Genomic DNA, 57,671 nt, shown 5'->3' with positions numbered 1-57,671 from the left:
TTATCTGCTGTTTTTTCATAAAGGCGTCGCACCGGCGTTCGCGGGCTGGTATTTCCTGTTGTTCGGTACCGTTTCCCTTGCTCTGTGGCTGGGCGCACTCAATGAATCGCGCGCCCTGCAATTCTTTTTTCTGAATATCACAGTCAGCTTTGTGCTCGCTGCATTCGGGCACTGGTTCAACTCGACGGTCTGCATCGTGCTGGGCGGCTATGCCACGTTGATGCTTGCCGCGGTCTCCATCTATCTCGCCTTTGCCGCCATCGTGAACGAATCGCATGAACGAATCGTGCTACCGGTTGGGGCGCCGCAATAACGCCTATCCACCGGGCGACTCGTGAGCGAGTCGCCCGGAAGCGACGTCGTCGGCGACATCATGGGGATACCTTTCTTCGGCGACGAGACGATGCTCGGAGGCGGGCTGCGACTTGCGACTGAACAAGTTCGGAAGCTTGGATGCCCTAAAAGCTCTGACGCCCCAGCAACGACCAAAAGCAACGCCCGCCAGCGTCCGCGCGCGGCGGCGGGGCCGTTACGAGCCCGGACCGATGATCAGGCGGCGTTCGCCCACGCATTCTCGCCGTCGGCAACGGCTCGACGGAACGCGGCCATGTGCCAGCGATGGTCGCCCAGCCAGTGATCGATCATGATGATGCGCTTGGCGTAGTGCGCAATGGCCGATTCCTCCATCATGCCCATGCCACCGAACAGTTGTATGGCCTCTTCGGCCACGTGGCGACCGGCCCGTCCGACCATCACCTTCGCGGCCGCGATTCGTTGCCCGCGTTCGTCGGGCGCAGAGTCGAGCGAACAGGCAGCCCAGAACGTCAGGGATCGTACCTTTTCCAACGCGATCCGCATATCGACCATGCGGTGCTGGAGGGCCTGGAAGCTGCCGATCGGCGCACCGAACTGCTTGCGCTCCTTGAGATATTCCAGCGTCAGCTCGCAGGCTCGGGCCATTGCGCCCGTCGCCTCGGCGCAGAGATAAATCACGCCGCGTTCGAGCGCCCCATCAAGAGCCGAGGACGCCAGCCCGAGCTCACCTAACAATGCATCGGCATCGACACGGGCGTTTTCCAGCGTGATATCGGCGGCCCGGTGGCCGTCGATCGTGGGATAGCCACGACGTGTTACACCGTTCGCGGTCGCGTCGACCAGAAACGCACTCAGTCCGTCGCGATCACCGGGTTCGCCGCTGCTGCGGGCAATCACGATCAGATGATCGGCGCTGTCGCCATGGGCCACGACGGCCTTGGTGCCGTCCAGCACATAACCGCCGCCATCCGCGCGGGCCGTGGTGGCGATCCAGTACGGGTCACAGCCGCCGTCGGGCTCATGGCAGGCCAGCGCGTAACGGGTCTCGCCGCTGATCAAAGGTCCGGCGATTTCTGCCTTGCGCGTCTGGTCGGCAAGCTTATCGATCAAGTGACCGCAGAGAACCACCGAAGCAAGATACGGCTCCACCACGAGGCCACGACCGAAGCCCTCCGCGACCACCATCAATTCGGCGCCGCCGCCGTCGAACCCTCCGGCGTCCTCGGACAACGGCACGCCAAGCAGCCCGAGTTCGGCGAACTGCCGCCACATGTCGGCCGAATAACCAACGCTTGAGGCACGCGCGGCTTCACGCGTTTCGAAATCGTATTGGTCGGCGACCAGACGGTCGACCATGTCCTTGAGCATGCGCTGCTCATCGCTGTAGGAAAAATCCATGACGGGTCTGCCTCGCGTGTCTAGAGACCGAGAATGGCCTTGGAAATAATGTTCTTCTGGATCTCGTTCGACCCGCCGAAGATGGAAAGTTTGCGCAGATTAAAATAGTTCGGTGCCGCCACGCCGGCGAATTCGGGACCCACGGGCGCGTCGTCTTCATCGATGAACGGCAGCGCGTAAGGCCCGGCAGCTTCGCGATACAGATCCGATATTTTCTGGCGCACTTCGGTGCCCATGATCTTGAGAAAAGAGCTTTCTGCTCCAGGTACGCCGCCGGCGTCGGCCGCGGCCACCACGCGCAGGTTGGTCATCTCGACCGCCATCAATTCGACCTCGATCTCGGCTAGCCGATCAGCGAAATCCGATTGCTCGATCAAGCGTCGCCCACGAATCTCGCGCTCATGGGCGATGGTCTTCAAATGCGTGAGGGCGGCTTTGGAGATGCCGACGCCAGCGATACCAGTACGCTCGAAAGTGAGCAGGTACTTGGCATAAGTCCAGCCCTTGTTCTCGTCGCCAACCCGGTTTTCCACCGGCACTTCGACGTTATCGAAAAAGACTTCGTTGACCTCATGCTCACCATCGAGCGTGATCAGCGGACGCACGGTCACCCCTGGGCTGCTCATGTCGATCAGCAGGAAGGAAATGCCTTCCTGCTTTTTCGCGGCCTGCGGATCCGTACGCACGAGACAGAAAATCATGTTTGCGTGCTGACCAAGCGTGGTCCAGGTCTTCTGGCCGTTGACGATGTAGCGATCGCCCTGGCGCTCGGCACGCATCTTCAGGCTGGCCAGGTCGGAACCGGCCCCGGGCTCCGAATACCCCTGGGCCCACCAGTCGTCCATTGTGAGCATGCGCGGCAGGTAGTAATCCTTCTGCGCCTGGCTGCCGAACTTGATGATCACCGGGGCGACCATGTTAATACCGAACGGCAGCAGGCGCGGCGCTCCCGCCGCGGCGCATTCTTCCTCGAAAATATGCTTCTGGACCGGCGACCAGCCGGGGCCGCCGTATTCGGTCGGCCAGTGCATCGCCAGCCAGCCTTTCTCGCCCAGGACGCGATGCCAATGCACCGTCTCGTCGCGGGTCAATCGTCGGTAGTTCTTTACCTTTTCGGCGATAGCCGCTGGCAGGTTTTCCGCCAGAAAGCCTCGCACCTCGTCGCGGAAGGCGCGTTCGGGCTCGTTGTATTCGATATCCATGATGTGTCGTTACCGAAAGAGCTTAAAGATCGGCGAAGCTCTTACCTTCGCCAGCAAGTTGTTCGAGCAGTGGGGATATGTGCCAGTCCGGATCGCCGGTCTCCTCGCGGAACGCCTTGACGCGTTCACAGACGTAGTTGAGCCCGAGCTGATCGGCCCAGTACATCGGGCCGCCGCGATAGGGCGGGAAGCCGTAGCCATAGATCCAGACAACGTCGATATCCAGCGGCCGCGCGGCGATGCCTTCTTCGAGGATCTTCGCGCCTTCGTTGATCATCACGTAAAGACAGCGTTCGCGAATTTCTTCGTCGCTGACCTCGCGCGATGTAATGCCCTGCTCGGTGCGATATTTGTCGATCTCGGCCGCTGTGGTTTCAGAGGGCTCGGGCGCACGGCCGCCGTCGGGATACTCGAACACCCCGACTCCGGTCTTCTGGCCGAATCGTCCGGCTTCGGCGAGCGCATCCATCCAGTTAGGCGCCGGCGCGTTAGCGGGATCGCTCTCCCGCAAGCCTTCGCGAATACGCCAGCCCACGTCCAACCCGGCCAGATCCGCCATTGCGAACGGCCCCATGGGCAGCCCGAAATCGTAGAGAACACGGTCGACCTGGACCGGCGTTGCGCCGGCATTGACGAGTTCCAGAGCCTGAGACTGGCGCTTGTGCAACATGCGGTTGCCGACGAAGCCGTAGCATACGCCGACCGCGACTCCAACCTTCCCGATACGTCGCGCCAGCGCCATGACCGTGGCCAGCGCGTCGTCCGCGGTCTGCTCCCCACGCACGATCTCCAGCAGCTTCATCACGTTGGCCGGCGAAAAGAAATGCATGCCGAGCACATCGGCGGGCCGTGACGTTGCGCCTGCGATCTCGTTCACGTCGAGCGTCGATGTGTTCGTTGCCATGATCGCGCCGGATTTCGCCACCCGATCGAGCTCGCCGAACACGGTCTTTTTGACGTCCATATTCTCGAACACGGCTTCGATGATCAGATCGGCTTCGGCTAGATCTGAATAGTCCAGCGTGGTCGACAGCCGCCCCATGTTGGCTTCGACCTGTCCGGCCGCCAGGCGGCCTTTTCGCGCGCTGGCTTCGTAGTTGCGACGCATGACCGAAACGCCGCGATCGAGCGCGTCCTGGTGCATCTCCAGCATCGTCACCGGGATCCCCGCCGACAGGAAATTCATGGCGATACCGCCGCCCATCGTGCCCGCGCCGATAACCGCAACCCGGTTGATCTCGCGCTGCGGCGTGTCCTTGGCGAGCCCCGGCACCTTGGCGACTTCGCGCTCGGCGAAGAACACATGTCGCTGCGCTGCCGACTGCGGAGAATTCAGCAGCTCGACGAACAGTTCGCGTTCGCGCGCCATGCCGGCGGCAAAGTCCATCTCGGTGGCCGCCTTCACCGCCTCGATGCAATGAAATGGCGCGAGATAACCGCGTTTTTTGCGCGCGATGGCCGCTTCGAACTCGGCAAAAACGTCGGCGTCTTCTGGCGCGGCCGGGAGCGCGCTCACCGGGCGCCGCGGCGCGTCTTCTGAAATCAGCTGGTGAGCATAGGCGATGGCTTTGCGCTCAAGATCGCCGCTGACGACTTCATCAACGATCCCCACTTCGGCGAGTCGCGAAGCCTTGATCGGCTTGCCTTCGACGATCGTTTCCAGTGCCGCCTTGGCGCCGATCAATCGCGGCAGGCGCTGGGTGCCGCCGGCGCCGGGCAGCAGGCCCAGATTGACCTCCGGCAAGCCCATCTTTGCCGACTCCAGAGCCAGCCGATAATCACAGCCGAGGGTGATTTCCATGCCGCCGCCAAGGGCGGTGCCATGCACGGCGGCGATGACCGGCTTGCTGCTGACCTCGATCGCGTCGATGACGTCGGGCAGCGACGGTGGTCTCGGTGCCTTGCCGAACTCGCGAATATCCGCGCCGGCCGGGAAGGTGCGGCCAGCGCCCATGATCGCCAGCGCCTTGGCCGAGGCATCGGCCAGGCCCTCGTTCAGTGCCGCGAGCAAGCCCTGTCGAACCGCGTGGCCCAGGGCGTTGACCGGCGGATTGTCGATGACGATCAGGCCAACGCCCTCCTGGCATCGATAGGAAACGACATTGCTCATGAATACTCCTTGCTCTGGATACCTCGATCCGGACGATCAGGCCCATATGGACCTAGGCTTGTTCCCATTCGTCTTCTTGAAGGCGGCGCCACATGACCTTGCCGGTCTGAGAGCGGGGCAGCTCGAGACAGATCTCGACCGCACGGGGCACCTTGTACGCCGCCATGTTGTCGCGGCACCAGGCCAGAATGTCCGCCTCACTCGCGGTTGCGCCGTCGACCAACACAACGCAGGCCTTGACCGATTCGCCGCGCCGGATGTCCGGCGTGGCGATCACGCAGGCTTCACGAATTTCCGGGTGGCCGAACATCAAAGCCTCGACCTCGGCCGGCCAGACCTTGTAGCCAGACGCGTTGATCATGCGCTTGGCGCGATCGACCATGAAGAAGTAGCCGTTCTCGTCACAGCGGCCGATATCACCGGTTCGGAGAAAACGCTTGCCGTCGATTTCGATGAAGGCCTCGCCCGTTGCCTCCGGCCGATTCCAGTAGCCGATGCACACCTGCGGCCCGTTCGACACGATTTCCCCGGTTTCGCCGATCGGCACCTCGGTCTGCGTTTCCAGATCGATAATCCGCGCATCGACGCCGAACACCGGAATGCCGAGACACTGGGCTTTTGGCGCCCCGAGCGGGTTGATATGCGTTGCCGCCATGGTCTCGCTGAGCCCATAGCCTTCGATGTAATCTAGGCCGGTCAAAGCACGCAGTTTTTCCGCCACCGCGGCCGGCATGGCCGCCCCACCGCCGCCGATGTACTCCAGGCTCGATAGATCGAAGGATTCGATCTCGGGATCAGCGAGGAGGTCCACCGCCATGGTCACGATGTTGGTCCACCGGTTGACGCGGTAACGTTCGATAAGCCGAGCCGCGGTACGCCGGTCCCAGCGTGTCATGATGACCAGGGTCGCACCGGCATAGATAGTGGCGTTCATGCTGTTCTGCATGCCGGTGACGTGGAAGAACGGGAGCGTCGCGAGATTCACGCCCTCGGAGGTGCCGTAGCTCCACACCACGCTGTGTACGGCCGTGGCCATCACCGAAGCATGCGTATGCATGCAGCCTTTGGGCTGGCCCGTGGTCCCGGAACTGTAGGGTAATACCGCAAGATCGTCAGGGCCGGCTTCAGGCGCCGGCGGCGCGTGATCCGTGTTCAGCGCATCACGCCAGGCAATGACGCCGGCCGCCTGTGGCACGTCGAAGGGTGCCATGACCTCGGCTGGCAGCTCGAGATCGCTCTCGCGGGTGGCGTATTCGCTGTAAGCCGTCGCCACGATCTCATGGAGCAGCCCGGAATCGAGCAACGGCGTTGCTTCGGCAAGACGCTCCTGGCCACAGATGCACAGACGGGCGTCGGTATCACGGGCGTAGTGTTCGATCTCGCCGGTACGGTTCATCGGATTCACCGGAACCACTACGGCATTGGCGCGCAGAATCGCATAGAAAGCAACGACGTACTGCGGGGCATTCTGCATGTAAAGCAGGACACGGTCGCCACGCGCTACGCCACGCGAATTCAGATAGCCGGCCAGCGCCAGCGCCTCACGCTCGAGCTCGGCATAGGTCATCGGCGTGTCGTAATAAAGGATCGCATCCCGATCGGGATAACGTTGTGCGGAAATCGCAAGATTGGCGTAGAGACTGGTCTGGGGCAGCGCCAATTGGTATGGCAAGTAGTCGGGCCATACGGCGTAGTGCCGATCGAACATCGCGTCGTTCTCCTCATCATTCAGCGGAGCCCGGCCACACGTTCTCAAGCGCGTGTTTTATCGGGATGACTCAGACTCTGTCACCGGCTACCGAACGCGTCAATGTATTTTGAAACGGCATTTCATTTTTAATCCTAATGTCGTATGCCGGCTTTACGGGCTGTCGACACCAGGAGCGCAGCGCGGACCGGGATTGACTGCTTAAGAGCGAATATCGATCTCGAGATCGTCGGCGGCACGCTCGAGCAACGACTCATTGCACCGCGTGCCGTGCAGTGGGGTTGCGGAGACATAATGCTCACGCAAGGCCACGACATCGCAGCGCGGATCGGCGAGAGAACGCGCGTTGCCCTCGAAGCCCAGCCACTGGCCGCTATGCGGATCGCTTTCAATGACCGGCGTCAGCGTCGGCGTCCGAATCGCACCCCGTGCCTGGCGGGTGAAACGCAGCCCGCGTATGGAATCCAGCGGCTGCATCGGAAAGTTGACGCTCCAGCAGCAATTGCCGTCCCGGGCACGACGCGCGAGCAACTGTTCGATGACCCGTTGGGCGAACGCCGTCGCGACACTGAAGTCCGGCTCGTATCCGGCGTGATAGGCCTGACTCAGAGCGATAGCGTCCAATCCGAGATGGTCTGCGGCCAGGGCGGCGCCGACCGTACCGGAATACATCACCGAATCGGACAGATTGGCGCCCCAGTTAACGCCGGATAGCACCAGATCGGGTGCGCGATCCGCACACAGCGAAGCCAACGCATACATCACGCAGTCGGCGGGCGTACCCGAAACCGCGTAGCGACGCTCGCCCCGGCGTAGCGCCTGGAGTGGCCGATGCACGGAAATGCCCTGGCCCACACCCGATTGATCGGTCTGCGGCGCGACCACCCAGACTTCTTCGCCCAACGCGACCGCCATGCGCTCGGCCACTGCCAGACCCGGCGCTTCCACGCCGTCGTCATTGGTAACCAGGATGCGCTGAAATCGCTTCATGTCGGATCTCACCTCGACACGCTGACCGCGCAAACCAAACGCCGCTCAGTCGTGGCTCCGCGCAATTTCCCAGCCGCGCTCCGCCAGCCGGCCGGCCTGACGACCTACCTCCAACGCATTAGCGTTACTCGCATTCCCTTGCACCGCCCGCGCATAGACGCCCTGCAGAATGGCGGCGATCCGAAACAGCGAAAAGGCAATGAAGACAGGCCAATCTTCGATGCGCGAAAGATTGCGCCGCTCGCGATAGCGGGCGAGCAGCTCGGATTCGTTGGGTATACCGTGTTCGGCCAGGTCGAGGCCAACCAAGCCGGGCAGCCCAGCCTGGCCCGGCGGCAAGTAGTACGGCAGACACGCATAAGCCAGATCGGCCAGCGGGTGACCGAGCGTGGAAAGCTCCCAGTCAAGCACTGCACGCACGCTCGAAAGATCCGGCGCGAGCAGTAGATTGCCGATTCGGAAATCGCCATGGGCAATCGTCGGCGGACTGTCCGGCGGGAGATGCTCGGCAAGCCAGTCTCCGAGCGCGATCATGGCGGGGTCGGGATCGTCGGTGGACTTGTCGTACTGCTTGCGCCAGAGCGCCACCTGGCGTTCCACGTAGCCCTCGGGCTTGCCGAAATCGGAGAGTCCGACCGCCTCGACGTCGACTGAATGCAGAGCCGCCAGCGTATCGACCATGCGGTGATATACCCCGGCTCGCTGATCGCGAGCGATATCATCGAGCGTGGGCTGGTTGAACACCCGTCCTTCGACGTAGTCCATCACGTAGAACGGTGTGCCTATCACCGACGCATCGTCGCAGTAGGCCCGCATGGCCGGGACGGGTACGTCGGGCACGTTCGACAACGCGTTCATTACGCGGTATTCCCGATCCACACGATGCGCCGATGGCAGAATCTTTCCCGGCGGCTGCTTGCGCAGGACATAGAAGGCGCTGTACTCACCTTCGCCGGTCTGCACCAGGAATGTCGGGTTGGATTGGCCGCCCTGAAACTGTTTTATGGATAGTCTGCCCTGGAGCAGTCCCTGGCGCTCGAGATAGCGTTCGAGTGGGTCGGTATCGAACCGATGCGCGCTTCGGACTTCAACCAGCGCTGCCTCGCCTGCCGCTTGCTCGCTCATATAGCGCTCCCGTCGATTCAGCCTGCGATCGTTTCGCCGCCGTCGGCAATCAAGGTCTGCCCGGTCACGTAATCACCGGCTGCGCTCGCCAGAAATACGGCGACGCCCGCAATATCGTCCGGCTCGCCGATTCGACGCACCGGCGTGCGCTGTTCGGCCTGGGCCAGTCGCTTGGGATCGTCGATCAGCGCTTTGGCGAAATCGGTGCGGACCAGCCCCGGCGCGATCGCGTTGACGCGAATGTTTTTCGGTCCCCATTCAACCGCGAGATTACGCACCAGAGCGGCTTCGGCCGCTTTCGAGACCCCGTAGGTGCCGATGACGTCGTTGCCGCGCAGTGCGGCGATCGACGACAGCACGATCACTCGACCACGTCCGCGTTCGGCCATACCCGGCAGCACCATGTTGCACAGCCAGAACGTGGACCGAACGTTGGTATTCATGATCTTGTCCCAGGCCTCGTCGGTCATATCGCGGGTCGGCCCGTAAACCGGGTTGGTCGCAGCGTTGCACACCAGCACATCGATACCGCCGTACTTTGCGGTCGTGTTGTCAACGAGATTCTGCAATTGGCTCTTGTCCCCGACATGGCAGGCTACAGCTGTTGCTTCAAAACCGGCGTTTCGCAGTTCTTCGGCCACCGTTTCGCAAGCCTCGACCTTGCGGCTGGAGATCACCACCTTCGCCCCGTGCGCGGCCATCTGCCAGGCGATTGCCTTGCCGATACCGCGGCTGGAGCCAGTGATGACCGCCACTTGCCCGGTCAGATCGAAAAGTTGTCCCATATCACGCTCCTGAAAGATTGGACCACCGGCTCAACCGGCTTGGGCGCCCTGCCGCCGTAGTTCGAGTTTGGCGATGGCGTCCAGATGTACTTCATCCGGCCCGTCGGCCAGCCGCAGCGTGCGGATATGCGCCCAAGCGCGTGCCAGAAAGCTGTCCTGGGAAACGCCAAGCGCGCCGTGGGCCTGAATCGCCCGGTCGAGCACCCGCAGCGCCATCTCGGGCGCCACCACCTTGATCATTGCGATCTCCTGACGCGCCGACTTGTTACCGACGGCATCCATGCGCTCGGCGGCGTGCAGCGTCAGCAGCCGAGCCTGATCGATTTCAACTCGGGAGCGGGCGATCTGTTTTCGAATCGAGTCGAAATCGACCAGCTTGCGGCCGAAGGCCTCGCGCTCGGCGACCCGAACACACATCGCCTCCAGCGCCCGTTCCGCGACTCCAATTGTGCGCATGCAATGATGGATGCGCCCCGGCCCGAGGCGGCCCTGTGCGATCTCGAACCCGCGTCCTTCGCCGAGAATCATGTTCTCGGCGGGTACCCGCACGTTGTCGTAATGGATATCGGCGTGGCCTTCAGGCGCGTCGTCGTAACCGAACACATGCAATGCGCGTTCAATATGCACGCCGGGCGTATCGAGCGGCACAAGAATCATCGACTGCTGCTTATGGCGCTCGGCGTTCGGGTCAGTCTTGCCCATGACGATCGCGACCGCACAATCCCGCGACATCGCGCCCGACGACCACCACTTGCGACCGTTGATCACATACTCGTCTCCGTCCCGAACAATCGACGTGCCGATATTGGTCGCATCCGAGGAAGCCACGCTCGGTTCGGTCATGGAAAAACACGATCGGATCTTGCCTTCGAGTAGAGGTGCCAGCCAGCGTCCCTGTTGCTCGGGGGTGCCATAGCGGGCCAGCACCTCCATGTTCCCGGTGTCGGGCGCACTACAGTTGAAAAGGCTCGGCGCAATCGGGCTGCGACCCATGATTTCGCACAGATGCGCATAGTCGTGGTTGGACAGTCCCGCGCCATGTTCGCTACCGGGCAGGAACAGATTCCACAGACCCTGCTCGCGTGCTCGCGCCTTGAGCTGATGATGAATCGGCGGCTCGGCCCAACGATCCTCGGCCCCGGCATGCTGAGTTTCGTAAACGGCTTCGTTAGGGTAGACGTACTCCGCCATGAACGACTGCAGCCGGGATCGCAACGCCTCGGCGCGATCGGAAAGCGCTCCCATCGACCTCTCCTTCGTCGAATGCGCCCAACGTGCCGATGCGGCCGTCAGGCATCTTGTGCCGATTTGCAAAGTCGCACAGCGTCGGAGAGGCCGTCAACAAATCAAAATATCATTCCATTTTTGGCAGCATGCATGCTCGACACGGCTGGCATCACCCGCGGTCGTCGCGACCTTCGATCAACTCGCGCACTTGCGTCACCATGTCACGCAGGCGGGGCCCGAGGTTTTCGGTCAGAATCTGGTAACTCAGACGCAACGACGAGCCGCTGCAGTTGAATGCCACCACGCGGCGCCCGTTTTCAAGCACCAGGGGCACGCCAACCCCACTGACATCACGGGTCCATTCGCTTTCCGCCACGCAGAATCCGAATTGCGCGTACTCGCGATCGGCACGATCCAGGGCACGCTCGATATGCGGCCACGCGCTCGGATCGTCGCGCTGGATAAGATCGCAATAAGGCCGTCGCTGATCCGCCGGCAATGCCGCGAGAAAGGCCCGGCCGATCGCCGTATGCGCCATGGGCACGCGCGAACCGGTCCCCATGCGCATGATCAAGGGGCCGGGGCCCTGGCAGGTCTGCGTGTAGGTCATCTGCGTGCCTTCGGCCACGCCCAGCGCAATGAAGCAATCGGTGGCATCCGCCAATTCCTGCATGAACGGCCGCGCGATGTTGCTGACGCCCTCGCTTGCCAAATAGCGATAACCGAGATCGAGCACTCGCGGGCCCAGCCGATATCGCTCCAGATGCGGCACGTAAATCAGATAACCCAGCTGGGTCAGCGTGGCCGTGAGCCGCGAGACTGTAGGCCGCGGTATACCGGTGCGCTTGGCCAGCTCAGCGTTGCCCAGATATTCCGCAGCGTCGCCGTAACAACGCATCAGTTCCAGCCCACGGGCAAGCGCCGTCACGAAATTGGGATCCTTCTTCCCGTCCACTGAATCCGTCCCTGTTCTAGTTCGGTGCATGGGTGCTGCCCTGGTTGTTGTCATGTTCTTAACCCCCTCGGTCCGCTCATTACGGCCTCTATAACGCGAGCGCAGATTCGATCACCGACACCTGGGGCGCATCCGGCCGGGATTCGACATCCGTCGCAGGCCATCAGCCCGCGAGCGGTCACCGAGACAGGCCTGACGATACGTCCATCGCCAGCGCGCCGCCAACGTAAGCCAATTCACCGCAAGGGTTCCGACCACTCCAGCGGTTGTGGGTGATCCCTCCGAGGAGTGCCTAAGTCACGCTGAATTGGCCGGTCGAGGCGCTCGGCGCTGCTTGACGATATCGACGACACAGTTTAGACCCAAATCAGATTACAAAACGCAATTCCAAAAAAAAACGCACTCGTGATTTCGCCAGGCGCCCGGCGTCAGTCAACCTCGTGAATGGGCCTCGCTCATCCGACCACGAAATCGCTGAAGCAGCATTTTAAAAGAATCGGCATGTCTTCGGCGCATGCCGGCATAAAACAAAAAGAGGAGAGCACCACCATGCGCAGCGGTTTTCGCAAAAGAGGGCTGTATGCAGTCGGGTTGTTGTCAGTCGCCGGTCCTGCCTTCGCCGGCGGAAGTGTCGATATCGGGCATGGCGTTTCCGCCGACTGGAACCTCAAGGCGATCGCGGGCAGCGCCATCCGAACCCAATCGCCGAGCAACGACATCCTGTTCGCGGGCAACAAGGCCGGCGGGCGGTCGAATGATGCAGTCTCGGACGACGGCGATCTCAATTACAACAAAGGCGATTTCGTGAAGGGCAGCGCCCAGCTCTACGGCAGCGTGAAACTGAGCCGTGGCAACTATGGGATATTCGTCAGCGGCCAGGCCTGGGAAGACTATCTAGAAGACAACAAGTCGGTGGCGCACGGCAACGTGCCGAACGGCTATGCACCGAATACACCACTGAGCGACAACGGTTTCAACAGACGCGCCAAGTTCAACGGCGCCACGTTTCAACAGGCTTACGCGTTCGGGAAATTCGATGTCCGAGGACATGACGTCAGCTTCAAGCTCGGCAAGCAATTGCTGCTGTGGGGCCGCAGCCTGTTTACCCGAGGCTCATTCGGCTCGCTGAATGCCATCGACCTGCCGGCGTTTCATCGGCCCGGCTCCGAATACGAGCAGTACCTCATCCCGTCCGGCAGCCTCAGCGCGGACGTGGGTTTGACGAAGCATCTGGACATGAAAGCGTTCTACCAGTTCGACTGGCAACATTCGGTCACCGACGGCTGCGGCACGTTCTACGCCACTTACGACAACGTCGCGCCCGGCTGTTATGCCACGTTTTCAAACCAGGTGGTGGTGCCCAATCGCGTCGCGCTCGAGCAGGGCCTTTATTTCCGACGCGGTCCGGATAACAAGGCCAGCAACGGCGGACAGTACGGCTTCAAGCTCGATTACTCATTCGCGCAGCAGAATGCGCATGTCGGCGCCTATTTTTTCAACTACAACGCGCGTCTGCCGTATTACTCGCTGCACAAGAATGCGGATCCGCGACCGACCGCTTCCGCGCCGTCAGTGTTTAATTCCATCACCTTCCACTACGACTATCCAAACGATATTCGTGTGTTTGGCCTGACCGCTGACAAGACATTCCAGAACATCGGCAATCTGGCGCTCAATCTGAGCTACATCGACAACATGCCGCTGCAGATCAACACCCCGGATCTGACCACACAATCGGCCACCTCGGCCACGGGCGAACCGGCGAACCCCAATATCCCGGCCGGCACCCAAGCCTACGTCGATTCACGCGGTCTCGGCCAAGATGTCCAAGGCTATAAACGCTACGGCGTAGAGCGCGCAGAACTGACCTTCACAACCATCATTCCCGATCTGCTCGGCGCCGACAAAACGGTGGCATCGGCCGAAACGGCGTTCGAAACGATTCCCAACCTGCCAAACCACAACGATATTCGCTTCGGCCGACACACGAATTTCGGGGTTGGGGCTCCCGATGCGGGCGGCTACGTAACCGACTTCAGCTGGGGTTACCAAATTTCGGTCGAGTCGACCTACAAAAACGCCATCGGCCCAGTGACGCTCAAGCCGAGCTTGACCCTGCGCCAGGGCGTCGACGGGTATTCCAGCGATAATTCATTCGAAGCGCATCAACGCACGATCACCGCCGGGCTTGGCCTCCAGTATCACCATCTTGGCGGCGACCTGTCCTATACCAACTACAACACCACGAAATATAGCACGGTCCAGGACCGCGATTATTTCGCCTTCAGCGCCAGTTATTCGTTCTAGTCCCGCAAGCGAACCAACCGAGGACAGGTCTCGATGAACAAGATCAAAATAGCTTTAGCGCTGGGTGGACTGGTCCTACTGGCCGCCTGCACCAATTCACCCTATCGCAATACGCGCGTCGTGGATGTGCGACCGAACATGGAAAAAGCCGCCCAGCCGCCGTATCGCGCTCCGGTAGTCGGCGTTCTGATCGATTCGCCGAGCCGAGCTACATTGGAAAATGCAGTGGTCGATGCCCTGCGACGGCGTGGCGTGAATGCACGCGCCGCAATGCCGATTTACGGCAATAAGGGTATCCGGGGCAAATCACGAGCCTACCTCGCAAAGCGTCTGCGCCAACAGGGATTCGACAGCGCTATCGGCATTCATCTCGTGCATAAAAAGATCGAGAACGTCAACGTCAGCTCGGGCCCTTCGGCACCCGTACCGCCCGCGGCCAGCCTGAGCATGCGCGCCCAGCCGTTGGGGCCCGATTTCTCGATCAATGAGACAACTTACGTGGCCCGAATCAATTTCTGGGACATCAAACAACAGGCCATCGTCTGGTCCGCGACTTCGGTAACGCATAATCCCAAGGGTCTGAGAATCGGGGCGGCTCAATTCGCCAATGTGATCGCTCGCGAACTCACGCAAGCCGGCCTTTTCAGGCCATCACCATAGCCCGTTATACCGGCGACAGCTGCGCCTCGAAAAGCACGCAGACCGGCAGTCGCCGCCACTCCTTTCACGTATTTCGAAATGGTGTTTCATTTTTATTGACGCCGGCTCAATCGACAGTAAAATCAATAGACATGCCCACCAACCGTTGCGCCATGAACCGCTTCGATCAACAGATTACGATGATCACCGGCGCCGCGAGCGGCATCGGGCGAGCCTGCGCAAAGCGCCTGGCGGCCGAAGGCGCGACCGTGGTCGCCCTGGATCGCGACGAAGCCGCCCTGGCCAATCTACCCGCCGAGCTACCGGCCGAAGACGGTCACTGGATACGAACGCTGGATATACGTGATCGCGAGGCGGTCGCGTCGCAGGTTTCGGAAGTTCTGGCCCGTTACGGGCGCATCGACGTGCTGTGCAACAACGCTGGCACCGCGGGCACGGACCATTCGCCGATCCATGACAATGATCCGGACAACTGGCGTCACGTGGTCGACGTGAACCTGCTGGGCAGCGCCTGGATGTTGCAGGCAGTGGCCGGCGCCATGCGCATCGCGGGCCGCGGTGCGATCGTCAACACGGCCTCTGTGGCCGGCATCCGCTCCGGGGCCGGCGGCAACGCCTACAGCGCCACCAAGGCCGGCGTAATCAGCCTGACGCAAACGGCCGCCTGCGATCTCGGCGAATACGGCATCCGTGTCAACGCGGTCTGCCCGGGCCTGATCGAAACCGGCATGACACGCCCGGTGTTCGAATACGCCGCAGCTCATGGCAAAAGTCACAAGCTCGGAGCGCGCTGCGAACTGCGGCGCTACGGCCACCCCGAGGAAATCGCCGCCGTCATCGCCTTTCTCGCCAGCGAGGATGCCAGCTTCATGACCGGTCAGGCACTCGCGGTCGACGGCGGCAACACGGCCTCCTTGAACATGCCCGGCATGAAGATCTGATCATGAAATCGAACCGTCCTACCCCGCCAGCGCCACGTTCCAATGCGGGTACGGTCCATGGCGACGGGCGGCGCCGCTCTTTCCTGTCATCCATGAGTCCTTTATGAGCGAACCAATCGAGCGCGACGTCATGGCCTACGACGTACTGGTCGTGGGCGCCGGGCCGGCCGGGCTGGCCGCGGCCATGCGCATCAAACAGAACGCCCCGGACACCGAGGTCTGCGTGCTCGAAAAAGCCTCGGAGGTCGGCGCCCACAATCTGGCCGGCGCGGTGGTCGAGACCGGCCCGCTCGACGAGCTCGTGCCCGACTGGCGCGACGATCCACCCGCGATCTGCGTGGATGCCGCCGACGATGAATTCTGGATGCTGCACCAGGACGGCAGTCGACGCCTGCCCACCCCGCCGCAGCAGAACAACCACGGCAACGTGATCGTCTCGGTCGGCAATCTGATGAGTTGGCTGGCGCCGAAGGCCGAGGCCCTGGGCGTGGAGATCTATCCCGGCTTTTCGGCCGCCGAGGCGCTGTTCGACGAGGCCGGCGCAGTCAGGGGCGTGCGCACGCCGGACATGGGTCTGGACCGCGCCGGACAGCCCAAGAACGGCTTCACGCCGGGCATCGAGATCCATGCCCCGGTCACGCTGTTCGCCGAAGGCTGTCGCGGCAACTGCAGCAAGCAGCTGATCCAGCACTTCGAGCTGGACCGGCACAGTGATCCCCAGACCTACGGCATCGGCCTCAAGGAGCTCTGGAAGGTCCCGGAAAGCCAGTGTCGGCCGGGCCTGATCCAGCACACGATCGGCTGGCCTCTGGACGACGACACCTACGGCGGCGGATTCGTCTACCACCTCGACGACAACCGGATCGCGATCGGCTTCGTCGTCGGTCTGGACTATGCCGACCCACGCCTGCGCCCGTTCGAGGCCTTCCAGCAGTTCAAGCACCATCCGCGGATCAAGCCGATGTTGGAAGGCGGCGAGATCATCTCCGCCGGGGCCCGTGCGCTGGTCGAGGGTGGCTGGCAGTCGCTGCCGAAAACAGAGATGCCCGGCGCGGTCATCCTGGGGGACGCCGCCGGCACGCTGAACGTGCCCAAGATCAAGGGCATCCATACCGCGATGCGTTCGGGGATGATCGCCGCCGATCATCTCCACGCCCACGGCACGGCCGACGGCTTCGATGCCGCCCTGCGCGCCTCGACGGTTGGCGCGGAGCTGAAGAAGGTGCGCAACATCCGCCCCGGTTTCAACAAGGGCAAGTGGGTCGGCCTGCTCAACGCCGGCTGGGAGACGATCACGAAAGGCGCTTCGCCCTGGACGCTGTCCAATCATGCCGACTGGCAGGCGACCCGGCGCCTGGACGACCTCGACAGCCCGACGCCGGAAGACGCCCAGGGCTACGTCGACCGCGATCTGCCGCCCCGCGACCGGCTGGCGTCGGTCTACTTCGCCCAGACCGAGCACGACGAGGATCAGCCGGTGCACCTGCAGGTGCTCGATACCAGCATCTGCATCGAACGCTGTACCCACGAGTACGGCAACCCCTGTACCCGTTTCTGCCCGGCCAATGTCTACGAGATGGTCGAGAACGAGACCGGCCAGGCCGAATTGAAGATCAACGCCGCCAACTGCGTGCACTGCAAGACCTGCGATATCAAGGATCCCTACCAGATCATCAACTGGGTCGTGCCCGAGGGCGGCTCGGGGCCGAATTACTACAACCTCTGACCCCTCAAGGAGCGTCATGAAAGTACTCGTCAGCGTTAAGCGCGCGATCGACTACAACGTCCGTATCCAGATCAAGTCCGACGGTTCGGGCGTGGTCACCGACGGCGTCAAGCACAGCATGAATCCCTTCGACGAGATCGCCGTCGAGCAGGCCATTCGCTGGAAGGAAGCCGGCCTCTGCGACGAGGTCGTGGCGGTGACGATCGGCCCCGATGCAGCCGGCGAGCAGCTGCGCAGCGCTCTGGCCTTCGGCTGCGACCGCGCCATCCACGTCAAGACCGAGGAACCGGTACAGCCACTGACCGCCGCCGGCGTGTTCAAGGCGATCGCCGAGAACGAGCAGCCGCAGGTCTTTCTGATGGGCAAACAGGCCATCGATGACGACGCCAGCCAGACCGGACCCATGACGGCCGCCCTGCTCGGCTGGCCACAGGCCACCTTCGCCTCGTCGATCGAGCTGGCCGATGACAGTGCCCGCGTCACCCGGGAAGTCGATGCCGGCCTCGAAACCCTGGATGTCGACCTGCCGGCCGTGATCACGACCGACCTGCGCCTGAATGAGCCGCGCTATCTCAAGCTGCCCAACATCATGAAGGCCAAGAAGAAGCCGATCGAGAGCAGCAGCCTGGACGAGCTCGGCGTGGCACCGGCCGCGGCGCTGGAATCGCTCAAAACCGCTCCGCCGCCACAGCGCGAATCCGGCGTGCGTGTCGAATCCGTCGACGAACTGGTCGCCAAACTCAAGGAGAAAAGCCTGCTATGAGCTACAAGATCCTGATCATCGCTGATCATCTGCAGGGTGCGCTCAACGAATCGACCGCCCGCACGATCGCATGCGCGCAGCAGATCGCCCCGGACGCGATTGATGTCCTGGTGTTGGCCGACGACGGGGCGGCGGCCATCGCCGCCGAAGCCGCCCGCATCGACGGCGTCGCCACGGTGTATCACGCCGATGACGCGGCCCATGCCCATCCCACTGCAGCCGTACTCGCGCCCCGGATCGCGGCTGCCGTCGAGCGCGGCGGCTATAGCCACGTACTCGGCCCGAACACGACGTTCGGCAAGGATCTGATGCCCCGGGTCGCCGCCCTGCTCGGCGCCCCCATGGTGACCGACATCATGGCTGTCCACACCCCCCACGAGTTCGATCGGCCCATCTATGCCGGGAACGCGGTGAACACTGTCGCCGCCCCGGCCGATCGGGTGCTGGTCGCCTCGGTGCGCTGTGCGTCCTATCCTGCCGCAGCCGGCGGCAACGAAGCCGCGATCGAACCACTCGAACTCGACGTCGAAGTGCCGAGCCATACCCGCTTCGTCGGGCTGGAACAGCAGACATCGGACCGTCCTGACCTGCAGACCGCGCCCAAGGTGGTGTCCGGCGGCCGCGGTGTCGGCAGCGAGGAGAATTTCCGCATCATCTACAACTTCGCCGACAAGATAGGCGCGGCGGTCGGCGCCTCGAGAGCGGCGGTGGATGCGGGGTATGTTCCGAACGACATGCAGGTCGGTCAAACCGGCAAGATTATTTCCCCGACACTCTATATCTGCTTCGGCATCTCGGGCGCGATCCAGCATCTGGCCGGTATCAAGGATGCCGGCACGATCGTCGCCATCAACAAGGACGAGGACGCCCCAATCTTCGAAATCGCCGACATCGGCCTGGTCGGGGATCTGTTCGACATCATCCCCGAGCTGGAACGGGCCGTTGGATAGCGCCTTGCGGTCTCGGATCGGTGCAGCGTTGGCCGCGTTTCATGCGCTGGGCCCGCCGTGCTGATCCTCGAGATATCGCAGCCTTGCAGGCTCGTGTTGGGAGCGAACTCGGCACGAGCGACTGGCTGCGAATCGACCAGTCGCGCATCGATCAATTCGCCGAGGCGACCGACGACCGGCAGTGGATCCATGTCGATGTAGCACGCGCGACCCGTGAATCGCCGTTCGGCGGCCCGGTCGCGCATGGTTTCCTGACGTTATCTCTGATCCCACGCCTGGCCGGTGACGTCTTCACCGTCCGCGGGACGACGGCGCGCGTGAACTATGGGCTGAACGCCGTCCGCTTCGTCAGCCCGGTTCCGGCGGGCGCCCGGATACGCGCCCGGACCTGGCTGGACGACGTCGCCGCCCGGGGCGAGGGCCGTTATCGCGTGACCTGCCACGTCACCCTCGAGATCGAGGACCATGACAAGCCAGCCTGCATCGCCGAGACGCTGACGCTTTACATCATATGACGGCGGGTGCTGCGCCGGACTGCCCAGCCGGGCTGCGGTTCGCGCCGTGCCCGGCGGACATCGTCATGCCAGCCGCTGGCGCGCGGCCTCGTATTCCTCGGCCAGGCGATCGATGATCGCGGCGGCCGGTTCGACGGTATCGATATTCCCCACGCCCTGGCCTGCGCCCCAGATATCCTTCCAGGTCTTCTTGCGATCGCTGCCGAAGCTCATGGCCTGCTTGTCCGACTCCGAAAGCGCATCCGGGTCGAGGCCCGCGTTCTCGATGGAGCCCCGCAGATAATTGCCGTGAACGCCTGTGAATAGATTGCTGTAGACGATATCCGCGGCACTCGAGGCCGTGATCATGGTCTTGTAGTCGGCCACGGCGTTGGCTTCTTCGGTGGCGATGAAACGCGTGCCCATATAGGCGAAATCCGCGCCCAGAGCCTGCGCCGCGAGAATGTGCTCGCCCCGGGTAATCGCGCCGGACAGAACCAGCGGCCCGTCCCAGAATCGTCGAATCTCGGACACCAGCGCGAACGGGCTGAGCGTACCGGCATGCCCGCCTGCTCCGGCACAGACTACGATGAGCCCGTCGACGCCAGCCTCGATCGCCTTCTCCGCGTGGCGGACATTGATCACGTCATGGAAGACATGCCCGCCGTAGTCGTGGGCGGCTTCCACCGCCGCATGCGGCGCGCGGAGACTGGTGATCAGCAGCGGCACTCGAAAATCCGCACAGGCGCGCAGATCCTGTTCCAGGCGATCGTTGGACGCATGCACGATCTGGTTCACCGCAAACGGCGCGATCCGAGCCTCGGGCCGGGCCTCGCGTTCAGCCCGCAGCGCGTTCGTGATCCGCTCTAGCCAGACCGGCAGCTGATCCGCCGCCCGGGCATTCAGCGCCGGGAATGACCCGATGATCCCGTTTCGGCACTGGGCGATCACCAGCTGCGGGTTGGAGACGATGAACATCGGCGAGCCGATGACCGGCAGCCGCATCTGCGCGCGCAGTCGTTCACTCAGCGACATGCCCCACTCTCCCATCGAAGCCTGTACCGGCTTGACGCCATTACCCGTGCTCCACATACTCCAAATTCATGCTTTTTTTGAAACACTGTTTCAATTTATACATCCCGCCATTCCATGGCAATGCCGGCGGTTTCCGCCCGCCGCCTAATAAAGACTCAGATGAGGAGTGTAATGCGCCAAGCTGTCATCGTTTCCACGGCTCGCACGCCCATCGGCAAGGCCTACCGGGGCGCCTTCAACGATACCCAGGGTCAGGCGCTGGGCGGCCACGCGATCGAGCACGCCATCAAACGCGCCGCTCTCGAGCCCGCCGTCGTTGACGATGTGATACTCGGCGTTGCGCGCCAACAGGGTTCAACTGGCGGCAATGTCGCGCGCCAGTGTGCTCTGCGCGCTGGGCTGCCGACCAGCGTGCCCGGGATGACGATCGACCGCCAATGCGCCTCCGGTCTCATGGGTATTGCGACGGCAGCCAAGCAGATCGTTCACGATCGCATGAATGTGGTCGTCGGCGGCGGTCTGGAGTCGATCTCGCTGGTGCAGAACGAGCACAGCAATCAGTACCGTGTCCGGGATCCTTGGCTCAACGAGCATCAGCCGGACATCTACATGAGCATGATCGAGACTGCTGAGATCGTGGCCGAGCGTTACGGCATATCGCGTGAAGCACAGGACGAATATGCCTATCAGTCGCAGATGCGTACGGCCGCAGCTCAACAGGCGGGCCGGCTCGACGAGGAGATCGTCGCCATGAGCACGATCAAGACCACGGTCGATAAAGAGACCGGCGCGGTCGGGTCCGAAGCGGTCACGTTAAGTCAGGACGAAGGCAATCGACCCGGCACCACCCTGGCCGGCCTGGCCCAGCTCAAACCCGTCTTCGAAAACGGCCAGCAGATTGCGCGGGGACAATACATCACGGCGGGCAATGCGTCTCAGCTCTCTGACGGTGCATCGGCCAGCGTGCTCATGGAGGCCGGTGAAGCCGAGCGACGCGACCTGCAGCCGCTGGGCGCCTATATCGGGATGGCCGTCGCAGGCTGCTCGCCCGACGAGATGGGCATCGGCCCGGTCCATGCGGTGCCGAAACTACTGGATCGCTTCGGCCTGACCGTCAATGACATCGGTTTGTGGGAACTCAACGAAGCGTTCGCAAGTCAGTGCCTGTATTGTCGCGATTATCTCGGCATCGATCCTGAAATCTACAACGTCAACGGCGGCTCCATATCGATTGGCCACCCCTATGGCATGTCCGGCGCCCGTATGGTTGGCCATGCTCTTATCGAGGGCCGACGACGTGGCGTCAGACACGTGGTGGTTACGATGTGCGTCGGCGGTGGCATTGGCGCGGCCGGGCTGTTTGAAGTTTACTGACTTCTTTTCCGGCACAGTACGATCGCCGGCCGGACGCTGCCGGCTGTCCATACAATCGCGCCACGCCCGCCCGTATGTCGTCCGCACGAGCTGATATAGGCGTGACCGATGTCGGCGAAGATCGGCGCCAACCCAAACGACTCGGGGCAGAAACAATCTCCGGGAACGACTGAAGAAAGCACTCGGCAGGCTTGCGCGACAGCTCGTCATTCAGCGAATAGGCCAACACGTTGGCTTCACGCGTTGACGGAATGCCTGACCTTGCCGGCGTCTACACGTGTCAACAGCCACCCGCCGGCGATGAAAAGGACCACCACTGACAGGATCGACAGCCGCGCGCTGCCGCTCAGGGCGGCGACCACGCCCACCAGCAGTGGACCAATTACGGCCGCGAACTTGCCCAGCATGTTGTAGATGCCGAAGTATTCGCCGGCCTTACCGTCGGGGATCAGGCGCGCGTAGTAAGAACGCGACAACGATTGCACGCCGCCTTGCACCAACCCGATAGCCACAGCCATCGCATAGAACTGCCAGACGTCGTGCAGGAAATAGGCCCAACCCGAAATCGCCGCATAAACGCACAGCCCGAGATAGATCGCTTTCTTGGTATCCCAGATCGAAGCCAGCCAGCCGAACGCGATCGCGGCCGGAAAGCCGATGAACTGGACCAGCAGCAGCGCCATGATCAAACTTTCCTGGCCGAAGCCCAGGCTCAGGCCGAAGTCCACAGCCATGCGCACGATGGTGTTCACGCCGTCGATGTACAGCCAATAGGCCAGCAGAAACAGCCAGATCTCGCGCTGTTTCATGATCTCGCCGATAGTGCCCCGCAGTTCGGACAGCCCTTCTCGCATGGCGCGGCCGACGGGCGCGCGGCCGCGCCCGGTATCCTCACGGGCGAACAGAAATAACGGCAGCGAGAACAGCGCCCACCAGATCGCGACGCTAAGAAACGACCAGCGCACAGCATCCGCACGATCGGCCAGGCCGAAGGCATGCGGCCAGATCGTCATGGCGACGTTGAGCGCAAGCAACAGCCCGCCACCCAGATAGCCAAGCCCGTAGCCGAGCGCCGAAGTCCGGTCGTAGTCGTCGGGCAGCGCGACATCCACGATCAGGCTGTCGTAGAACACCATCGCCATGAAGAAGCCGATGGACGCCAGCACGAACAGCGTCATCGCGGTCAGCCATTGCCCATGGCCGACCCAGAACAGCCCGGCGGTAGCAGCCACGGACAGCCCGGTCGACAGCGCGAGCCCTGCCTTCTTGCGATGGCCTCGATCGGCGATCGCGCCGCCCACCGGCGCCAGGAACAGCACCAGAAAACTGGCCAGTGCGCTGCCCACACCGAGCTGCAGCGTACTGGTTTCCGCGGGATAATCCGCGCTCCAGAAGGTCTTGAAGAACACCGGGAAAAAGCCGGCAACGACGGTGGTCGCAAACGCCGAATTGGCCCAGTCGTAGAACGCCCAGCCGAAACGGCCGCGGCGCGTAAAGCGCGTATCGCTCAAATCAGGATGACCTTCGACAACAGCAGCGCGTCCTCGCGGCCGTGTCTGTCCGGATAATAATTCGGCCGACGGCCGCGGGTTTCGAAGCCGTAGCGGGCATAGAGCCGGCGCGCGGCATGATTCGACGGCCGGACCTCGAGCAACAGTTCACCGGCCCGCTCGGCCGAGGCCTGGGCGATCACCGTTTCCAGCAGCCGCGCGGCTGCACCGCTGCCGCGGGCATGCTCCGCCACGCAGAGATTGAGCAGATGCGCTTCGCCGACCGCGATCGAGGCCAACGCATAGCCGGCGACGCTTCGACCGGTCCGATCGATCACCCACGCCCAATACCCGACCCGCAGGCAGTCGCGGAAAATACGCTCGCTCCAGGGGTGGCTGTAAGACTCGCGCTCGATCGCCACGACCGCCTCGACGTCGCGCGGCCGCATGCGCCGAACCTGCCAGAGATCGTCCGCCGCCGCGCTCATTGATCGAACGCGCGAATATGCCGGGCGATCATCTTCAGATCGGCCCAGGCCTTGCTCTTCTGTTGCGGGCTGCGCAGCAGAAACGCCGGATGATAGGTCACCAGCACATCGAGATCGCGGCGTGGGTAGCGATGCAGCTGGCCGCGCAGCTTGCCCAGCGGCGTCTGACAGTCGAGCAACGTCTGGGCGGCCACGCGCCCCACGGCCACCACCAGCCGCGGCGCCATCAGATCGATCTGACGTTCCAGGATCGGCCAGTCGGCTGCCACTTCATCCGGCGTCGGATCGCGATTGTCCGGCGGACGGAATTTACAGATGTTGGTGATGTACACATTGGTCGCACGCGAACAGTCGATCGCCGCCAGCATCCGGTCGAGCAGCTTGCCGGCACGGCCGACGAACGGCACGCCCTGGGCATCCTCGTTCGCGCCGGGCGCCTCGCCCACGATCAGCACGTCGGCATCACGCGCGCCGATACCGAACACCGGACGGGTCGCGCCGCGATGGTCCTGGCGCGCGAGATAAGCCTCGAGTTCATCCCAATCCAAACCGGCCGGGCTGTCGTCCCCATCGGCGACCGACACAGACTGGGGCGTTGAGGGCGCGTCGTCCTGGACTGCCGGCTCGGGCATTTCGGTGACCGACGGGGAGGCCGCTTCGATGATCGGCGCTTCTCGTGGCGCCTCATGCGCCCGATCGGCCGGAGCCTGCGGCGCTTCCGGCTCGGGCTCGGGCTCGGGCGCAGACGCCGTCGGGCCGGCCAGCGGCCCGTCGGCACGATACTGCCAGTCGGTCAGGCCGAGTGCGCTCAGGTAGTCGTCGCGGCGTGTATCGAATGTCATGGCTGAAAGCGTAAACGGTTTATCGGCTTTTGCCAGTCTCAGTTCGCATGACCGACCCGACAATCGTGCCTGCCCCCGCGTCCGAGCTCGACCACCATCACCGAGGTACGCGGCGTACCGGCCGATTGCAGAAGTAGCCGCGCGCCGGAAAAAAGACCCAGTACCGGATCGGTGGCGCTCGGGCGCACGAGCGCGAGCGGCGCCGACTTGCCGGTTTGCCGGGCTGCCCATTGGCAGAGCGTCGGCAGATCATGCGCCACAAAGACCGGACGCCCGAGCTCGGCGCGCCATAGCGGCGCTTCGACCGGCGCCAACACGGCGATGGGTCGCGACCGGAACGGCACCAACTCACCAACCAGCTCGTGATCGTAGCTTCGCTGACTGAGCAATTGCTGCGGACCGGCCAACCAAAGCGCCCCAGCGGCCATCACGCTCGCGAGCGCGAGCGCCGCCCCGACCGCCGGCGCGAACCGGGCACGGCGCCAAGCCAGCGTCAGCACGGCCACTGGCAGCAGCAGGAAGACGATCGCGGCCACCCGACTCGCCCAAAGCAGCGATCCATGCGCAACCGGCTCGGCGCGCCCCGTCAGCAACAGGCTAACGCTGATCGTTAGCCCAAGCAGCGCATACAGCCCGGCCCACAGGAACGCGCGGCCGCGTGGTTGCGATCCCGCCAGCGGGGCCGCCCACCACAGCACACCCACGGGCGCGAGAGAGGCTGCCGCCAGCGGGGACGTCGTGGCCGCGGTGGACAATACGACCGCCCCGACCAGCAGCACGAGCGCGAGCCGGCCGGGTGCCTCTCGTGGCCGTCGTACGGTTTCAATCAGCGCGGGCACGCTCGGCAATATCAATGCCAGCACCATGAGCCCGTCGGGCAACGACAGGCCGCTGCGTTCGATCGCCAACTCGATTTGCCGGAAAAGCGCCGCCCAGCGCGCCCAGGACGGCAACGCAATGACGTCGATCAGTGTAAGCCCGGCGATAACGAGCCCGGCAAAGACGGTTAAACGCAGATTGGCGAACAGTCGCCAATACCCACGCGTCAAACCCGTATGCAACCAGGCGCCGACACCGACCGCGATGGCATAAACGCCGGCACCGTCAGCGATGAGCACGGCCAGAGCGAGCACGACGACCGCCAGCCTGCCGGCAGCGAGATGCGCGTCGGAAACCCGCACTGCCGCATAGAGCGCCAGCAGCATGGCGCCATCGACGATCAGCCCCGGCGAACCGGTGACAGCCGCCCACAGCGCGGGCGAGAGGACGAACAGTAACGCGGCGAACACACCCGCCGCGCGCGATCCGGCCAGCGCGGCCAAAAGCCCGGTGACGGCGCCGGCGGCCAGTATGTCCGGCAGGCGGAGCGCCAACAACGCACCGATGGCGGGTACCAGCTTGAACAGGACCGCGGCTGTGGCCAATGCCGCCATCGCCCGGTTTGCCGCCGCGGCACCCGCGATCGCATGCCGGAACGGATCGCCCCAGCCCACACCAGGCGCGCCAATACCATGGAGCCAGTCCAGGCCCCAGGCTTCCGCGACGCCCATCGGTATCGCGAGTGCCACGATCAGGGCCGCTGCCGTGCCGGCGAGCACGCAGGCGACGATCGCCGAGGCTCGGCTGTGCGACGGCACCGCGGATTCCGGAGCCACCGCAGTCATCGGGCTCGCGGCCCTACCGCGTTGTGCATCGCGCGCCCCGATCGTCGAGCAATACGTGTCATCGCCATAGGCCGCGTTGAGTCGATCGACATCCGGATTGGATCATGCCTGACGGGGGAAGTTTCAGCGTCCGCGCGGCCGATGTGTCGCGCGAGTCCGCGCCAGGTGCCGTTTGAACCGCTACGGGTTGCCGCGATCGGAGCGCAGACGCCGCCGCCGGCGAAGCGCCATGACCGGCCCGGACAGGGCATACGCCAGAAAGCCCAGGAACAGCACGCGCGGCGGGTCCAGCATGATCAGCACGAAGGCGATCACCATGAACAGGATATAGCGGAACGGCACGCGATCGCGGATATTGAAATCCTTGAAGCTGTTGTAGCGCACGTTCGACACCATCAGCACGCCAGCGCCCACCGTAAGCAGGAACACGGGGATCACGAGATCACCGCCGGGGATGCCGAAATCCGCGCCGACCCAGACGAAGCCAACCAGTAGTCCGGCGGCCGCCGGACTCGGTAGACCGAGAAACACTTTCTTCTCGACCGGACCGCCGCGGGTGATATTGAAGCGCGCGAGTCGCAGCGCCGCGGCAGCGGTATAGAAAAACGCCGCCAACCAACCAAGCTTGCCGGCCACATTACTGTAGGCCGCCAGCGTATGCAGGCTGTACATGTAGGCCAGCAGGCCAGACGCCAGCCCGAACGCGACCAGATCCGCCAGGCTGTCGTACTGGATGCCGAAATCGGACTCGGCGTTGGTCAGCCGCGCGACGCGCCCGTCCAACATATCCGTGAGCATGGCGACGAAAATCGCAATGCCGGCCACCGCGAACCGATCCTGCGTCGCCGCAATGATGGAATAGAAACCGGCGAAGAGCGTGCCGGTGGTAAACAGGTTCGGCAACAGGAAAATACCGCGCTTGCGGCGAGTGCCGGGTTCCGGAGGGGATTCAGACATAGGCGCTACTCTATAGCATCAACCGCCGGCTTTGCCCGGCCGGCCGCAGCGACGACTCAGGCCGCACCGTCCAGACGGGTACGATCGGGGTCGACCTTGGCCCGACAGCTGCCATTTTTCTTGTGTACCAGTTTAGCCAGTACGCAGGCCCCGGCCCGCACGTGGTCGCCCAACTCGACTTCCATGCGCGAGTTCACCGGCAGGAACAATTCGACGCGACGCGCCATCCGGCGATTACCGCAACAGCGCCCCTGCCCCACACGCTCGCCGTAGCCGTTGCGACATGGGCGTGCGCCGAGCAGCGTGCCATAGCGGATCGCCATGACCAGCTCGTCGCCTTCGTCGGTACGAATCATGGACGCCACACCGCCGAGACGTTCGACGGTCTCGCCGGCCAACTCCAGGACCGTGCCCTCGACCGGGGAGCGCAGCAGATAAGCGCCGAAGGGGTTCACGCGGATCGCGACCTTGACCGCTTCGCGGTCGAGGTACGGGTCGTAGCATTCACGCCGATGGATGACGGTGCCATCCACCGGCGCAATCACCGACAGCGGTTCGGCCGGTACGTTGCGCGGCGAGTCCCGGAAAAACAGGACCGACACGGCCATGAGGACCAGCACCGGAAGTGCCGCCCAGACGCCGATGCCCGCATTGACGATCAGAAAGACGATCGCCAACGCGAACAGCACACCCCAGCCTTCGGGGACAATATGGAACAGCGTTTTCCGCTGCATACCGATCGCTCGCCTTGAACTCGCGTTCGGAAAGAAGACGCGTATCAGTTACGCGTCTTGTCCACGATCTTGTCCTTGGCGATCCAAGGCATCATGCCACGCAGCTTCTCGCCGACCTGCTCGAGCTCGGAGGCCGCGGCGTTGCGACGGCCGGCCTTGAGCATCGGGCTGCCGGCCTGGTGCTCGGCCATGAACTCGCGCGCGAAGCTGCCGTTCTGGATTTCGGTGAGCATCTTGCGCATCTCGGCGCGGGTCTCGTCGGTGATCAGACGCGGGCCGCGGGAGATATCGCCGTACTCGGCGGTGTTGGAGATCGAGTAGCGCATGTTGGCGATGCCGCCTTCGTAGATCAGATCCACGATCAGCTTCACTTCGTGCAGGCACTCGAAGTACGCCATTTCCGGCTCGTAGCCCGCTTCAACCAGCGTGTCGAAACCAGCCTGGATCAACGACACCAGACCACCGCAGAGCACGGACTGCTCGCCGAACAGATCGGTTTCGGTTTCGGCCTGGAACGTGGTCTCGATGATACCGGCACGGCCGCCGCCGTTGGCCACGGCATAGGCCAGCGCAACGTCCTTGGCCTGGCCCGAGGCGTCCTGATAGATCGCGATCAGGCTCGGCACGCCGCCGCCGTTTTCATAGGTCGTGCGCACGAGGTGACCCGGGCCCTTCGGCGCGATCATGATCACGTCGAGATCGGCGCGCGGCTCGATCAGCTGATAATGGACGTTGAAGCCGTGGGCAAAGCCGAGCGTCGCACCCTGCTTGATGTTGGGCTCGATGACCTCGTTGTACAGCGACAGCTGGTGCTCGTCGGGGGTGAGGATCATCACCACGTCGGCGGAGGCGGTCGCTTCTTCGATGCTGGCGACGGCCAGGCCGGCGTCGGCGGCCTTCTTGGCCGAGGACGAGCCTTCACGCAGGCCGACCACGACGTCCACGCCCGAATCCTTCAGATTATTGGCATGGGCATGGCCCTGCGAACCATAACCGATGATCGCGACTTTCTTGCCCTGGATCAGGGACAGGTCGCCATCCTTGTCGTAGTACACGGTCATGCTCACGGTTGTTCTCCTGCTGATGGTGTCGGCTCGGCTGGCAAGGGGCCAGCCGCTTCATTACTGATTCGCGGTATCGCGTTCTATGCGTCAGCGCGGGGTCACGCTTCGGCTTGTTCGTCTTCGGCGTGGTAGCGCAGACCACCGGTCCCCGGCGTCATGGTGACCGCGCCGCTGCGGGCCAGCTCGACCAGCATGCCGGCGTCTTCCAGCACGGCGACAAAACGGTTGAGCTCGTCGCCACTGCCGAGAAAACGCAGCAGCGTCAGGCCGTCTTCCTCGCTGATCACGCGCACGTCGAAGCCGGCGGCCATGGTCTCGACCGGCGAGGCCGATGCCTCGCGCTGGACCTTGATCAACGCCAGTTCGTATTCCATATGCTCGTCGCCGGTCATGTCCAGCACGTCGATCACATCGACCAGCTTGAGCAGCTGTCGATTGATCTGCTCGATGACGTTCTCGGTGCCCCAGGTCACGAGCGTCAACCGCGACATGGTCGGATCCTCGGTCGGCCCGACGTTGAGCGTCTCGATATTGAACCCGCGCTGCGAGAACAGACCGGCCACGCGCACGAGCGCCCCGGCCTCGTTGGCCATGAGGATGGATATCACATGTCGCATCGTGATCACCTCGAACGCGCTGGCTGACAAAGCGCGCAAAATACGCCCATACCCGAGGTGAAGCAAATCAATTTCCACAGCCGCCGCGGGAAAGCCGTGTTTTCGGTTACAATTCGGGATTTTCCACGTCGTTCGGGAAAACTGCCATGACTGAACTGCACACTGCCCCCGAAACCCGTCCGCATCATCCGCTGGCCGGCCGCGTCATGACCGGTGCCGAAGTGCTGGTTCAGGTACTGGCCGACGAAGGCGTGGACACGGTATTCGGCTATTCCGGCGGTGCCATTCTGCCGACCTACGATGCCATCTTCCGCTTCAACGAAGAGCATCACGACCTCATGCCGCTGATCGTGCCCGCCAACGAACAGGGCGCGGGCTTCATGGCCGCCGGTTATGCGCGCGCCTCCGGCAAGGTCGGCGTGGCCATGGTCACCTCCGGCCCGGGCGCGACCAACGCGGTCACCCCGGTGCGCGATTCCATGGCCGATTCCGTGCCCATGGTGCTGATCTGCGGCCAGGTCGCCCGTGCGGCCATCGGCACCGATGCGTTCCAGGAAGCGCCGGTGACCAACATCATGAGTTCGGCCGCCAAGCACGTATTCATGGTCACCGATCCGGACAAGCTGGAAGCGACCGTGCGCACCGCCTTCGAGATCGCGCGTTCCGGCCGCCCCGGCCCGGTCGTGATCGACGTGCCCAAGGACGTACAGAACGCCGAATGCACGTTCACCGGGTCTGGCGTGCTGCCGGTACCGGGTTATCGTCAGCGCATGCGCGATTTGCGCTCGAACAAGCTCTCGGACGAAAAATGCGCCGAGTTCTTCCGCCTGCTGGGCGAATCCAAGCGCCCGCTGATCTATGCCGGCGGCGGCGTGATCAACTCGGACTCGGCCAATGAGCTGCGGGCCCTGGCGCAGGCCTACGGTATCCCGGTGGTCACGACGTTGATGGGCATTGGCGCGTTCGACACCACGGACGCGCTGTCGCTGCACATGCTGGGCATGCACGGCACGGCGTTCGCCAACTATGCGGTCGAGGACTGTGATTTCCTGATCGCGGTCGGCGCGCGCTTCGACGATCGCGTGGCCGGGCGGCCGGATGATTTCGCCCCCGAAGCCAAGGCGATCGCACACTTCGATGCCGATGCCTCCGAGATCAACAAGGTCAAGCAGGTCGACTGGCACCACGTCGGCCTGTTCGCCCCGAGTCTGGCGCGTGTGCTGGCCTACGGCCGCGAGCACGGCTTTTCCAACGAGTTGTCCGACTGGCATCAGCACATCGCCGCGCTCAAGCGCGACTATGCGATGAATTACGACCGCGACAGCTCGCTGATCCAGCCCTATGCCGTAATCGAGGAGATCAACAAGCACACCGACGGCCGCGCGGTGATCGCCACCGGCGTCGGCCAGCACCAGATGTGGGCCGCGCAGTACTTCGATTTCCGCGAGCCGCGCCTGTGGCTGACCTCGGGCTCGATGGGCACCATGGGCTTCGGCCTGCCGGCCGCGATCGGCGCGGCCTGCGCGCGACGCGACAAGCTCGTCATCGATATCGACGGCGACAGCTCGATCCGCATGAACATCGGCGAGCTGGAGACCGCGACCACCTACGACCTGCCGGTCAAGGTGGTGGTGCTCAACAATATCGGCGACGGCATGGTGAAGCAGTGGCAGAAGCTGTTCTTCAAGGGGCGTCTGTCGGCATCCGACAAGTCGCTGCACAAGAAGGACTTCATCAAGGCCGCCGAAGCCGACGGCTTCGAATTCGCTCGTCGCGTCACCGACCCGGCGGACCTGTCGGCCACCGTCGAGGCCTTCCTCGAGTTCAAGGGCCCGGCCTTCCTGGAAGTGATGGTCGACCCGGACGCCGGCGTGTACCCGATGGTGGGCCCGGGCAAGACCTACAAGCAGATGATCACCGGCGACTTCATCAACAATCGCTACAGCGACGATGCCGGCGACACGGAAGTCGGGCCGTCGGAGATGTTCTAAAGCCGCTCGGCGGCTTGCGATCTGAACAGACCGGCCCGCGGGCCGGTCTTTTTTTTATCCGCAGATTACGCAGATTGCACCGATGAACGACGGGCGAATAGCGACTCAGCGCTTGCTTCGGCTTGCCGTGCAATCACTCGGCATCGATCTGCGCAATCTGTGAATAGCCCAACGACTGGGCCTGTTGCCGTTTCGATATCAGCGTTTCTGGTACTGCGCGCTGCCGAACATGTTCTCCATGGCCTCGCTGTCCTGGCTGAGATCGGTGTGGTGGTCAGCCAGTACCTGCAGGCCTTTTTTCACGTTCTCGCGGTCGCCGATCATTTCGAACCAGCGGCGCACGTTCGGATAGTCGTCGATGTTGACGCCCTGGGTCTCGGCCGAGCGCAGCCACGGCCAGGTCGCGATGTCGGCGATCGAGTAATCGTTACCGGCCAGGAATTTGGTGTCGGCCAGCCGACGATCCATCACGCCGTACAGTCGATTGGCCTCGTTCTCGTAACGCTTGACCGCGTATTCGATCTTCTCCGGCGCGTACTTGTTGAAGTGATGCGCCTGGCCGAGCATCGGCCCGATGCTGCCCATCTGGAACATCAACCACTGGATCGCGTCGTAGCGCTTGACCGGATCCTTCGGCAACAGCCGATCGGCCTTGTCGGCGAGATACATCAGGATCGCGCCCGACTCGAACAGCGCGTACGGCTTGCCGTTGGGCCCGTCCTGGTCGACGATCGCCGGGATCTTGTTGTTCGGGCTGATCTTGAGAAATTCGGCGCCGAACTGGTCACCCTTGCCGATGTTGATCGGATGCGCGGTGTACTCGGCGCCGATCTCCTCGAGCATGATGTGCACCTTGTGCCCGTTCGGCGTGGTCCAGGTATACAGATCGATCATGGATTGTCGTCCTCGGGGGACCGTAGAAGTCCCCTCTTGTAAAAAACCAACACATGCCAAAGGTTGTGAGGGTAAACACAGATTCAAGCCGGCGCGTTCGTCGGCTTGTCCGCAATCCGCTTGAAGGAGCAACCATGCATGTACTGGTCGTAGGCGCTCACGGCAAGATCGGCCGCCGTTTCATCCACGCGATCGACGGCAGCGAACACACGGCCCGCGCCATGGTCCGTGACAGTGGCCAGATCGACGAAATGAAAGCCATTGGTGCGACCGACGTCGTTGTCGCCGATCTCGAAGGCGATTGCAGCGAAGCCCTCTCCGGCTGCGATGCGGTCGTCTTCACCGCCGGCTCCGGCGGCCATACCCCGCCGGAGAAAACCGAGGACGTGGATCGCAACGGCGCGATTTCGATCATCGATCAAGCCGTTTCCGCGGGCGTGCGTCGCTTCGTGATGGTGTCATCGATGAACGCCGACACACCGGAAAACGGCTCGGAGAAAATGCAGCATTATTTCCGGGCGAAGGGCGCGGCGGATAATCACCTGCGTTCGACCGACCTGGAATACACCATCGTGCGGCCGGGCAAACTCACCGAAGACGACGGCACCGGGCAGGTGGATATCGCCAAGGATCTGGGCCGCTACGGCGAGATCCCGCGTGATGACGTCGCCCGCGTGCTGCTGATGACGCTGGACTCGCCCAACACGATCTGCAAGCACTTCGAGGTGCTGTCCGGCGACACGCCCATCGAGAAAGCCCTGCTCGGTGTCTAGCGCGGCCCGCCCCACGCGGCTCGCTTTCGATGCGGAGGCCGCCGTCGAACACCTGACGGCGGTCGATCCGGTGCTCGGCGCGCTCATGCAGCGCGCCGGGCCGTATCGGCCGAGCACCAACGCCGCCCCGGACGTATTTCATTCGTTGATGCGCGCGATCGTCTATCAGCAATTGTCGGGCAAGGCGGCCGGCACCATTCATGCACGCGTACTTGCGGCGCTAAACGCGGGTGACGCACCGGGCGCGGCCGCCATCCAGGCCGCCGACGATGCCACGCTGCGCGGCGCCGGGCTGTCGGCCAACAAGCTGGCCGGGCTGCGAGCGCTAGCCGCTGCCCAGCTCGCCGGCGAACTGCCCGATGAATCCCGCATCGACGATTACGACGACAGCGAACTGATAGAACGCTATTCGGCTATCCGTGGTATCGGCCGCTGGACCGTGGAAATGCTGCTGATGTTCCACCTCGGCCGGCCGGACGTCATGCCCATCCACGACCTGGGCGTGCGCAAGGGCTATGCCGCGACCTACGGTCTCGATGCCCTGCCCAAGCCCAAGGCGCTGGAAGCCGCGGCCGAGGTCTGGCGGCCTTATCGTTCGGTGGCCAGCTGGTATATGTGGAGGGCGCTGGAGGCCGAGGGCGCCGCACCCCAGCCCCAATAGTCGTCTATTGGTTCGCCCCGGCAGCGCGCAGAAATTCTTCGACCCAGTCGAACGCGTTGTGGCTGCGGATGATTTCGCGCATGGCGTCCATGCGCCGGCAGCGCTCTTCACGTGCCATGTAGCAGGCCTCGTGGATACGCTCGGCGGTGGAGACAACGTCGTGCGGGTTCACCAGCAGTGCATGGTCGCCCAGTTCGGCCGCCGCGCCGGCGAATTCGCTCAGAATCAGCACGCCATCGCTATCCCGCTGGGCCGCGCAGAATTCCTTGGCCACGAGATTCATGCCGTCCTTGAGCGGGGTCACCAGCGCGATATCGGCGACCTGGTAATGCGCCATCAGTTCGGCCTGATCCATGCTGTGGAAGCTGTAGTGAATCGGCACCCAACCCGGTTCGGTGAACTCGCCGTTGATCTCGCCGACCAGCCGCTCGATCTCTTCCTTCTGCTCGACGTACTGCGGTACCCGCTGGCGCGACGGCACCACGTGTTGTTGCAGCGTCACGCGGGTGCGCAGTTCCGGATAGCGCCGCAGCGCCTCGCGGAATGCCTCGAATTTCTCGGGCAGCCCTTTGGTGTAATCGAGCCGGTCGACGCCGATCACCACCGTTCGATCGCGCCAGTTCCCACGAAAACGCTGTACCTTGGTCAGCGAATCCTCGCTGGCAGCCATACGTTCGATATGGTCGTAGTCGATGCTGATCGGCAACGTACCGATGCGCAGCTGCTGCTTGTCACGCGTGAGGCCGTCATCGCCGATGTTGATATCGATGCCGTACTCGCCCGCCTGGGTCTCGACATGATCGAACAGCGTCGTGAGCACATCGAGAAAATTGATCCGGTCGGTGACGGTCTGGACGCCGATGAAGTCGTAACTCAGCAGCGCATACACGATCTCGCGCCACCACGGCAGATTGCAGAAGATATCGGCCGTCGGAAACGGAATATGCTGGAAGAAGCTGGCCCGATTGTGGACGCCGAGCGCGCGCAATTCGTCGGCCACATTCACGAGGTGATAATCGTGCACCCAGACGAAATCGCCGGCGCGCGCGACTTCGCTGATGCGATGCGCGAACTCGCGATTCACGCGCTGATAGGCCTGCCAGTAATCCGGCTCGAACCGGCATACCGTGAAGCGGTTATGGAACAACGGCCAGATGACTTCGTTGGAAAAGCCTTCGTAGAAGTCGGCAATATCATCGCGGGTGAGCGCGACCGGCTCCAGACGATAGGCGCTGTCGGCGTTGTACCGGGCGTCGAGCACATCGCGCAGCGTATCGGTCGCCTCGTCGGCGATGCCCGGCCAGCCGACCCAGACCCCGCCGCGCCGCCGCATCACCGGATCCAGGGCCGACACCAGACCCCCGGCTGCAGGGTGCGTCTGCCAATCGTTATCCTCGGTGCGTTCCAACGACATCGGCAGTCGATTGGATACCATCACCAGACGCCGGCCATCGACCTGGCCGCCCTCTTTCGACTTGCTATCCTGGCTCGCCATGACGAATCTGCCCGACCCAGAAGAACACTGGGCCCTTTTTCTGGATGTCGACGGTACCTTAATCCATATCGCCGAGCATCCGGACTCCGTTCAACCCTCGCCTCGCCTAGGGGAAATCCTCAACGCCGCCGCCGACGCCTTCGACGGCGCCCTGGCCCTGGTGTCCGGCCGGCCGATCGCCGAAATCGATCGGCTCACCGAGCGGGTCGCGCCAGCCGCTTCCGGCCTGCACGGACTCGAGCTGCGTACACCGGCTGGCGGCTATGAGGCCCCGGATCACGACACGCCCGGCATGCATACGGCTCGCGAGCGCCTGCAAGCGCTGACCGACGAGCACGCCGGACTCTATCTTGAAGATAAACAAGCCACGCTCGCACTGCACTTTCGCCAGGCCGACGACACGGCACGGCGCGCGGCCGAAGATACGATCGATGCCATCAAGAACGACGCCGGAGGCGCCTTGTCCGTGCTCGCCGGCAAGTCCGTTCTGGAGCTCAAGCCGGCGCGCGGCAACAAGGGCCGCGCCCTACAACGTCTGATGAGCGATCCGCCTTTTGCCGGTCGTTGCCCGGTGTACGTCGGCGACGACGTCACCGACGAAGCGGCTTTCGTCGCGGTCAATTCGCTCGGGGGGGTATCGATACGGGTGGGCGAACCCGCCGTGAGTGCGGCACGGTATCGGCTGAACACCGTAGACGAGGTATTGGCATGGCTGGAGCAGATCGCCACCACACTCAATCCCGAGACGCCGCCGACCTGAATCTGGGTCTGATCGGCAACGGTCAGATCGCGGCCCTGGTGGATGCACAGGCCCGCATCATCTGGGGCTGCTTTCCCGATTTTCAGGGCGACCCGCTGTTCAGCCAGCTGGTCGACGACCAGGACCGCGGCTATTACGAGATCGGCATCGACGATTGTGTCTCGATCGAACGCGAATACGTCCGCAACACCGCGATTCTCCAGACCACGATGCGCGATGCCCGCGGCGGCGCGGTCCGGGTGACCGACTTCGTCCCGCATTTCTGGCAGTACGGGCGTGAATTCCGGCCCCTGATGATCGTGCGCCAGATCACGCATCTGGCCGGCACGCCGCGCGTGCGGGTGCGCATGCGGCCGGTCTGTAATTATGGCGCCGACGACCTGCGCATCACCCGCGGCTCGAACCACCTGCGCTATGTCTCGGATGCACGCGTGCTACGGCTGACCACCGATGTGCCGATCAGCTACATCCTCGACGAACGCGCGTTCGTGCCCAACGGCACGCATACGCTGGTGGCGGCATCGGATGAAACTCTGCCCGAATCACCGGCGGAAATCGGCCGGCGCTTTTTCGAGCAGACCCGCGACCACTGGCGCAACTGGGTACGTACGCTGTCGATCCCGTACGACTGGCAGCCGGCGGTGATCCGCTCGGCGATCACGCTCAAGCTGTCGACCTATACCGAAACCGGCGCCGTGGTCGCGGCCATGACCACCTCGATTCCGGAGGCGGCCGGCACTCAGCGCAACTGGGACTATCGCCACTGCTGGCTGCGCGATTCGTATTTCGTGATCCGCGCGCTCAACCGGCTCGGCGCGACCTCGATCATGGAGAACTATCTCCATTACATCATCAACCTGGTCGCCAACGCCGAGGACAATACACTGCAACCGGTCTATGGCATCAACGGCGAGGCCGAGCTCACCGAAACCGAGGCCGAGCATCTGGCGGGCTATCGCGGCATGGGCCCGGTCCGGGTCGGCAACGATGCCTACCGCCAGATCCAGCACGATGTGTACGGCAGCGTGATTCTTGCCATCACCCAGATCTTTTTCGACGAGCGCCTGTCGCATCTCAAGGACGAGGCCCTGTTCCGGCATCTCGAGCCATTGGGCGAAAAAGCGCTGGCCAACTACCGCACGCCCGACGCCGGCATCTGGGAATATCGCGGTCGCGAACGTATCCATACCCACTCGGCGCTGCTGTGCTGGGTCGCCTGCGACCGGCTCGCCCGGATCGCGCGACATCTGGAGCTCGATCAGGACGCTCAGCGCTGGCAGCGCGGCGCCAACGAAATCCATGCCGATATCTGCGACAACGCCTGGAACGAGGCGCGCAACAGCTTCGTCGAGTCGTTCGGCGGCGAAGATATCGATGCCGCGCTGTTGCTGATGAACGAATTGTCGTTCCTGCCGGCGGACGACCCGCGCTTTATCGGCACGGTCGAAGCCGTGGGCGAAACACTCAAGCGCGGCGACTATCTGTTCCGCTATGCCGCGGCCGACGACTTCGGGGCGCCGGAAAACGCGTTCAATATCTGCACCTTCTGGTACATCGAGGCGTTATCGTCGATCGGGCGTACGGACGAGGCCCAGCGCCTGTTCGACAACATGCTCGCGCATCGCAGCGATCTCGGCATGCTGTCCGAAGATATCGACCCGAAGACCGGCGAGCTCTGGGGCAACTACCCGCAAACCTACAGCATGGTCGGCATCATCAATGCCGCATTGCATCTGTCGCGGCGCTGGGAAGAAGTGCTTTAAGCGCAGGTTTACAACGGCCGGGCACAAGCCCGGCCGTCGCGGCCGCACTACTGACGTACGAGCACGATCTTGCCGAGATGGCTGCCCGACTCCATCGCGGCATGGGCTTCGTTGGCCTGTGCGAAATCCATGCTGCGATCCACCATCGGCCGTAGTCGTCCGGCTTCAAACAGTGGGCGCAGACGATCGTCGAACAACCGCGCCATCCCGATGCGCCGCTCCAGCGGGAGGCTGCGCATGGTCATCGCCACGAGCGACAGCCGCCGCATGAGCAGCGTGCCCATATTCAGCTCCGTCTTGGCGCCGCCCATGATCCCGATCTGGACTTGTCGCCCCTCGTCGCGCAGCGCGGCGAGATTGTCCTCGAGCGCGGACGCGCCGACGAAATCGAGTACCACATGCGCCCCGCCGGTCTGCTGGCGAACCCGTTCGGACACGCCGTTGTCGCCGTCGACAGCGCCCAGATCGAATGCCGGACCGAGACCGAGCGACTTGAAGCGCGCCGCCAGCTCGTCGAGTCGTTCCTGGGCACGGCTGGTGGCAATCGAACGGCTGCCCAGCGCCGCAATCAGCTGCAGCGCGGCCACGCCGACGCCCGACGTCGCGCCGCGAACCAGCGCCCACTGTCCCGGCGCCAGGCCGCCTTCGAGAAACAAGCCGCGATAGGCGGTCAGAAACGCCTCCGGCACCGCGGCCGCGTAGGCGTAGTCGTAATGTGCGGGCAACGACATGGTTTCGCGTTCGTGCACCACGATCTGCTCGGCATAGGCGCCGCCGCCGATCAGGCCCATGACGGCATCGCCGACCTTGCGCCCGGTGACGCGCTTGCCGACCGCTGCGATCTCGCCGGCGTACTCGAGCCCCGGTCGCTGGGGATCGAAGCCCGCGGGCGGCGGATACGCACCGTGGCGCTGCAGAATATCGGCCCGATTGATGCCGATGGCCCGAACATCGACGAGCACCTCGTCCGGCCCCGGTTTGGGCGCCTTGATGTCGTGCAGCACCAGCGTCCCTGAATCATCCTTATCGTCGATGAACCATGCGCGCATAGCGATATTGCCTCGAAGGAATCGGTGTTCGGCCCGGGGCACCGCCTAACATGCGTCGGCGTGCCGGCCGGCCTGGGAACAGCACGATACACATTGCACGCCACGCGGGCCATGCTTGCCGGCATCGAACAACATGCCCACCGCCCGTGAGCCGCGCATCGCCCCCGCCACTGATCCAGATCGCGGCGACGAACCTGGCTTGTCGAGCGGCCTGTCGCCAGACCAGCCGCTCGCAATACAACGGCTGCAACGCCTTTAAGACCAAGCCTAACCGCGGCTGAACGCGCGGGACGGGCGACACTCTTCTACTCGTAAACGATTGCGTTAAACTGCCAGTCGACATTTTTACAGAAGAAGCCCGCCCAGGGAGATTTCGATGTACAAGACTCTGAGCCTGTTCAGCGCCCTCGTTCTGGCCGTGTCGATGATCGGCGGCTGTGCCAACTGGAGCAACTCCGATACCGGTACCCTGCTCGGCGGCGCAGCCGGCGGTGCACTCGGTTCGCAGATCGGCAGCGGCACCGGTACGACCATTGCCACGGTTGTCGGCACGCTGGCGGGTGCGGCGCTGGGTAACAAGGTCGGTCAGCACTTCGATCAGAAAGATCGCCAGCACTTCGGCACCGCACTGGAATCCAACCAGACCGGCAAGACTTCGAGCTGGAGCGACCCGAACAGCAACGAAAGCTACTCGGTAACCCCGACCCGTACCTACAAGCAGGGCAACCAGCCGTGCCGCGACTTCACCATGAACGCGACCGTCGATGGCCAGCCCAAGAAGGTCACCGGTACGGCCTGCCGTCAGCCGAACGGCACCTGGAAGGTCGTGAACTCGTAATCGCGAGTTTCATCGACAGATGATCCGAAGGCCGGGCCACGCGCCCGGCTTTTTTATGCCCGCGGCCTGCCGAGATTCCGCCATGCCCGAACAATCGAACCGCCCCACGCGCGACGCCTATGCCTGGTTCTGCGACATGCCCACGCGCTGGATGGACAACGACGTCTACGGCCACGTGAACAACGTGACCTACTACTCGTATTTCGACACCGCCGCCAATCGCTATCTGATCGAAGCCGGCGGCCTGGATATTCACACCGACCCGGTCGTCGGTTTCGTCGTATCGTCCAACTGTCGCTACCACGAACCGATCGCGTTTCCCGACCCGCTCGAGGTCGGGCTGCGCGTCGACCGGCTCGGCAACCGCTCGGTGACCTACGGGCTGGCCATCTTCGTGGCCGGGGCTGAGACGGCCAGCGCCGACGGTGAATTCGTGCATGTATTCGTCGACCGAGCGAGCGGGCGCTCGACCGCCGTGCCCGACAAGCTGGCGCGAGCCCTGGGCAAGCTCTGTTGCTGACGCGCGCAGTAGAGCACCAGGGCGCAAACGAGACGAGCAAACGCCGTCTCATAAGACGGGACAAGCCAATCGCAGTGGCGAGTTGTCGAGAACGGAAACGGAAACGGAAACGGAAAAGGAGTATTGATTCAAACCACCGGGCGGTATCAAGGTTGGTTTCGCACTGATGTGCGAGCCACTTTTATTTGCTTGCCCAAATAAAAGTAGCCAAAACAAAAGGCACCCGCATCGGCGCCGGCTGCGCCGGTGCACTCCGATGCTCGCGTCTCCGTCGCCTCAGACGGGCTCGAATACAGACGCGAACGCCCAACCTTCGCGCACCGTGTCTGTATTCGGGTCCCCTTGAGCGCAGCGCCGAGCAGTGGAGGCCGCAAGAGGAAAAAGACAGCCGTGTGTCTGAGGGCTGCGCAGCAGCGCGAGTTTCGCGGCTGTCCCTCTTGCGGCCGGAGCCGCGCAGGGCACCGATGCGTAGCATCGGCGCAAGGTAGGGTGTCGTTTCCTTTGCTTCCTTTCGTTTGGACAAGCAAACGAAAGGGAGTCGCGCATCAGCGCGAAACCAAACTCCGTACGCCTCGTGGCTCGACCCCACACACGCTCCCGCGGACAGCCCCGCCCCAAAGCCAATGGCCATCACGAACCTGTCGTAGCGCCGGATAATCTAGTCCCAAGCGGCCAATACGAGCAAACCAGTCCAGCCACCGCCCCCAATGCCATAGACACGCTATTTCGCGCCGCGGCCGACATTCGGCGAATATAAAAAAAGCCGGGCAGGTTCACACCACCCGGCTCCTCGCTCAAAACACCGAATAACGCTTCAACGAATCGGCGGAATAATCCGCTCGGCCGCGAGCCGATCGAACAGGTCCAGGAACGACGCCCGCGTCTCGCGGTGTTCGTAGAACCCGAAGTCCCGGCACTTGTTCACGTCGTTGACGCATTCCTGCGTTCGGCCGAGATCGCCGTCGGTATGCCACCACGACGCCAGCTTCGTGACGTCCGGCTCGATCAAGTCGTGGCGCTCCGCGATCTCACGCCAAGTGTCCTCGATACCGGCCATTTGCTGTTCGAGCGGCTGCGGGGTTTCCGGGCAGTCCGCGACTTCAAGCCCGAAGTATTCGCCGATCTCGGTCCACATCCGGCGCCAGCGGAAGGTATCGCCGTTGACGGTATTGAACGCCTGGTTGGCCGCACCGGGCGCGAGCGCGGCCCATTCCATCTGGCGTGCCAGCAGCAGCGCGTCGGTCATGTCGGTGAGATAGTTCCACTGCTCGGTGGACCCCGGGAACGTAAAGGCGCGCCCGGTTTCGCGGCAGATCGTGGCGTAGACCGCCAGCGTCGTGCCCATGTTCATGATGTTGCCCGGCGCATAGCCGACCACCGTATGCGGGCGGTGCACGTTCCAGGCGATGTCATAGCGCTCGGCGACATCGCGCATGATGTCTTCGAGCGTGTAATAGAAATTCGGCCCCGGTACGCGTTCGGCCGACTCGCGAAACGGTGTTTCCACCTTGCCGCTGCCATAGGCCTCGAACGAGCCCAGATACTGCTTGGTCCCCGTGACCAGCGAGACGTGCGTCAGACGTTCCGGATCCAACGCCGCGAACAGATTGTTCATCATCGCGCCGTTGGCCTTCACGTTCTCGTCTTCCGAATCGCGCTGCGTCCACGTGCAGTAGAAAACGTGTGTGATCGGCAGGCCCTTCAGCGCTTCGGCGCTGGCTTGCTCATCGAGCAGATCGGCCGATACCGGCACCACGCCCGGCGTCTTCGAGGGCCGACGCGACAAACCGTAGACGGTCCAACCGCTGGCCACCAGATACTGGGCGAGGTTGCCGCCGGTAATGCCCGTGGCGCCGACGACGAGTGCGTTTCCCTTGCGCATAGTTCCTGTTTCCGGCGGCCATGCCGCCATGGTGGAAATGACAGGCCCCATTGTCGGGCTACCAACGCTTGCAACAAGCGCGCACATCGCAAATATTTATTGCATGAAACGCAATCTCGATCTCAATGCTCTGCGCACCTTCCGGCTGGTGGTCGACAGCGGCGGCTTCACGGCCGCGGCCCATCGCAGTCATCGCGCCGTGTCGTCGGTGTCGCGCCAGATCGCGGCGCTTGAACGCGGCCTCGGCCAGACGCTGTTCTATCGCCACACGCGCGCCGTCGAGTTGACCGAAGCCGGAGCCCGCTATCTCGAGGCGATCCGCCCGCTGCTGGATCAGCTCGATACGACCACCGAAACCGTCTTCGAGCAAGGCAACGAACCGTCGGGCGTGCTCACCATCAACGCGCCGGTGGCCTTTGGCGAACGACAGGTCGTGCCACTGGTCCACGGCTTTATCCGCCAATATCCGAAGCTCAAGACCGAGCTGCGCCTGACCGATCGCTTCGTCGACCCAGTACGCTCGGGCAGCGACATCACTTTTCGTGTGGGTCGGCTGGAGGATTCCAGCCTGATCGCGCGCCGGCTCGGGCCGATGCAGTACGTGCTCGCCGCGGCCCCGGCCTATCTCGCCGGGCGCCGTGAACCGACGCACCCCGAGCACCTGCTCGACCACGACTGCCTGCGCTACCAGGGCGATTACGGCCGCCAGCGCTGGTTCTGGCGCGAACGCACCGATACCGACTTCGAGCGGCTGGATATCGACGGCTCGCTCTACAGCGACGACGCCACGAGCCTGCGGGCGGCCGCACTGCTCGGTCAGGGGATCGTGCTGTTTCCGACCTGGCTGATCGATCGCGAACTGGCCAGCGGCGAACTGCGCCCGATCCTCACCGATTGGCAGTGGGAAGTCGCCCCGGAAGATCGCGCCATCCATCTGCTATACAGCGCGGCGCGACTACGGCCGCCCAAAATTCAGGCCTTCGTCGATCACGTGCTGCAAACCGTCGGCGATCCGCCCGTCTGGGATCGCTGGCGACCATCAGCCCAGCCTGGCTGACCCATAGACGCGGCGCGGCCCAGCGCCCGGTTCGGCCAAGCCCTCGTACGAAACCGCCACAGCCTCTAAGGTGGGTTCATCGCTCGCCCCGGAACAATCCGCATCGTGTCCCGATCCCGTCAGAACCCAAAACAGTCGCCTCTTCCCGCCCGCGATTACCACGCGACGGTCGTCAATCCCGATGATGGCATCGAGATCGCGATCACCGTCATGCAGCCGGCGCTCGCCGCCGGCGAGAGCGCGCCGCTGATTCTCCACGGGCACGGTTTCGGCGGTACGCGCCTGACGGATCGCGAGCAGCCTTCGGTTTATGAATCGTTGTCCGGTGGTCCGTTGCCGTCGAGCGAAGCGGCGCGGCGCGCCGCGAATGCCGGCTATTTCGTGATCAGCTTCGACCAGCGTGGTTTCGGCGAATCCGGCGGCCATGTCCACATCATGGACCCGGATATCGAGGGCGGCGATATTTCGGCGATTCTCGACTGGGCCGAACACGAGATGGCCCACGGCGAGCGGCTGGCACGGCGCGACGGCCGACTCGTCGCCGGAGCGCTGGGGCTGTCCTATGGCGGCGGCTTCCAGATGATCGGCGCGGCGGTCGACAGCCGCTTCGTCGCCATCGTGCCCACCGCCACCTGGCACGACCTGCGCTACAGCCTGGCGCCGAATAACGTGGTCAAGACCGCCTGGGGCAGCGGTCTGGTCGCCCTCGGCCTGCCCACATCGGGCATGGATCTCGATCCGATCATGTACCACGCCCTGCTCCAGGGGCTGGCTTCGCCTTTGACCGGTCGCGGCGTATCGAATCGTGTCGCCCAGCGGCTCTACGACCACAGCCCTGCCTCATTTTTCGATGCTGACGCCGCGCATGAGGCCGAGCACGTTGACCCACGCCCCGAGCGCGAGCCGCCGCAGGTCGACGCCCTGATTCTGCAGGGCGTGGGCGATACGCTGTTCAATCTCAACGAAGGGCTGGCGAGCGCCAATGCCCTGCGAGCTGCCGGCAACGACGTGTCTCTCGTTGTAATGCGCCACGGCCACAGCCTGCCGTTTCTTGAAGACATCGACCGCATCGCCTACCAGACCGATGCCCATCTGGCCTGGGGCGATCAGCGCGTCGAGACTGCGGCCTTCGAACTGGCCTGGCTGGACTGGAAGCTCAAGGGCGAAGCGCCGGCGACCGCTTTCCCCCACACATGGGTGATCCTCGACGACGACACCCAGCTCGCCATGGAAGAACTGCCCGTCGCCCGCGAGCGCACGCTCGCCTTCGAAGGACGGGCGGCGACGGGCGGGCTCGACCTGCTCAAGGGCGTGCTCCGCGAGGACACGCTCGGCGGGCTCTGGCATCTGGTCGCCGCAACCACGAGCAAAGCCACCGATCTGGTCAAGCGCTGGCTGGACGGCGACAACGACCGCGACAAGCACGACACGGCCCTGCTCGCCCGGCTCGTCAACGCCCTACCGGCTGATCGCGTCGACGAACTGGCCAGCGGCGGCGTGTTTCTGCCGCTCAAAACCATCACCGGTGACGACCACGCCCTGATCGGCATCCCGACCGTGGATATCGACATCACCGGCGGCGGCCCGTCGCCGGTGGCGTTCGTCGGCATCGGCATCCAGCGACCTGGGGTATCGACCACCCTGCTCGTCAACAAGCAGGTGCGGCCGATTCGGGGCGCCGGCCAACGCACGATCGAACTCAACGGCATCGCCACGCGTGTCTACGACGGCGACACGGTCGGGCTGCTGGTCTACGGTTATCACCCGCAATATCTCGCCAGTTTCTCTGCCATCCCGGGCCATATCGATGTGGCCGGCCAGCTCGGCCTGCCGTGGGTGGACCTGAGCGCCTGTTAAGCTGAACACCTGTTCTTGTTCTGACAACGGCATGCGCCATGGCGGCTCTTTCGGTATTCGGCATCGCGCTGCTCACCGCAGTTGTATTGCTCACCATTGTCTGGGCGATCCAGCTGTTCACCCGCAATGCAGGCCTCGTGGATGTGGTCTGGTCGGCCTCCATCGGGATCATCGCGCTGGAATATGCGCTCGCGGGCTCGGCGCCGGTGGCAGGCCGCCTACTGATGGCGGTACTGGCGATCGCCTGGTCGTTCCGTCTGGCCAGTTATCTCGCGGTACGCATGAAGGGCCAGCCCGAGGACTCACGTTATACCGCGGCCCGCGACGCCTGGGGCGACAAGGCCGATCTGTACATGTTCGGGTTCTTCATCCTGCAGGCGGTCATTGCCGCCGTGCTGTCGATCCCGCTGCTGGTGATCGCCTATATGGACAACGCCCCGTCGTTCGTGACGGCCGCGCTGGCGGTTATCGTGTGGTTTATCTCGGTGGTTGGCGAAGGCACGGCCGATGCGCAGCTCAAGGCGTTCAAGGACAAGCCCGAAAACAAGGGCAAGGTCTGTCGCGAGGGTCTGTGGTATTACTCGCGCCACCCCAATTATTTCTTCGAATCGCTGCATTGGGCGACGTATGTCGTGCTGGCGATCGGCGCCGGCTGGTGGTGGTTTGCCACGTGGATCGGGCCCGTCCTGATGGCGACGCTATTGCTCAAGATCTCCGGCATCCCGACCGTCGAGGGCAAGGATGCATCCAAAAAACGCGAAGGCCACGATGAATACGTACGCACCACGAACGCGTTCATCCCCTGGCCGCCGAAGAAATAGCCATCGTCCACCCATACGCATCGCGATAAGGAGCCGAGCGATTGGATAGTCTGCCCATCGAAGCCTGCGAACGCGGGCTCGTCCCGGATTTCATCGCCCGCGCCGGCATGCGCCGGCTGATCGGCCAGCGCCTGGCCACGCCGGAAGCCAAAAACGCCGACAAGCGCAACGAGGCCATGCGGGCGTTTCTCGAGCGCGCGAACTCGGGCCCGATCGCGCAGCACACCGCCGACGCCAACGCCCAGCACTACGAGCTGCCGCCGGCGTTCTTCGAGCAGGTGCTCGGCGCGCATCTGAAATACAGCGGCTGCCTGTTCGAATCCGGCATCGACGATCTGGATACCGCCGAACACGCCATGCTGGCGCTCACCGCAGACCGGGCGCGTATTCGCGACGGCCAGCGGATTCTCGATCTCGGCTGCGGCTGGGGCTCGTTCTCGCTCTGGGCCGCGCGGCGTTTCCCGCATGCGCAGGTTCGTGCCGTGTCCAACTCGTCCACGCAGCGCGAATGGATCGAAGCACGCGCTGCCGAACGCGAGCTCGACAACCTCACCGTGGAAACCTGCGACATCAATCGCTTCGACCCGGGCGAGAAACAGTTCGACCGCATCGTCTCGATCGAGATGTTCGAGCACATGCGCAACTACCGCGAGTTATTCTCGCGCTGTGCCCGCTGGCTGGACGACCACGGCCGTCTGTTCGTGCACGTGTTCGCGCACAAACATCTGGCCTATCGCTTCACCAACGATTCGGCCAACGACTGGATGGCGCGGTATTTCTTCACCGGCGGCGTCATGCCCAGCCAGAGCCTGTTCGCGCATTTCCAGCGCGACCTGCTGCTACGCGACAGCTGGTGGGTTTCCGGCACGCATTACCGCGACACCGCCAATGCCTGGCTCGCCCGCATGGACGACAAGCGCGATGCGGTGATGGCCGTGATGCGCGAAACCTACGGCGAAGCTGACGCCGAGCGCTGGTTCAACCGCTGGCGCATGTTCTTCATGGCGGTCGCCGAGCTGTTCGGTTATGGCGGCGGCAACGAATGGGGGGTCGGTCATTATCTGTTCACGCCGCGTCGGGCGCTGGACGATGTGCGTACCTGAGGTATGACGCCCCGATAAATAAACGAGGAAACCGCTATGCGCCGACCGCAGTGCCTTAAGATTTCACCCGCCATCCTGGTCGGCGCACTGGCCTGGCTCCTCACCGCCCCGGCGTTTGCGCAACCCGATACGCCCCAAGTCAACGACAACGGGCTGACCTGCTTCAACGGCTATGGCTACACGCTCAAGGGCGGCGACTATCGCTATACCGAGCACCACGAGGTCAAACGCGTCCACGGCCACATCACCACCTGGAACGTCACCTACATCGGCACACACGGCCAGGTACTGGCGAGAAAACATATGGATTTCTCGGCCAATCCAACCGTGCCGGTCTACCGCATGACCATGCCGAACTCCGGCTATGAGGAAGGCATCCGGCACGACGACGGTCGATGGACGATGTTCAAACGCGAGTCGGCCAACGCCAGGGTTCAGACCAAATCGTTCACCATCGATGACCCGATGGCCGCCGATTCCGGCTTCAACCCGCTGGTACAGCAACACTTCGACGAGCTCAATGGCGGCCAGACGATCGCCTTCAAGTTCGTGGCGGCCGGGCGCCAGTCCGTCATCGATCTCAAGGCCTACAAGACTGGCGATACCACTTTCGAGGGCAAGCCGGCAGTGAACTTCAAGGCCGAGCTGGACATGTTTCTAATCAGCCACTTCGTGCCCTCGCTCAAGCTCACCTACGATCCGAAGACCGAACGCCTGCTGGAATACCGCGGCATCGGCAACATGCATAACGATCAGGGCAAGGTGTACCCGGTACGGGTGAGCTACTACAGCCACATGCCGGCCGTGGCCAAGGCACACGATGCGCCCGCCGCGGCGTGCGGCTCGGTGGCGGATCGGTCCTGATGCCCGAGCGGCCGGGCACAAAAAAGCCGCCCGACGTCGATCGGGCGGCTTCTGACCGAATCGGGATGGATCAACCGTAGCGGGCGAACTCCGGCTGGCGTTCCAGCCAGGGCTGCATGCGAGCGAACGCCTCCTCGATCTTGTCCATCGAGGTCGAGTAAGAGATGCGCAGCAGGTTCGACGACCCTTCGCCGAAGGCATCGCCCGGAATCACGCAGACGCCGGTTTCTTCCAGCATGCGCATGGCCAGCTTGCCGGCATCCACGCCGGCCGGCAGCGACGGCGCAATATAGAATGCGCCCTGCGGCCAGTAGCCGGTCAGCCCCGGGGTGTCGCCCACCAGATCGACTACGCGATCGCGACGCCGCGCGTATTCGGTGACCATCTCGGTGATACACGACTGATCGCCGTAAAGCGCGGCGACCCCCGCCCACTGCGCCGGCGTGCTCGCCACCGTGGTGGTGAACATGTGATAGCGGCGCAGCGTGCGGATGGTGTTCTGGTCGGCCACGATCCAGCCCACGCGCAGGCCCGGCATGGCATAGGTCTTCGAGAAACTCGAGACCACGGCCACGCCGTCGAGATCGGTCGCGCAGGACAGCACGCTCGGGTAGTCGATATCGTCGAGGATCAGGTTGTCATAAACCTCGTCCGACAGGATCTCGACGCCGCGATACGCCGCTTCCTGGCACAGCCATTCGATGGTTTCGCGCGGATAGACCGTGCCCGTCGGGTTCGACGGCGAATTGAGAATAATCGCGTGCGTGTTCGGCCCGATCATGTCGATGATCCGCTCGGGATCGATCTGATGGCCTTCGCTCGCCTTGGTGGGCACCGTGCGCACCTGGCCGCCGTTCATGCGGATCAGCGGCGCGTACAGCAGGAACGTCGGGTCGGCGATGATGAACTCACGCCCCGGCGCCGCCATGGCGGTAATCATCAGGTAGATGCCTTCCGTCGCACCGGTGGTGATGAGGAAGTTGTCCTCGTCCAGCGTGCTGCGGTACTTGGCGTTGTAATACTCCTTCAACGCCGTGAGCAGCTCCGGCAGCCCCGCATCCATCGTGTAGCCGGTCTGGCCGTTCTGCAGCGCGTGGATATGCGCATCGATAATGTGTTTCGGCGTCGGAAAATCCGGCTGGCCGATCGACAGATGCACCACGTCGTCCAGCTCGGCGGCCCGATTGACCATGCGGCGAATGCCCGAAACCGGGATCGCGTGCATGGCTGGATTCCAGACCATCCGATCGCGGACATAACGCTTGTCGGGTTCCGGCGGCAGGACCTGCTCGCTGGATTCCAGATTCACGGCCATGACAACCTCTTGGTGGCGACGACTAGGGAGATTCCCGGGGGATATCGATTCGAGCGTAGGCACCCCCACAGCCCCGGTCAAGCGGTGTTTTCGCCGCGCACGGCAAACCGTGTTGACGCCTAGTCTGGGGGCTGGGTAACGTGGCTCGACTATTCACCGAATCCGCGTCATTCGCGGCGATGACAACATGGCAGATAACGGGGCCGAATCGAGCCGCGGCGTGCACGATGCTGCCGCCCTGCGCATCACGGTACTCAGCGATGCGCCCGACGGCCCGCCCGGGATCGATCGCCTGCGCGAACACGCCGAGGTGGTTCTCGCCCACGACGAGGCCAGCCTGCGCCGCGCCCTGCCCGGCAGCCGCATTCTGGTGGTCACCGATTTTCGCACCGACGCGCTGGAGGCGGCCTGGGAGGCCGCCGATAGCCTGGAGTGGATTCACGCCACCAGCGCCGGCGTCGACCAGCTCATGTTCGATGCCCTGATCGAGTCCGATATTCCGGTTACCAACGCCCAGGGCATTTTCGACCGCAACATCGCCGAATACGTGCTCGCGCAGATTCTGATGTTCGCCAAGGACAGCGCAAACAACCTGCGCTACCAGCAACAGCACCGTTGGCAACACCGCGATACCGAAACCATCGAGAACAAGCGTGTGCTGGTGGTCGGGGCCGGCTCCATCGGCCACAGCATCGGCCGCTTGTGCCGGGCCGCGGGCATGCAGGTGTCGGGCGTGGCACGCCGGGCCAAGGCGCCCAACGACGTGTTCGACGCCATTCATGCCCAGGACGACCTTGACAGCCTGCTGCCCGAGGCCGACTACGTGGTCGTCGCCGCGCCGCTGACCGAATCCACCGAAGGCCTGTTCGATGCCCCGCGCTTTGCCGCCATGGCGAAACACGCGCGCTTTATCAACATCGGCCGCGGCGCGATCGTCGTCACCGAAGACCTCGTGGCCGCGCTGGCCGCCGACGAAATCGCCGGCGCCGCGCTCGACGTGTTCGAGACCGAACCGCTGCCCGCCGACCACCCGCTGTGGGATTTCGACAACGTGCTGATCTCGGCGCATATGGCCGGCGATTTCATCGGTTGGCGCGAAGCCCTGATGGAGCAGTTCCTCGATAATCTGGCGCGCTGGCGGGCCGGCGAGTCGCTATTTAATGAGGTCAGCAAGCGCCACGGTTACGCGCCCGGCAACGGCTGATACACGCGATTCGCCGATCGCGATTGAAAACGGGCCGTGCGTCCCCGATCATCCACGCACGAATGCACACCGGTGGCCTGATCGTCGACCCCGGATCAAACAAAGGACCGCATATGATCGAATCGTATCTGCTTAAGCATCTCGCGGGTTACATCGATGGCCAGTGGGTCGAAGCCGATTCGGGCGAGACCGCCGAAGTCTTCAACCCGGCCAACAGCAAACAGCTGGCCGCCATCCCCTACATGAAAGCCGCAGAAACCAAGCGCGCGATCGCGGCGGCCAAGGCGGCCCTGCCGCACGTGCCGGACGTGGCCACCCGCCGCGAATGGCTCGAGGACATGCGCGACGCCCTGCTGGACGAAAAAGAAGAGATCGGCCGCATCCTGTGCCTGGAGCACGGCAAGCCGTGGAAGGAAGCCCAGGGCGAAGTCGAGTACGCCGCCAGCTTCTTCGACTACCACGCCGGCATGATGGAAGAAGCCCTGGCGCCGGAAGTTCTGCCGCAGAAAGCCAAGGACTGCACCTGGACCGTCCACAAGCGCTCGATCGGCGTGGCCGGCCTGATCACGCCCTGGAACTTCCCCATTGGCATGATCGCCAAGAAGATCGCCCCGGCGATCGCCGCCGGCTGCCCGACCGTGACCAAGCCGGCCACCGAAACGCCGCTGACCATGATCGCCATGTTCCAGCTCATGCACGAGCGTCTGGACCTGCCCAAGGGCATGGTCAACCTCGTCATGGGCAGCTCCAAGGACATCGGCGGCGAACTGATGAGCTCGCCGGACGTCCCGATGATCTCCTTCACCGGTTCCACCGGCGTCGGGCAGCTGCTGATCGAACAGTCCAAGGACTGGGTCAAGAAGCTGGGCCTCGAACTCGGCGGCAACGCCCCGTTCATCGTGCTCGACGATGCCGATCTGGACTCGGCGGCCGATCACCTCATCGCCAACAAGTTCCGCGGCGGCGGCCAGACCTGTGTCTGCGCCAACCGCATCTACGTGCAGTCGTCCGTGTACGACGAGTTCTCCAAGAAAGTCATCGACCGCGTCAAGGCGCTCAAGGTCGGCGACGGCATGGACGAAGACGTGAACGTCGGCCCGCTGATCAACGCTGCCGGCTTCGACAAGGTCAAGGACCACGTCCAGGACGCCCTGTCCAAGGGCGCCAAGCTCGAAGTCGGCAAGCACCCGGACGAGCTGGACTCCGACAAGAGCCTGTTCTACTCGCCGACGGTGATCACCGACGTCACGCACGACATGAAGTGCTGCACCGACGAAACCTTCGGCCCGCTGGTGCCGCTCATCAAGTTCGACACCGACGAAGAAGCCCTCAAGCTCGGCAACCAGACCGAGTTCGGCCTGGCGTCGTATGTGTTCGGCAAGGACGAGGCGCGCGCCCACAAGATCATCGCCAACCTGCACTTCGGCCACTGCGGCTTCAACACCGGCACCGGCCCGGCGGCGCATGCGCCGTTCGGCGGCATGCTGCAGTCGGGCGTTGGTCGTGAAGGCGGTCACGATGGTCTGATGGAGTACATCGAGCTGCAGACGGTGCCCAGCGCCGACTGATCGGCTTCGACGCTTTACGCGTTCGAGCGTATTGAGAGGCGGCCTTCGGGCCGCCTTTTTTTGTTGTTCGGGGTTGCCGTGGTTTGGTTTTAAACAATCTTGGAGAGACGTCCGGCCGGCGGGCGTTTCCAGTCATCGCGGGGAAACGAACTCAATCGAATGCATCTGGCTTGGGGTTTCGCACTGATGTGCGAGCCACTTTTATTTGCTTGCCCAAATAAAAGTAGCCAAAACAAAAGGCACCCGCATCGGCGCCGGCTTTGCCGGTCCACTCCGATGCTCGCGTCAACGGGATGCGGCAAAAACTCGGACGGCTTTGGCCGTCCTCAGACATCTTGCCGCACCGGCGCCGTGCGCCGGACACCCGTCGCCGCTGTGCGTCTCCGTCGCCTCAGACGGGGCGTAATACAAACCCATCTCTCAGACATTGCGAGTACACCGATGTGTCGCGGGCCGTGTCTGTATTCGGGTTCCCTTGAGCGCAGCGCCGAGCAGTGGAGGCTGCAAGAGGAAAAAGACAGCCGTGTATTTGAGTGCCGCGCAGCGGCGCGAGTTTCGCGGCTGTCCCTCTTGCGGCCGGAGCCGCGCAGGACACCGATGCGTAGCATCGGCGCAAGGTAGGGTGTCCTTTCCTTTGGTTACTTTCGTTTGGACAAGCAAACGAAAGTGACTCGCGCAGCAGCGCGAAACCAAACTCTCCCCACCCCGTGGCCCGAACCAAAAACCGCCCTACCGTACGGCCCCACCCGTAACCGAGCCGGCAACACAGCACACCAACAGCGCGAACCCAAATCCCAAGAACGCCGTCAAGACAACACCCCAACCGCCAAAACGACCACGCCCCAACGTTTAGCCACGCAATCAAACCTCGGCCCCAACGCCCCCATTGCAGCCCCAAACACCCAAAGCGTATGTTGCCTACACGCGTTTTATTCAGCGGCCAGGCAAGGCCGCCAAATCCACCTCGGCAACGGAAAAGCCCTGTGAAAGCCTACTTCGACGAAACCCAGAACCAGCACCACCCCAAGAGCTACCTCACCCGCGGCGCCATGCGCTCGCCGCAGGAAGTGCCGGCGCGTATTCCGCCCCTGCTGGCCGCGCTGAAAGGCCTGGGCGTCGAGCTCGATACGCCGCGCGACCACGGCATGAACCCCATCTCGGCCGTGCACGACATGGGCTACCTCCGCTATCTCGAGTCCGCCCACCGCCGCTGGCCGGAAGACTGGGGCGAGGAAGTGATGTCCAACATCTACGTCCGCGAAGGCAACCCGATGAAGGGCATCCTCGCCGAAACGGCCTTCTATATCGCCGACGGCAGCTCGCCCATCGGACCCAACACCTGGAAAGCCGCCTACACCAGCGCCCAGGCCGCCCTATCCGCCGCTGACGATATCGCTGGCGGCCAGAGAGCCGCCTACGCCGTCTGCCGCCCGCCGGGCCACCACGCCCGCCCCGACGCCGCCGGCGGCTTCTGCTTCCTCAACAACGCTGCCATCGCCGCCAACTACCTGCGCGACACCTACGACAAGGTCGCCGTGCTTGATCCCGACATGCACCACGGCCAAGGCGTGCAGGAAATCTTCTGGGAACGCGACGACGTGCTCTACGTCTCCATTCACGGCGACCCCACCAACTTCTACCCCGTCGTCAGCGGGTATGAAGACGAACGCGGCGCCGGCCGCGGCTACGGCTTCAACCTCAACCTGCCCATGCCGCACGGCTCCAGCGAGAGCTTCTTCTTCGAAAAATTCGACGAAGCCCTCACCGCCATCCGCTTGTTCGAGGCCGACGTCATCGTCGTGGCCCTGGGCTTCGATACCTACTACGAAGACCCGCAAGCCAAAGTGTCCGTCACCTCCGAAGGCTTTCAAAGGATGGGCAAGCTACTGGCCCAAACCGGCAAGCCGATCTGCGTGATTCAAGAAGGTGGGTACGACGTCGATCATCTGGAGATCAACGCGACGAATTTCTTCGAAGGATTGCTCAAGGACTGAGCTTGCCTCACTACGCGTCGGCGATTCGCCGGCGCGTTAGGTCGACATGTTCACGGGTTCCGAAACGTCAAAACAACGCCTTACGCGCCACGTCTATAGGCAATTTGTGATTTCAAACTGAGTGTTATACCTACAAACGCCGTCGAATTGGCGTTACAAATAATAAGGATCTTGGAGATAATGAGTTTTCTAGGCATAAATTTCGAATATACAGATGCCCAAGAAGAACGGATCCATGCGCCTGAGTTGGTGAATTCGGCCTACGTAGATATAAACAAAATTACTGAAGAAATATTTAAGCCGAACAAGTACCTAGTTTATGGCCCAAAGGGAGCCGGAAAGTCTGCTTTGGCATCAAAGCTAAAATCCATGTCAGAAACTCGATGGGATTTTTTTTGCGAAATAGATGATTTAGAGGAATTCGAGTTTAACCTTTTGAAAAAAACATCAGGTGTGTCTGGTGAAAAAATTGGAGGAAGCGTTACGGTATGGAAGCTGCTTCTTTATATAAGGATATTATCGCTGTACCAAGAAAATAGCTTTTTGACGGATTCTGGCAGCATTGCAAATGCTCTGTTTGATGACTTAAAAAAATACGGCTTTCTTTCATCCAATAGTCTGATTCAAATAGTTCAAGAAACCTCAAGAAAAGGTCTTTACTCGAAGTTTTCATCCACGCTTGCTTCCCTTCAAGGTCGGCTTGATAAAACATCTAAGTCGAAGGTAAAAGATCCTGCTGAACTTGTAGAAGCGATTGAGCTGTCTCTTAAGGAGTTGCCGAAGATAAATTCAAAGCACTTCTTAGTGATAGACGGTCTAGATTATCTGCTCCGAAACGGAAGAAATTATGCAGGTTATTTGGCAGACCTAATCGCTGCCATTCGACAGGTAAATAACTATTTTTCTCAGCTCAGCAACGAAAGTAAAATTATAATTCTATTTCGTGATGAGGTTTTAGAACTAGTCCCTGATCCTAATCTGACTAAAAGGTCCACGGATAACGGCATATCTTTAGATTGGTACGATAAAGAAGGAAAACCATTTGAAAGCTTTCTTCTCAAAGTGATTGAAAATAGAGCGCATTTGGCAGGGTTTAATAAAGATATAAAGTACCTATGGAAGGAGTGGTTCCCAGAAAAGGTGGCAGGAAAAGAAAGTATACTATTCGTTCTAGACAGCACGCGTTATTTGCCTAGAGATTTAATCAGCTTTTTTAGAGCGATGCAGTCCCTAGGAAAAGAGCCCCCTTTTAATAGCCAGGACATATTTTCTGCTCTCAACTCATATTCTGAATGGTTCGCATCGGAGCTGAGCGATGCTTTAGTTGGGCTAGTAGAAGAAGATGTGCGAGATTCTATTGAAGGAATCCTGTCAGAAATTGGGCCACGATTCGATACGGCAACGTTCAAAGAGAGTCTAGATGAATACGGCCTGGACCAAGAACATGCAGAAAAAATACTTCATACTCTATTTAATACATCATGGATAGGTAATGTATGGAAGAAATTCGATAGTCCACGATATGCTTGGAAACATCGTCGAAAAAAAGCGGTGTTTTCGCCCCGGAAGACCGCTGTGGTGCACAACGGCTTGCTAAAAGCCCTTAATCTGAGGTGATGATTGGTAACAAGTGAATGAAGCCGACCGTTTTGCGCTAGCGCTCCAAACGGCGGCTTATTCAAGACGTTGTTAGATTCAAGGAAAGGAAGTTGTGAGCACTCTTAAAATTCATGTTTTCAAAGACAGCTTCCGTCCCGTCATTAAACTCTTGGACGAAAACGGTCTTTCTTGGTCAATGAGAGAGCAACGTTCGTGCGTGGTCATGGGTGCGCCCGGCATTATTGAAGTTGTTCTCAATGCCAGCATGTGGGTCTCCATGGCCAGTGTTTTAATAACGTTTATTAAAGCGAAACATGGACGTAAGGTGATTATCACAACAAAGGATAAAAAGGTCATCCATGCCGAGGGGCTGACGGCAAAAGAACTCGAAAAGGTTCTGGAAAAAGCCGATTCGGTGGCGGCTATAGACCCTGACAAATCTAACCAGTAGTTGCAGTTCGTTCCGGCCCTGACGGGCCTCTACTTTTAGGGACAGACCCTGAGGGTTCCCCACAATTATCTATTCTATAGTAGTAACTTAGCGGTTTTCTGAGGCTGGTCAGAAGAGCGTGCATGACGGATAGTGCCCTTCGTATCGACCAAAATGCGAAGGCCCCCATGCACGCCAGTGCAGTATTGCAGACGTGGCTCGCGTCTGTCTTTTCCGGTTTGGATCAGCGTAATGTCCAAACCACATCCGAAGCCGTCTGCGCCTGTCTGAACGGTCAACGCCTGACGCTGATGACCCTGGCGCGCCACTCGCCGGATTCTCGCCAGATCGCGGCACCGCTCAAGCGGTTGGATCGATGGCTCAGCAATCGTTCGATGCAAGCGCATCGTCGGCCGATCTATCGGGCCAGTGCCGCGTGCCTGGTCTCTCAAGATCGCCCGGTCGTCATCGTCGATTGGAGCGAGTTGCCACGGGATGGCCAATGGCAGTTATTGCGGGCATCGATACCGCGGCAAGGACGGGCCTTGACGCTGTATGACGAAGTCCATCCGCAACGCCATCTCAATAGCCGGGCGGTACACGATCGATTTCTCCAACGTTTGCAGGCGATATTACCGGCCTCGTGCCGCCCGATCGTGCTCACGGATGCCGGATTCCATACGCCGTGGTTCCGATCGGTCGAAGCCCTCGGTTGGGATTGGATCGGACGTCTTCGCGGTCGCGTGATGATTCGTGATGGTCGATGGTATGCGGCGTGGCGTCCGGTATCCGCGTATTACGACAATGCACCAGCCAAACCCGAGTCGCTGGGCATCTGCGACATCACACGAAGTCGCCCGACCTCGTGCTATTTGGTGCGTACGCGGCGCCAGCCCCGGGGACGTCACCAGACCCGTCGCGACCGACAAAGAGCGGGCGGTGGCAAAGCTGAAAAGATGGCCCGGCGCTACCGTGAACCCTGGGTTCTTGCGGCGTCGTGCGGACTGGCCGATGAGAGGGCGAGCGAAATCGCACGGCTCTACGGCTTACGCATACAGATCGAGACCGCGTTTCGCGACCTCAAGTCCCATCAATACGGCAGCGCGTTCGAAGATACACAAACCCGTGTCGGGGCGCGGCTCGAGATGCTATTGCTGATCCATATGCTGGCCACACTCGTGGCCTGGCTGGCGGCTTTGGCCACACGATCCGAGCACGAGACCCGCTTTCGGATATCGCTTCCGCAATTCCGGGGTCTATCTTCGGATTCTGCAGGCAGCCGAGGGTGTAGAAATCGGCTAGACTCGATCCC

General features: G+C 62.6%; 50 protein-coding genes (1 of these 50 running past the window's edge). 27 read left to right on the top strand and 23 right to left on the bottom strand.

Translation table 11 applies throughout. The features are described 5' to 3' along the window. Window positions 1–313 carry the 3' portion of an acetate uptake transporter gene (locus C41B8_RS08760; protein WP_037336720.1) on the top strand. Its footprint begins 257 nt before the window's first position, so the window shows 313 of its 570 coding nt (coding positions 258–570); the start codon falls outside the window, past its left edge; it ends in the stop codon at window positions 311–313. A 236-nt stretch (window positions 314–549) separates the two neighbouring features. On the opposite strand, the gene C41B8_RS08755 is transcribed toward C41B8_RS08760, so the two are convergent. The 9 genes from C41B8_RS08755 to C41B8_RS08715 all read right to left on the bottom strand — a co-directional run bounded on the left by C41B8_RS08755 (window position 550) and on the right by C41B8_RS08715 (window position 11,815). Beyond that, window positions 550–1,713 carry an acyl-CoA dehydrogenase family protein gene (locus C41B8_RS08755; RefSeq protein ID WP_037336718.1) on the bottom strand — a complete coding sequence of 388 codons (1,164 nt, stop codon included), beginning with the start codon at window positions 1,711–1,713 and terminating at the stop codon, window positions 550–552. Window positions 1,714–1,733: 20 nt separating this feature from the next. Continuing rightward, window positions 1,734–2,915 (bottom strand): acyl-CoA dehydrogenase family protein, encoded by a 1,182-nt coding sequence (locus tag C41B8_RS08750; protein ID WP_037336716.1) that lies wholly within the window; start codon window positions 2,913–2,915, stop codon window positions 1,734–1,736. Between the two features lie 22 nt (window positions 2,916–2,937). Then, a complete protein-coding gene (locus C41B8_RS08745; protein ID WP_037336714.1) occupies window positions 2,938–5,025 on the bottom strand; it encodes a 3-hydroxyacyl-CoA dehydrogenase NAD-binding domain-containing protein in 2,088 nt (695 codons plus the stop codon). A 52-nt stretch (window positions 5,026–5,077) separates the two neighbouring features. Beyond that, entirely contained in the window at window positions 5,078–6,733 is a 1,656-nt protein-coding gene (locus C41B8_RS08740) for a long-chain-fatty-acid--CoA ligase (protein WP_037336712.1), read from the bottom strand. Window positions 6,734–6,934: 201 nt separating this feature from the next. Further along, window positions 6,935–7,723 carry a 5'/3'-nucleotidase SurE gene (gene surE, locus C41B8_RS08735; protein WP_037336710.1) on the bottom strand — a complete coding sequence of 263 codons (789 nt, stop codon included), beginning with the start codon at window positions 7,721–7,723 and terminating at the stop codon, window positions 6,935–6,937. A 45-nt stretch (window positions 7,724–7,768) separates the two neighbouring features. Then, window positions 7,769–8,848: a phosphotransferase family protein gene (locus C41B8_RS08730; protein WP_037336708.1), complete on the bottom strand. Its 1,080-nt coding sequence runs from the start codon at window positions 8,846–8,848 to the stop codon at window positions 7,769–7,771. A 17-nt stretch (window positions 8,849–8,865) separates the two neighbouring features. Beyond that, window positions 8,866–9,633, bottom strand: coding sequence for an SDR family NAD(P)-dependent oxidoreductase (locus C41B8_RS08725; RefSeq protein WP_037336706.1), 768 nt, complete (start codon window positions 9,631–9,633; stop codon window positions 8,866–8,868). Between the two features lie 30 nt (window positions 9,634–9,663). Beyond that, complete coding sequence (locus tag C41B8_RS08720) at window positions 9,664–10,878, bottom strand: acyl-CoA dehydrogenase family protein (protein WP_037336704.1); 1,215 nt, start codon at window positions 10,876–10,878, stop codon at window positions 9,664–9,666. A 151-nt stretch (window positions 10,879–11,029) separates the two neighbouring features. Further along, the gene (locus C41B8_RS08715) at window positions 11,030–11,815 is read right to left on the bottom strand and encodes an IclR family transcriptional regulator (protein WP_232226025.1); all 786 of its coding nucleotides are present in this window, start codon (window positions 11,813–11,815) and stop codon (window positions 11,030–11,032) included. 501 nt (window positions 11,816–12,316) lie between these two features. Here C41B8_RS08715 and C41B8_RS08710 point away from each other — a divergent pair. The 7 genes from C41B8_RS08710 (at window position 12,317) to C41B8_RS08680 (ending at window position 19,677) form a co-directional block, all read left to right on the top strand. After that, complete coding sequence (locus C41B8_RS08710) at window positions 12,317–14,122, top strand: DUF1302 domain-containing protein (protein WP_232226024.1); 1,806 nt, start codon at window positions 12,317–12,319, stop codon at window positions 14,120–14,122. A 33-nt stretch (window positions 14,123–14,155) separates the two neighbouring features. Continuing rightward, on the top strand, window positions 14,156–14,782 hold the full coding sequence (locus C41B8_RS08705; protein ID WP_037336700.1) for a hypothetical protein: 627 nt from the start codon (window positions 14,156–14,158) through the stop codon (window positions 14,780–14,782). Between the two features lie 152 nt (window positions 14,783–14,934). Then, on the top strand, window positions 14,935–15,723 hold the full coding sequence (locus tag C41B8_RS08700) for an SDR family NAD(P)-dependent oxidoreductase (RefSeq protein ID WP_037336698.1): 789 nt from the start codon (window positions 14,935–14,937) through the stop codon (window positions 15,721–15,723). A 103-nt stretch (window positions 15,724–15,826) separates the two neighbouring features. After that, entirely contained in the window at window positions 15,827–17,449 is a 1,623-nt protein-coding gene (locus C41B8_RS08695; RefSeq protein ID WP_037336696.1) for an electron transfer flavoprotein-ubiquinone oxidoreductase, read from the top strand. Between the two features lie 16 nt (window positions 17,450–17,465). Beyond that, window positions 17,466–18,212 (top strand): electron transfer flavoprotein subunit beta/FixA family protein, encoded by a 747-nt coding sequence (locus C41B8_RS08690; RefSeq protein ID WP_037336694.1) that lies wholly within the window; start codon window positions 17,466–17,468, stop codon window positions 18,210–18,212. Continuing rightward, on the top strand, window positions 18,209–19,162 hold the full coding sequence (locus tag C41B8_RS08685; protein ID WP_037336692.1) for an electron transfer flavoprotein subunit alpha/FixB family protein: 954 nt from the start codon (window positions 18,209–18,211) through the stop codon (window positions 19,160–19,162). Before C41B8_RS08690 ends, C41B8_RS08685 begins: the two co-directional genes overlap by 4 nt. Before the next feature lie 83 nt (window positions 19,163–19,245). Beyond that, window positions 19,246–19,677, top strand: coding sequence for a MaoC family dehydratase (locus C41B8_RS08680; RefSeq protein ID WP_037336690.1), 432 nt, complete (start codon window positions 19,246–19,248; stop codon window positions 19,675–19,677). Window positions 19,678–19,740: 63 nt separating this feature from the next. On the opposite strand, the gene C41B8_RS08675 is transcribed toward C41B8_RS08680, so the two are convergent. Beyond that, window positions 19,741–20,691, bottom strand: coding sequence for an NAD(P)H-dependent flavin oxidoreductase (locus C41B8_RS08675; RefSeq protein WP_037336687.1), 951 nt, complete (start codon window positions 20,689–20,691; stop codon window positions 19,741–19,743). A 171-nt stretch (window positions 20,692–20,862) separates the two neighbouring features. Between C41B8_RS08675 and C41B8_RS08670 the strand changes: the two genes are divergently transcribed. Then, window positions 20,863–22,065, top strand: a complete 1,203-nt coding sequence (locus C41B8_RS08670) for an acetyl-CoA C-acyltransferase (RefSeq protein ID WP_037336685.1) — start codon at window positions 20,863–20,865, stop codon at window positions 22,063–22,065. A gap of 236 nt (window positions 22,066–22,301) precedes the next feature. On the opposite strand, the gene C41B8_RS08665 is transcribed toward C41B8_RS08670, so the two are convergent. The 8 genes from C41B8_RS08665 to ilvN form a co-directional block, all read right to left on the bottom strand. Beyond that, window positions 22,302–23,576 carry an MFS transporter gene (locus C41B8_RS08665; RefSeq protein ID WP_037336682.1) on the bottom strand — a complete coding sequence of 425 codons (1,275 nt, stop codon included), beginning with the start codon at window positions 23,574–23,576 and terminating at the stop codon, window positions 22,302–22,304. Continuing rightward, on the bottom strand, window positions 23,573–24,043 hold the full coding sequence (gene rimI, locus C41B8_RS08660; RefSeq protein ID WP_037336680.1) for a ribosomal protein S18-alanine N-acetyltransferase: 471 nt from the start codon (window positions 24,041–24,043) through the stop codon (window positions 23,573–23,575). Before rimI ends, C41B8_RS08665 begins: the two co-directional genes overlap by 4 nt. Continuing rightward, a complete protein-coding gene (locus C41B8_RS08655; protein ID WP_051883306.1) occupies window positions 24,040–24,885 on the bottom strand; it encodes a uracil-DNA glycosylase in 846 nt (281 codons plus the stop codon). Before C41B8_RS08655 ends, rimI begins: the two co-directional genes overlap by 4 nt. Window positions 24,886–24,923: 38 nt before the next feature. Then, window positions 24,924–26,549 carry a hypothetical protein gene (locus C41B8_RS08650; protein WP_037336678.1) on the bottom strand — a complete coding sequence of 542 codons (1,626 nt, stop codon included), beginning with the start codon at window positions 26,547–26,549 and terminating at the stop codon, window positions 24,924–24,926. 180 nt (window positions 26,550–26,729) lie between these two features. Further along, window positions 26,730–27,506, bottom strand: a complete 777-nt coding sequence (locus C41B8_RS08645) for a CDP-alcohol phosphatidyltransferase family protein (RefSeq protein ID WP_037336676.1) — start codon at window positions 27,504–27,506, stop codon at window positions 26,730–26,732. Window positions 27,507–27,562: 56 nt separating this feature from the next. Beyond that, entirely contained in the window at window positions 27,563–28,240 is a 678-nt protein-coding gene (locus C41B8_RS08640; protein WP_051883305.1) for a phosphatidylserine decarboxylase, read from the bottom strand. 44 nt (window positions 28,241–28,284) lie between these two features. Further along, the gene (gene ilvC / locus C41B8_RS08635; protein WP_037336674.1) at window positions 28,285–29,301 is read right to left on the bottom strand and encodes a ketol-acid reductoisomerase; all 1,017 of its coding nucleotides are present in this window, start codon (window positions 29,299–29,301) and stop codon (window positions 28,285–28,287) included. A 101-nt stretch (window positions 29,302–29,402) separates the two neighbouring features. Then, a complete protein-coding gene (gene ilvN, locus C41B8_RS08630) occupies window positions 29,403–29,921 on the bottom strand; it encodes an acetolactate synthase small subunit (RefSeq protein ID WP_037336831.1) in 519 nt (172 codons plus the stop codon). Between the two features lie 146 nt (window positions 29,922–30,067). Between ilvN and ilvB the strand changes: the two genes are divergently transcribed. Then, window positions 30,068–31,912: a biosynthetic-type acetolactate synthase large subunit gene (gene ilvB, locus C41B8_RS08625; RefSeq protein ID WP_051883304.1), complete on the top strand. Its 1,845-nt coding sequence runs from the start codon at window positions 30,068–30,070 to the stop codon at window positions 31,910–31,912. A 198-nt stretch (window positions 31,913–32,110) separates the two neighbouring features. Here ilvB and C41B8_RS08620 read toward each other — a convergent pair whose 3' ends face one another. Continuing rightward, window positions 32,111–32,806, bottom strand: a complete 696-nt coding sequence (locus tag C41B8_RS08620) for a glutathione binding-like protein (RefSeq protein WP_037336672.1) — start codon at window positions 32,804–32,806, stop codon at window positions 32,111–32,113. Window positions 32,807–32,940: 134 nt separating this feature from the next. Between C41B8_RS08620 and C41B8_RS08615 the strand changes: the two genes are divergently transcribed. Both C41B8_RS08615 and C41B8_RS08610 read left to right on the top strand, forming a co-directional pair. Further along, window positions 32,941–33,579, top strand: coding sequence for an SDR family oxidoreductase (locus C41B8_RS08615; RefSeq protein WP_037336670.1), 639 nt, complete (start codon window positions 32,941–32,943; stop codon window positions 33,577–33,579). Then, complete coding sequence (locus C41B8_RS08610; protein ID WP_037336668.1) at window positions 33,572–34,240, top strand: DNA-3-methyladenine glycosylase family protein; 669 nt, start codon at window positions 33,572–33,574, stop codon at window positions 34,238–34,240. The genes C41B8_RS08615 and C41B8_RS08610 overlap by 8 nt, the downstream gene beginning before the upstream one ends. Window positions 34,241–34,244: 4 nt before the next feature. On the opposite strand, the gene C41B8_RS08605 is transcribed toward C41B8_RS08610, so the two are convergent. Next, entirely contained in the window at window positions 34,245–35,735 is a 1,491-nt protein-coding gene (locus C41B8_RS08605) for an alpha,alpha-trehalose-phosphate synthase (UDP-forming) (RefSeq protein WP_051883303.1), read from the bottom strand. Here C41B8_RS08605 and otsB point away from each other — a divergent pair. Both otsB and C41B8_RS08595 read left to right on the top strand, forming a co-directional pair. After that, complete coding sequence (gene otsB, locus C41B8_RS08600; RefSeq protein ID WP_037336667.1) at window positions 35,734–36,495, top strand: trehalose-phosphatase; 762 nt, start codon at window positions 35,734–35,736, stop codon at window positions 36,493–36,495. The genes C41B8_RS08605 and otsB overlap by 2 nt on opposite strands. After that, window positions 36,444–38,258 (top strand): glycoside hydrolase family 15 protein, encoded by a 1,815-nt coding sequence (locus C41B8_RS08595; protein ID WP_051883302.1) that lies wholly within the window; start codon window positions 36,444–36,446, stop codon window positions 38,256–38,258. The genes otsB and C41B8_RS08595 overlap by 52 nt, the downstream gene beginning before the upstream one ends. A 47-nt stretch (window positions 38,259–38,305) precedes the next feature. Here the strand turns inward: C41B8_RS08595 and C41B8_RS08590 are convergent, their stop codons facing one another. Next, on the bottom strand, window positions 38,306–39,307 hold the full coding sequence (locus tag C41B8_RS08590) for an NAD(P)H-quinone oxidoreductase (protein ID WP_037336666.1): 1,002 nt from the start codon (window positions 39,305–39,307) through the stop codon (window positions 38,306–38,308). A 376-nt stretch (window positions 39,308–39,683) separates the two neighbouring features. Between C41B8_RS08590 and C41B8_RS08585 the strand changes: the two genes are divergently transcribed. Both C41B8_RS08585 and C41B8_RS08580 read left to right on the top strand, forming a co-directional pair. Beyond that, window positions 39,684–40,145, top strand: coding sequence for an RT0821/Lpp0805 family surface protein (locus C41B8_RS08585; protein WP_037336664.1), 462 nt, complete (start codon window positions 39,684–39,686; stop codon window positions 40,143–40,145). 82 nt (window positions 40,146–40,227) lie between these two features. Then, on the top strand, window positions 40,228–40,665 hold the full coding sequence (locus C41B8_RS08580) for an acyl-CoA thioesterase (protein ID WP_037336662.1): 438 nt from the start codon (window positions 40,228–40,230) through the stop codon (window positions 40,663–40,665). An 814-nt stretch (window positions 40,666–41,479) separates the two neighbouring features. Here C41B8_RS08580 and C41B8_RS08575 read toward each other — a convergent pair. Next, complete coding sequence (locus tag C41B8_RS08575) at window positions 41,480–42,547, bottom strand: SDR family oxidoreductase (RefSeq protein ID WP_037336660.1); 1,068 nt, start codon at window positions 42,545–42,547, stop codon at window positions 41,480–41,482. A 103-nt stretch (window positions 42,548–42,650) separates the two neighbouring features. On the opposite strand from C41B8_RS08575, the gene C41B8_RS08570 reads away from it, so the two are divergent. The 5 genes from C41B8_RS08570 to C41B8_RS08550 all read left to right on the top strand — a co-directional run bounded on the left by C41B8_RS08570 (window position 42,651) and on the right by C41B8_RS08550 (window position 48,249). Next, window positions 42,651–43,604, top strand: a complete 954-nt coding sequence (locus C41B8_RS08570) for a LysR family transcriptional regulator (RefSeq protein WP_037336658.1) — start codon at window positions 42,651–42,653, stop codon at window positions 43,602–43,604. 105 nt (window positions 43,605–43,709) lie between these two features. Next, window positions 43,710–45,461, top strand: a complete 1,752-nt coding sequence (locus tag C41B8_RS19570; RefSeq protein ID WP_051883301.1) for a CocE/NonD family hydrolase — start codon at window positions 43,710–43,712, stop codon at window positions 45,459–45,461. Between the two features lie 38 nt (window positions 45,462–45,499). Further along, on the top strand, window positions 45,500–46,282 hold the full coding sequence (locus C41B8_RS08560; RefSeq protein WP_037336656.1) for a DUF1295 domain-containing protein: 783 nt from the start codon (window positions 45,500–45,502) through the stop codon (window positions 46,280–46,282). Window positions 46,283–46,323: 41 nt separating this feature from the next. After that, a complete protein-coding gene (locus C41B8_RS08555) occupies window positions 46,324–47,385 on the top strand; it encodes an SAM-dependent methyltransferase (RefSeq protein WP_037336654.1) in 1,062 nt (353 codons plus the stop codon). Between the two features lie 36 nt (window positions 47,386–47,421). Next, window positions 47,422–48,249 (top strand): hypothetical protein, encoded by an 828-nt coding sequence (locus C41B8_RS08550; RefSeq protein WP_037336652.1) that lies wholly within the window; start codon window positions 47,422–47,424, stop codon window positions 48,247–48,249. A gap of 70 nt (window positions 48,250–48,319) precedes the next feature. On the opposite strand, the gene C41B8_RS08545 is transcribed toward C41B8_RS08550, so the two are convergent. Next, the gene (locus C41B8_RS08545; RefSeq protein WP_037336650.1) at window positions 48,320–49,564 is read right to left on the bottom strand and encodes a pyridoxal phosphate-dependent aminotransferase; all 1,245 of its coding nucleotides are present in this window, start codon (window positions 49,562–49,564) and stop codon (window positions 48,320–48,322) included. 187 nt (window positions 49,565–49,751) lie between these two features. Between C41B8_RS08545 and C41B8_RS08540 the strand changes: the two genes are divergently transcribed. From C41B8_RS08540 to C41B8_RS08520, 6 genes are all read left to right on the top strand, one after another. Beyond that, window positions 49,752–50,768, top strand: coding sequence for a D-2-hydroxyacid dehydrogenase (locus tag C41B8_RS08540; RefSeq protein ID WP_051883300.1), 1,017 nt, complete (start codon window positions 49,752–49,754; stop codon window positions 50,766–50,768). 113 nt (window positions 50,769–50,881) lie between these two features. Further along, entirely contained in the window at window positions 50,882–52,336 is a 1,455-nt protein-coding gene (locus C41B8_RS08535) for an NAD-dependent succinate-semialdehyde dehydrogenase (RefSeq protein ID WP_037336648.1), read from the top strand. 983 nt (window positions 52,337–53,319) lie between these two features. Further along, complete coding sequence (locus C41B8_RS08530) at window positions 53,320–54,330, top strand: histone deacetylase family protein (protein WP_037336646.1); 1,011 nt, start codon at window positions 53,320–53,322, stop codon at window positions 54,328–54,330. Window positions 54,331–54,510: 180 nt separating this feature from the next. Next, a complete protein-coding gene (locus C41B8_RS20450) occupies window positions 54,511–55,947 on the top strand; it encodes a P-loop ATPase, Sll1717 family (protein ID WP_156962486.1) in 1,437 nt (478 codons plus the stop codon). Between the two features lie 94 nt (window positions 55,948–56,041). Next, window positions 56,042–56,380, top strand: coding sequence for a hypothetical protein (locus C41B8_RS08525; protein WP_037336643.1), 339 nt, complete (start codon window positions 56,042–56,044; stop codon window positions 56,378–56,380). 122 nt (window positions 56,381–56,502) lie between these two features. Then, on the top strand, window positions 56,503–57,671 hold a 1,169-nt coding region (locus C41B8_RS08520; protein WP_156962485.1), incomplete at its 3' end, for an IS4 family transposase.

The sequence above is a fragment of the Salinisphaera hydrothermalis C41B8 genome (assembly GCF_000732535.1).
Classification (GTDB): domain Bacteria; phylum Pseudomonadota; class Gammaproteobacteria; order Nevskiales; family Salinisphaeraceae; genus Salinisphaera; species Salinisphaera hydrothermalis.
This window is presented reverse-complemented; position numbering and strand designations above follow the sequence as displayed.

Excerpts from the sequence above, each read along its gene's own strand:
- C41B8_RS08580 (WP_037336662.1), top strand. The coding sequence starts at position 40,228 with ATGCCCGAACAATCGAACCGCCCCACGCGCGACGCCTATGCCTGGTTC.
- C41B8_RS08595 (WP_051883302.1), top strand. The coding sequence starts at position 36,444 with ATGGCTGGAGCAGATCGCCACCACACTCAATCCCGAGACGCCGCCGAC.
- C41B8_RS08605 (WP_051883303.1), bottom strand. The coding sequence starts at position 35,735 with ATGGCGAGCCAGGATAGCAAGTCGAAAGAGGGCGGCCAGGTCGATGGC.
- C41B8_RS08540 (WP_051883300.1), top strand. The coding sequence starts at position 49,752 with ATGGCAGATAACGGGGCCGAATCGAGCCGCGGCGTGCACGATGCTGCC.
- C41B8_RS08550 (WP_037336652.1), top strand. The coding sequence starts at position 47,422 with ATGCGCCGACCGCAGTGCCTTAAGATTTCACCCGCCATCCTGGTCGGC.
- C41B8_RS08705 (WP_037336700.1), top strand. The coding sequence starts at position 14,156 with ATGAACAAGATCAAAATAGCTTTAGCGCTGGGTGGACTGGTCCTACTG.
- ilvN (WP_037336831.1), bottom strand. The coding sequence starts at position 29,921 with ATGCGACATGTGATATCCATCCTCATGGCCAACGAGGCCGGGGCGCTC.
- surE (WP_037336710.1), bottom strand. The coding sequence starts at position 7,723 with ATGAAGCGATTTCAGCGCATCCTGGTTACCAATGACGACGGCGTGGAA.
- rimI (WP_037336680.1), bottom strand. The coding sequence starts at position 24,043 with ATGAGCGCGGCGGCGGACGATCTCTGGCAGGTTCGGCGCATGCGGCCG.
- otsB (WP_037336667.1), top strand. The coding sequence starts at position 35,734 with ATGACGAATCTGCCCGACCCAGAAGAACACTGGGCCCTTTTTCTGGAT.
- C41B8_RS08590 (WP_037336666.1), bottom strand. The coding sequence starts at position 39,307 with ATGCGCGCATGGTTCATCGACGATAAGGATGATTCAGGGACGCTGGTG.
- C41B8_RS20450 (WP_156962486.1), top strand. The coding sequence starts at position 54,511 with ATGAGTTTTCTAGGCATAAATTTCGAATATACAGATGCCCAAGAAGAA.
- C41B8_RS08745 (WP_037336714.1), bottom strand. The coding sequence starts at position 5,025 with ATGAGCAATGTCGTTTCCTATCGATGCCAGGAGGGCGTTGGCCTGATC.
- C41B8_RS08585 (WP_037336664.1), top strand. The coding sequence starts at position 39,684 with ATGTACAAGACTCTGAGCCTGTTCAGCGCCCTCGTTCTGGCCGTGTCG.
- C41B8_RS08690 (WP_037336694.1), top strand. The coding sequence starts at position 17,466 with ATGAAAGTACTCGTCAGCGTTAAGCGCGCGATCGACTACAACGTCCGT.
- C41B8_RS08640 (WP_051883305.1), bottom strand. The coding sequence starts at position 28,240 with ATGCAGCGGAAAACGCTGTTCCATATTGTCCCCGAAGGCTGGGGTGTG.
- C41B8_RS08615 (WP_037336670.1), top strand. The coding sequence starts at position 32,941 with ATGCATGTACTGGTCGTAGGCGCTCACGGCAAGATCGGCCGCCGTTTC.
- C41B8_RS08560 (WP_037336656.1), top strand. The coding sequence starts at position 45,500 with ATGGCGGCTCTTTCGGTATTCGGCATCGCGCTGCTCACCGCAGTTGTA.
- C41B8_RS08750 (WP_037336716.1), bottom strand. The coding sequence starts at position 2,915 with ATGGATATCGAATACAACGAGCCCGAACGCGCCTTCCGCGACGAGGTG.
- C41B8_RS08645 (WP_037336676.1), bottom strand. The coding sequence starts at position 27,506 with ATGTCTGAATCCCCTCCGGAACCCGGCACTCGCCGCAAGCGCGGTATT.
- C41B8_RS08575 (WP_037336660.1), bottom strand. The coding sequence starts at position 42,547 with ATGCGCAAGGGAAACGCACTCGTCGTCGGCGCCACGGGCATTACCGGC.
- C41B8_RS08710 (WP_232226024.1), top strand. The coding sequence starts at position 12,317 with ATGTCTTCGGCGCATGCCGGCATAAAACAAAAAGAGGAGAGCACCACC.
- C41B8_RS08535 (WP_037336648.1), top strand. The coding sequence starts at position 50,882 with ATGATCGAATCGTATCTGCTTAAGCATCTCGCGGGTTACATCGATGGC.
- C41B8_RS08620 (WP_037336672.1), bottom strand. The coding sequence starts at position 32,806 with ATGATCGATCTGTATACCTGGACCACGCCGAACGGGCACAAGGTGCAC.
- C41B8_RS08570 (WP_037336658.1), top strand. The coding sequence starts at position 42,651 with ATGAAACGCAATCTCGATCTCAATGCTCTGCGCACCTTCCGGCTGGTG.
- ilvC (WP_037336674.1), bottom strand. The coding sequence starts at position 29,301 with ATGACCGTGTACTACGACAAGGATGGCGACCTGTCCCTGATCCAGGGC.
- C41B8_RS08675 (WP_037336687.1), bottom strand. The coding sequence starts at position 20,691 with ATGTCGCTGAGTGAACGACTGCGCGCGCAGATGCGGCTGCCGGTCATC.
- C41B8_RS08655 (WP_051883306.1), bottom strand. The coding sequence starts at position 24,885 with ATGACATTCGATACACGCCGCGACGACTACCTGAGCGCACTCGGCCTG.
- C41B8_RS08695 (WP_037336696.1), top strand. The coding sequence starts at position 15,827 with ATGAGCGAACCAATCGAGCGCGACGTCATGGCCTACGACGTACTGGTC.
- C41B8_RS08755 (WP_037336718.1), bottom strand. The coding sequence starts at position 1,713 with ATGGATTTTTCCTACAGCGATGAGCAGCGCATGCTCAAGGACATGGTC.
- C41B8_RS08670 (WP_037336685.1), top strand. The coding sequence starts at position 20,863 with ATGCGCCAAGCTGTCATCGTTTCCACGGCTCGCACGCCCATCGGCAAG.
- C41B8_RS08650 (WP_037336678.1), bottom strand. The coding sequence starts at position 26,549 with ATGACTGCGGTGGCTCCGGAATCCGCGGTGCCGTCGCACAGCCGAGCC.
- C41B8_RS08740 (WP_037336712.1), bottom strand. The coding sequence starts at position 6,733 with ATGTTCGATCGGCACTACGCCGTATGGCCCGACTACTTGCCATACCAA.
- C41B8_RS08730 (WP_037336708.1), bottom strand. The coding sequence starts at position 8,848 with ATGAGCGAGCAAGCGGCAGGCGAGGCAGCGCTGGTTGAAGTCCGAAGC.
- C41B8_RS08545 (WP_037336650.1), bottom strand. The coding sequence starts at position 49,564 with ATGGCCGTGAATCTGGAATCCAGCGAGCAGGTCCTGCCGCCGGAACCC.
- C41B8_RS08685 (WP_037336692.1), top strand. The coding sequence starts at position 18,209 with ATGAGCTACAAGATCCTGATCATCGCTGATCATCTGCAGGGTGCGCTC.
- C41B8_RS08700 (WP_037336698.1), top strand. The coding sequence starts at position 14,935 with ATGAACCGCTTCGATCAACAGATTACGATGATCACCGGCGCCGCGAGC.
- C41B8_RS08720 (WP_037336704.1), bottom strand. The coding sequence starts at position 10,878 with ATGGGAGCGCTTTCCGATCGCGCCGAGGCGTTGCGATCCCGGCTGCAG.
- ilvB (WP_051883304.1), top strand. The coding sequence starts at position 30,068 with ATGACTGAACTGCACACTGCCCCCGAAACCCGTCCGCATCATCCGCTG.
- C41B8_RS08725 (WP_037336706.1), bottom strand. The coding sequence starts at position 9,633 with ATGGGACAACTTTTCGATCTGACCGGGCAAGTGGCGGTCATCACTGGC.